This window comes from Rhodanobacter sp. OK091 (assembly GCF_900142825.1).
Taxonomy (GTDB): domain Bacteria; phylum Pseudomonadota; class Gammaproteobacteria; order Xanthomonadales; family Rhodanobacteraceae; genus Rhodanobacter.
Genome location: NZ_FRCH01000002.1, coordinates 115343 through 170064, shown reverse-complemented (window position 1 = coordinate 170064; position 54722 = coordinate 115343). Strand labels below are relative to the sequence as shown.

Here is a 54722-nt window from a genome sequence, read left to right as displayed (position 1 = left end):
TCGGGATCCCAGTCCACCACCATGCGCCCCGCGGACAAGTCCACTGAACGCACATACGAACCCTGGATGAAAGGAATCAGCCGCTCGCGCTCGCCGTCCCTCACTACCACGACGTCGTTGGCACCGGTGGCGAACAGGTGACTGACCCGCCCCAGCTTCACGTCTTCCGTGGTGACAACCTCGAGTCCCTCGAGGTCGACCCAGTAATACTCATCCTTCGCGGGAGGCGGCAACTGCTCACGGCTGACGTAGATGTCATGGCCGATCAACGCCGCTGCCTGTTCCCGGTCGTCTACGCCAGGCAGCTGGGCCACCATGCCCTTGCCCTGCGAGCGACCCTTCGCTCCCGAGATCTGCGTCTCCACACCTGGCGCTGCGGTGAGCAGCCACGGCTGGTAGTCGAAGATCCGCATGCGCGGCTCAGCCCAGGATTCGATCTTGAGCCAGCCCTGCACACCGTACAACCCGACGATGCGCCCGATCAGGACGCGCCGACCGGCTGCAGTCATACTCAGGCAGCCTGCAGCTTGCCGGCTTCCTTCACCAGCGCGGCGACCTTGTCGGTCAGCTGAGCGCCTTTGCCCACCCACTCCTTGACGCGCTCGACGTTCAGCTCAAGGCGCTTGTCCTTGCCCGACGCGACCGGATTGTAATAGCCGACGTTCTCGATGTTGCGGCCGTCGCGCTTGCTGCGCTGATCGGTCACGACGACGTGGTAGAACGGGCGGCCCTTGGCGCCACCGCGCGAAAGACGAATCTTGACCATGGTAAAACTCCAGAATTGCCGAATCAGCGGCAGGCACACGAGAGACGTGCGCGGTAAACGGGGCATTTTAATGGAAAACGGGGAAAAGGGAAGGCCTGAGGGCGAGAAGTGAGTTCCTCGCCCTCAGCGCATCGGCGGAAGCCCGCCGCCCATGCCGCCCATGCCCTTCATGGCACCCCGCATTTGCCGCATCAGGCCCTTGCTGCCGCCCTTGGACAGCTTGGACATCATCTTTTCCATCTGCATGTATTGCTTGAGCAGGCGGTTGACGTCGGCCGGCTGGGTGCCTGAGCCGCGCGCCACGCGGGCGCGGCGCGAGCCGTTCAACAGATCGGGGTGGCGGCGTTCCTTCTTGGTCATCGAACTGATGATGGCCACCATCCGCTTCATCTCGCCGTCGTCGACCTTGGACTTGACGCTGTCCGGCAGGTTAGACACGCCAGGCAGCTTGTCCATCAAGCCGGCCAGTCCGCCCATATTGCTCATCTGCTCCAGCTGATCCTTCATGTCGTTCAGGTCGAAGCGCTTGCCCTTCATCACTTTCTGGGCAAGTTTTTGCGCCTTCTCCTGGTCGACCTTGCGTTCGACCTCCTCGACCAGCGACAGCACGTCGCCCATGCCGAGGATGCGCTGTGCGAGGCGATCCGGGTGGAACGGCTCCAGTGCGTCGGTCTTCTCGCCGGCGCCGAGAAACTTGATCGGCCGGCCGGTCACATAACGCACCGACAGCGCCGCACCGCCACGGGCATCGCCATCGGTCTTGGTCAGGATCACGCCGGTCAGCGGCAGGGCTTCGCTGAACGCCTTGGCGGTGTTGGCCGCATCCTGGCCGGTCATCGAGTCCACCACGAACAGCGTCTCGATCGGCGTGACCGCGGCGTGCAACGCCTTGATTTCGGCCATCATCGCCTCGTCCACGTGCAGGCGACCGGCGGTGTCGACGATCAGCACGTCGATCACTTCCCTACGGGCTGCCGCGACCGCGGCCTTGGCGATGGCGACCGGGTCCTGGCCAGCCTCGGACGGGAAGAACTTCACGCCGACCTGCTCGGCCAGGGTACGCAGTTGCTCGATCGCTGCCGGACGATAGACGTCGCAGCTGACCACCATCACCTTTTTCTTCTTGCGCTCGGTCAGCAGCCGCGCCAGCTTGGCCACCGTGGTGGTCTTGCCTGCACCTTGCAGACCGGCCATCAGCACCACGGCCGGCGGCTGCTGGGCCAGATTCAGTTCGGTGTTGGCGGTACCCATCACCGTGGTCAGCTCATCGCTGACCACCTTGATCAGCGCCTGGCCCGGCGACAGACTCTTCAGCACATCCTGGCCGACCGCACGCACCTTGATGCGCTGGATCAGCGCCTGCACTACCGGCAAGGCAACATCCGCCTCCAGCAACGCAATGCGCACCTCGCGCAACGATTCGCGGATGTTCTCTTCGGTCAGCCGGCCGCGGCCGCGCAGACGATTGACGGTAATAGAAAGGCGTTGGCTGAGCGACTCGAACATGATCGACGACACGACTTGGGGCTAGCCGCTAAATATACCAGACCGGATATACCAGACCGGCCAGCCGCCTCAGGAAAGGCTCATTCAACGGCCGCGCCGGTGCGCCCGACGGGATCAGCCAACCTTGTCCAGCCGGCGATAGGTCCAGAACGAATACACGCAGGGAATCAGCGCGGCCGCCACGATCCCGGCCGGAACGAGCCAGGCCGGCGCACCGATCAGCGCGCCGATCACCATCGTCAGGCCAGCCAGCATGAACAGCCAGCCACCCAGCCGGTGCGTGCGTTCCCATACCGCGTCGCCGGCCAGCGTCCACGGCGTACGAAAGCCGATGAAGAAATTCTTGCGCAGCCTGCCCAGGTAGTTCCCCAGCACCATCAGCAACACGCCTACCGCCAGCATCGTGATGGTCGGCAGCGGCAACGGATAACCGGCATCGACCAAGAGCACGGAGAGGCCTGCCGCCAACATCCCACCCTGGCTCGCCAGCATCACGATGTCGTAGACCTGCGCAAACAGCGCGTTATTGAACAAGCGCGGCAAGATCAGCGGCAGCAAGTGCGTGAGTACGCCCAGCACCAGAATCATCAGCGCGGGAGATGCCGCGCCCCAGAAGCGCGGCACGGTGTGGCTGACATGACTCAGCCGGTCCCATTGCACCGGCACCCGCGCCGGCATCTGCGAGTACAACCACACCGCGGCCGCCACCGCGATCAGAAAGAACACAGCCGACACAATGGAGGTGCGGGTGAACATCAGCGTTTACCTCCGGAACTCCCCCTGGGTGGATTTTCCTTGAGCGGAAACAGGTCGAACACCATCCGCGCCAGATCCTCGAACACGGAGTTATTGAGCGAATAGACAATGTACCGGCCGCGCCGCTCGGTACGCACCAGATCAGCCTTCTTGAGCACGGCAAAATGGTGAGACAGGGAAGCGGCGGTCATGTCGAACAGCGCACCGATCTCGCCGGCACTCAACGCCCCGCCTTGCAGCCGCTTGAGGATGGCGCGGCGGGTCGGATCGGCCATGGCTCTGAAGACTTCCTGCTGCTTCATCGAATGGATCGTCGCTAGGGCATGCGAAGATAATTAGACAATTATCTAAATGTTGCAAACCCGTTTCCGTTGTCTTCACTGCACTCTTCCGGAACCGTGTGCGACACTTCGTGGCTATGGTCATTCACGTCCTCGCCCTGCTCGCCATCGTGCTTTACCTCGCCGCCGCGGGTGGACTGGCCCGGCCACTGCTGAGCGGCGGCCAGCCGCTGAACCGGCTGGCGCTATGCCTGGCCGGCAGCGCCGTACTGATCCACGCCGGCATCCTCCTGGGCATGCACCGTGGCGCGCTGGATCTGCACTTCTTCGCCGCGCTGTCGCTGGTCGCCTTCGTGGTATCGGCGCTGACCTTGCTGGTGAACCTCTCGCGTCCGGTCGCCGCACTCGGCGTCATCGTATTTCCGCTGACGGCCTTGCTGATCGCGGTAGACAGCTTCCTGGCGCCGCCAACGCTGCCACTCACTATGGACTGGCACATCAAGCTGCATGTCACCGTGGCGCTGATTGCGTTCAGCGTGCTGTCGATCGCGACCGCACTGGCGATTCTACTCGCCGTGCAGGAACGCGCCTTGCGCCATCGCCAGTTCGGTCCGTGGCTGCGTGCCTGGCCGCCGCTGACGCTGACCGAGACCCTGCTGTTCCGCCTGATCAGTGCGGGCTTCCTATTGTTGACGCTGACCTTGCTCACCGGTGCGCTGTTCGTCGACAACCTGTTCGGCCAGCATCTGGCGCACAAGACGATACTGTCGATCGTGGCATGGCTGGTATTCGGCGTTCTGCTCTACGGCCGCTGGCGCCGCGGCTGGCGCGGCCAGCGCGCGGTCAACCTCACGCTGCTCGGAATGGCCGCCCTGGTGCTGGCCTTCTTCGGCTCGAAGTTCGTGCTGGAGTTGATCCTGCATCGCCCGCTGACCTGATCGCGCCAGGTCGCTCTCGAAGAACTCAGCGACAGGCGTCGATCGCTTCCGCCAGCCGCTCCACACCGATCACTTCCATCTCGCCGACTCTGCCCTTCTTCGGCCCATTCGCCTTCGGCACGATCGCGCGGCGAAAGCCATGATGTGCAGCCTCCTTCAGACGCTCCTCGCCGTTCGGCACCGGACGGATCTCGCCGGACAGACCGACCTCGCCGAACGCGACGGTGTGTTCCGGCAAGGGCCGGTCGCGCAACGACGACAATACGGCCAGCAGCACCGGAAGATCGACCGCCGTCTCCTGCACGCGAATGCCGCCGACCACATTGACGAACACATCCTGGTCGTACGCCGCCACGCCGCCGTGCCGATGCAGCACGGCCAGCAGCATGGCCAGCCGATTCTGTTCCAGTCCCAGCGTGACGCGGCGCGGATTGCCCAATGAAGACTGATCCACCAGGGCCTGCACTTCGACCAGCAGCGGCCGGGTGCCTTCGCGCGTCACCATCACCGCGCTGCCCGAGGTCGGGCCATTGTGCGAGGACAGGAAGATCGCCGACGGATTCGGCACCTCGCGCAGACCTTTGTCGGACATCGCGAACACACCTAGTTCGTTCACTGCGCCGAAGCGGTTCTTGAACGCACGAAGGATGCGGAAACGGCTACCGGATTCGCCCTCGAAATACAGCACGGCATCGACCATGTGCTCGAGCACGCGCGGACCGGCGATGCCACCCTCCTTGGTGACGTGGCCGACCAGGAATACCGAGGTGCCGGTTTCCTTCGCGAAACGGGTGAGCTTGGCGGCGGATTCGCGCACCTGGCTCACCGAGCCCGGCGCCGCGGCGAGCAACTCGGTCCATATCGTCTGGATCGAATCGATCACCAGCACGCGCGGCCGCGACGCCACCGCCTGTTCGAGAATGCGCTCGATGCAGGTCTCCGCCAGCGCCTGCAGCGGCTCCAGCGGCAAGCCCAGCCGCTGCGCTCGCGACGCCACCTGCGACAGCGACTCCTCGCCGGTGACATACACACTGGGCAGGTGCGCACCCAGTGTGCCCAGCATCTGCAGCAGCAAGGTCGACTTGCCGATGCCGGGATCGCCGCCGATCAGCACCACCGAACCCTGAACCAGTCCACCGCCGAGTACCCGGTCCAGCTCGCCGATGCCGGTCAACGTGCGCGCCTCGGTGGTCAACGCCACTTCGGTCAGCGGCGTGATGCGCGCCACACCGGCCGCGTTGCCCGCGTAGCTGGAACGCTGCGCGCCCACGGACGACGCGGCGGTCGCCGCCGGCGTCAGCACGATGGCGCTCAAGGTATTCCACACCCCGCATTCGACGCACTGCCCTTGCCACTTGTTGTGCTCGGCGCCGCACTCGGTGCAGACGTAGGCGGTCTTGGCTTTGGCCATGCGGGTTCCCTGCTGGATACGATGACGCTGAGCTTAGCCTGCGGCCATCGCATACGGCGAGACGCGCCCACTCAGAATGCTGTCAGCTTTCGTCTTCCACGCCTTGTCTATCAATCTTCGTCTTCGACGAACAGCACCCGGCGCGTCATGCCGCAGGTGAGATCGTAGGAGATCGTGCCGGATTGCGCGGCGATCAGTTCGACCGGTAGCTCCACTCCCCATAACAGCACGCGGTCACCGATTTTCGCGGCCGGCGCCTCGCGCAGGTCCAGGGTGATCAGGTCCATCGAGACGCGGCCGATCAGCGGCACGCGCTGATCGCCGACTAGCACCGGTGTGCCGGCCATCGCGCTGCGCGGATAGCCGTCGCCGTAACCGACGGCAGCGACGCCGACCGGCATGTCTTCGGGACACTTCCAGGTGCCGTTGTAGCCGATGCGTTCACCGCGTTTGATCGGGTTGATCGCGATCAGGCGCGTGCTCAGCGTCATCGCGGGACGAAAGCCGAAATCGGCGCCAGTCTTGCCGTCGACCACCGACAAGCCGTACAGCAGGCCGCCAGTGCGCACCCAGTCGCCGCGCGCGTCGGGCCAACCGAGCACCGCGGCGGAATTGGACAGCGAGCGCGGCCCCTTGAACATCCTGGTCGCCTCATTGAAGCAGGCGATCTGCGCCGGCGTCTGCTGGCCGTCGAACATTTCGGATTCGGAGAAGTGGGTGAGCAGGCCGATCTCGGGATCGATGCCGGGCATCGCGGCGAGTCGCGCATGCACGTCGGCCACGCGCTCCGGCGCGAAGCCGAGCCGATGCATGCCACTGTCGATTTTCAGCCAGACGCGCAACCTTCCGCGCGCCGGCTCGGCCTGCGTCAGCCACTGCAGTTGTGCCTCATGGTGGATCGCCGCGTCCAGCTGCAGTCGCTGCATTTCGGCGATATCGCGGGCGTTGTCGGGGCCGGACAGCACCACGATGCGCTGCTGGTGCCCCGCCGCGCGCAGCCGCTGGCCGTCGCCGAGCGCTGCCACGGCGAACGCCTCGGCTTCGCCGTTCAGCGCGCGGGCAACCCGCTCCAGTCCGTGGCCGTAGGCATCAGCCTTGACCACCGCCATCACTTTCGCCGGCGCAGCCAGCGCCTTCAGCCGCGCCAGGTTGTGGCGCAATGCGCCGAGATGGATGGTGGCGACGGTGGTGCGGCTCATGGCAGACAGGAGTCCGGGATCAGTCGAACGACCCGACGAACGAATCCGGCGCGTAGTTCACGAACTTGGTGTAGTGACCGAGGAAGGTCAGCTTGCAGGTATCGGTGGGACCGTTGCGCTGCTTGCCGATGATGATTTCGGCGATGCCCTTGTCGGCCGATTCCTTGTTGTAGTACTCGTCGCGGTAGATGAACATGATCACGTCGGCGTCCTGCTCGATCGCGCCGGACTCGCGCAGGTCGGACATCATCGGACGCTTGTCGGCGCGCTGCTCCAACGAGCGATTCAACTGCGACAGGGCGATCACCGGCACGTTCAACTCCTTGGCGAGGCCTTTGAGTGAACGCGAAATTTCTGAAATTTCGGTGGCGCGATTCTCCTTGTTGCCGGGCACCTGCATCAGCTGGAGATAGTCGATCACGATCAAGCCCAGGCCACCGTGCTCGCGGTGCAGGCGGCGCGCCCGCGAACGCATCTCCACCGGCGACAGGCTGGGCGTGTCATCGATGAAGATCTTGGCGTCGGACAGCAGCGCAATGGCGTTGGAGACACGCGGCCAGTCTTCCTCTTCCAGCGTGCCGTTGCGCAGGTGTTGCTGGTGGATGCGGCCGACCGAGGAGATCAGGCGGAATGCCAGCTGCGAGGAGGACATTTCCATCGAAAACACCACCACCGCCTTCCTGCCGCCCAACGCGGCGGTCTCGGCGATGTTCAGCGCAAACGCCGTCTTGCCCATCGACGGACGCGCCGCCACGATGATCAGATCCGACGGCTGCAGGCCGGAGGTGAGGCTGTCCAGATCGTTGAAGCCGGTGCTGACACCGGTAAGCTGGCCGCGATTCTCGTAACGCTCGGTGAGCAGGCGGAACGCATCCTTCACCGCCTCGCGCATCGACACGGAATCCTTCTTGCCACGCGCTCCGGATTCGGCGATGTGGAACACGCGCTGCTCGGCGCTTTCCAGCACCTCCTGCACGCTCTTGCCGTCGGGCCGGTAGCCGTCCTCGGTGATCGAGGTGCCGGCGTCGATCAGCTGACGCATCACCGACTTCTCGCGCACGATTTCGGCATAGGCCGCAATGTTGGCGGCGCTGGGCGTGCTGTTGGCCAGCTCGATCAGGTAACCTGCGCCACCGACCATCTCGGCCAGACCGTTGCTCTCGAACCAGTCGCCCAGGGTCACCGCGTCGCACGGCATGCCCTTGTTGGCCAGCTCATTGATCGCTCGCCAGATCAGGCGATGATCCTTGCGATAGAAGTCCTGCTCGGCCAGCCGGTCGGCCACCTTGTCCAACGCATCCGGCGCCAGCATCAGGCCGCCAAGGACCGCTTGTTCGGCATCGATGGAATGCGGCGGGATGCGCAGCGCCTCGATGGCCGGCGATGAGGGTTTGCGTTCGGGCACGAAGGACATCGACTTACCTCAAGAAAATGGCTCCACGACCAGCAGGCGATGCGCTGACAATCCAGGTAGTCACACCTGCATCATCATGCGCGACGTCGTCTCACCCGTCGAGACAATAACTCTGTGGATAAGCTGTGTTTTGCCGGGTATAAAGCCGCCCGGTCGCCGGGAGCGTAAAAAAACAAAAGGGCGCCATGAGGCGCCCGTTTGTTCCGTCAATGGATGACGGAGTGTCCGCTTACTTGTCGCCGACCACGATCACCTTGACCGTGGTCTGCACGTCGGCGTGCAGGCTCACCACCACGTCGTACTCGCCGGTGTTGCGAAGCGGGCCTTCGCCCAGGATCACTTCACCCTTGTTGACGGTATGACCGGCTGCGGCCAGTGCCTCGGCGATATCGCGCGGGCCGACCGAACCGAACAACTTGCCTTCCGCACTGGCATGCGCGGAGATCGTCACCGAAGCGTCGGCCAGTTTGGCCTTGCGGGCTTCAGCATCGGTCAGCATGGTGCTGGCTTTCGCTTCGTACTCGGCGCGACGCTGCTCGAATGCGGCCAGATTGGCGGCATTGACGCGCACGGCCTTGCCCTGCGGCAGGAGGAAATTGCGGCCGTAACCCGGCTTCACGGTGACCTTGTCACCGAGCGTGCCGAGGTTGCGGACTTTCTGCAGAAGAATGAGTTCCATGATGGTTCCTTTTCGTTAGCGCCGGTGGAGCCCGACGCAGCCAGGTGTGGCTGTCCGAAGGACAGAGAACTGGAAATCGCGAATCGGGGACCGCTGAGGCCAAACGCCCCTGCGATTCCCGATTTCCGTATTCCGATTCCCGGTTTTTGATCAGACGTCGTGGTTGTCGGTGTACGGCAGCAGCGAGAGGAAGCGTGCGCGCTTGATCGCGGTGGCCAGCTGACGCTGATAGCGCGCTTTGGTACCGGTGATGCGGCTCGGCACGATCTTGCCGTTCTCGGTGACGTACTGACGCAAGGTGTTGAGATCCTTGTAGTCGATTTCCTTCACGTCTTCGGCGGTGAAGCGGCAGAACTTGCGGCGGCGGAAAAACTTGGACATGGTCTGGATTCCTAATCAGTCGTCGCTGTCGCGATCGTTGTCGTCGCGGTCACGCCCACGCGGGCGGCCCTCGCCTTCGCCATCGTCGTCATCGCGGCGACGGGTGGACTTGGCATCGTCCTTTTCCTTCGACTTCAGGATGAAAGACGGCTCGGTATCGGCCTCGTCGCGACGCACGACCAGATGGCGCAGCACGGCATCGTTGAAGCGGAAACCCGACTCCAGCTCGTTCAGCGCGTTCTGGCTCACTTCGATATTGAGCAGCACGTAATGTGCCTTGGCCAGGTTCACGATCGGATAAGCCAGCTGACGACGGCCCCAATCTTCCAGGCGGTGGATCTTGCCGCCGTCGGTCTCGATCAGCGCCTTGTAGCGCTCGAGCATGGCCGGAACCTGCTCGCTCTGGTCAGGATGGACCATGAACACAACTTCGTAATGACGCAGGGTCATTGTGGTTTGACTCCTTGTGGATGCGGCCTTGCGGCCTCGCAGCCTCCCGCCGTTGCGGTGAGGCAAGTGTCCTGCCGGCACCCAAACGGGCGCGGACAGAAGCGGAATTGTACGGTGTCGGCGAATGATCGCGCAAGTCATTGAAAAATCATGACCTGCAAGGTGCTCGCCCTGTCAGCTGACAGTAAAGCTCTCGCCGCAACCGCATTCGCCGGTGGCATTCGGGTTGTGGAATACGAAACTGGCGTTGAGGCCCTGGCGCTGAAAGTCGATCACGGTGCCTTCGACCAGCGCCAGGCTCTTGTCGTTGACGATCAAAGGCAGCCCGTCTACATCGACCACCTGGTCGCCCTCGCCGATCGACTCGGCCAGATCCACCACATACGCAAACCCGGAACAGCCGGTGCGCTTGACGCCGAAACGCACGCCAGCGGCCGTCGGCGTGCCTGCCAGAAAATGGCGCATGCGTTCGTTGGCAGCGGGAGTGATGGTGATGGTCATGGAGCTAGTCCAACCTCGATAAAACTGCATGGCAGGAGCCCGGAAAGTCGCAGCGTGGGCAACGGCTACATTATCATGCCGGTTTTGGCCTTGCGCGCCGCGCGCGCACGCCATTCATCCCTTACGCGCCGATATGCGGCGCATCAGCAGGAGTTTCAACGATGGCCGTGGTCAGTGTGAAGCAGGCTCTCTCCGGCAAGCTCGAAGCCGGCAGCACGGTGACCGTGCGCGGCTGGGTGAGGACCATCCGCGAGTCCAAGGGCGGCCTGTCCTTCGTGAACGTGACCGACGGCTCCTGTTTCGATCCGATCCAGGCGGTGGTCACCGACCAGGTGTCCAACTACGAGAGCGAGGTCAAGCGCCTGACCACCGGCGCCGGCCTGATCGTCACCGGCACCCTGGTGCCCTCGCAAGGCAAGGGCCAGCGCTTCGAAGTGCAGGCCGAGTCGGTCGAGGTCACCGGCTTCGTCGACGACCCGCTGACCTACCCGATCCAGCCCAAGCCGCACACCATGGAGTTCCTGCGCGAAGTCGCGCACCTGCGCCCGCGCACCAACCTGTTCGGCGCGGTCACCCGCGTGCGCCACACCATGATGACGGCGATCCATCGCCATCTCACTGAACAGGGCTTCTTCTGGATCAACACCCCGATCATCACCACCTCCGATGCCGAAGGCGCCGGCGACATGTTCCGGCTGTCCACGCTGGACCTGGCCAACCTGCCGCGCCTGCCTGACGGCAAGATCGATTTCCGCAAGGATTTCTTCGGCCGCGAGGCGTTCCTCACCGTGTCCGGCCAGCTCAATGTCGAGGCGTATTGCCTGGCGATGAGCAAGGTCTACACCTTCGGCCCGACCTTTCGTGCCGAAAATTCCAACACGCCGCGCCACCTGGCCGAATTCTGGATGGTCGAGCCGGAGATCGCGTTCGCCGACCTCACCGCGGATGCCGATTGCGCCGAGGCGTTCCTGAAGGCGATCTTCAAGGCGGTGCTGGACGAGCGCGCCGACGACATGGCGTTCTTCGCCGAACGCGTGCAGCCGGATGCGATCAGCCGGATGGAGGCCTTCATCGCCAAGCCGTTCGAACGCATCGACTACACCGACGCGATCGATATCCTGAAGAACTGCGGCCAGAAATTCGAGTACCCGGTCGCCTGGGGCATCGACCTGCAGACCGAGCACGAACGTTACCTGGCCGAGAAACATATCGGCCGTCCGGTTGTCGTAATGAACTACCCCGAGGCGATCAAGGCGTTCTACATGCGCTTGAACGATGACGAAAAGACTGTAGCGGCGATGGATGTGCTGGCGCCCGGCATCGGCGAGATCATCGGCGGCAGCCAGCGCGAGGAGCGGCTGGACTACCTCGACCGCCGCATGATCCAGTTCGGTCTCGATCCTGCCACCTATGGCTGGTACCGTGACCTGCGCCGCTATGGCACGGTGCCGCATGCCGGTTTCGGCCTTGGCTTCGAGCGCCTGCTGGTCTATATCTGCGGTCTGGCCAATATTCGCGACGCCATCCCCTACCCACGCGCGGCCGGCACGGCCGAATTCTGAGTATCTTGCCCGTCATGCCGCATCGCTTCCCCGCCACCGTTGCCGCCCTGGTTCTCGCCGCTCTGCTGGCTGGCTGTCACACCGCCAAGGTGCTGATCCCGCCCAATCTGCGGCCACCTTCGGAAAACACCGGTGATGCGCTGAAGCTGGCTCAGCAGCAGCTGTTGCAGGCCACGCCGTGCTGCAGCAGCTTCGCCGACTTTTCCTATCGCAGCATGCTGCCGTGGCAGCCCGAAAAATTCACTTTGGGCAGCAGCAGCATGGTCGCCAACCTCAACGGCACGCACAGTTACTTCCTCGCTTTCCGTCTGCCGGCCGACGTGAAGCTGCCGTACCAGGTAGCCATGAAATCCGAATTGAATGGCCGCTGGCTGCATGCCAGCTATCTATTCGCGCCTACGGTCGTGCTGCTGGATGAAGGCTTCCAGCCGATCCGCTCGGTGGACATCGGCCTGTGCGAGCACATGGGCTGGAGCGACGAGACCACCGGCGCCTTCGGCAGCGTCAGTGTCGACGAACCGCAGGCACGCTATCTTCTGGTCTACAGCTCCGCCGACCAGCAGTCGGGCAAGACCTATTGGGAACAGTCGCCCGCATCCATCACCACCACCACGGCGACGCTGAAAATGAACCCCACCGGCAGCTTCAGCATCCCGCACGGTCCGGATGGCTCGTTGTGGGTCGGCATGATGAACAAGACCTACAAAAAAACCATCGACAACGCGATCTGCAAGAAGGCGGAAAAGGGCGACGGCGTACTCAACACCTTGCGTACCGCGCTGCCGCTGCCCTGGATCAATAGCAGCAACAACAGCGGCAGCAAGACCAACCACGCCAGCTCGCCATGATCATCTTGTATCTGGCCCTGCTGATCGGCGGCGTCGGCTTGCTCCTGCTGTCGTATCTGGCCCAGTACCGGCTTGCCGCCTTGCTGCGCAAACGCTATCCCCAGCACTGGCAGATCATCGCCGAACCGGAAAACGGCAAGACTTCGGCGTTCCGAACCTGGATCCGCATGCAACACGTGCTTCGCTCTCCGGCACTGCCGGCGCTGGACGACACCGCCATCGACCGCTGGCGCCAGGTCTGGCGTTTCAGCCCGTGGCTGGGCTGGCTGTGCTGGTTCGCGGCGCTGGCGATGCGCCTGCTGCTGCACTGACAAAACCGAACGGAGAGCCCGCATGCAACTGGATCTGAGTGGACGGCATGCCTTGGTCTGCGGCGCCTCGCAAGGTATCGGTCGTGCCAGTGCGATCGAACTGGCCGAACTGGGTGCCAGCGTCACCTTGCTGGCGCGTTCGGCGGATGCACTCAAGACCGTCGCCAAAAGCCTGCCGGGCGGACATCCCGGGCAGCGACACGACTGGCGCAGCGTCGACATGCTGGACACTGCCAGTCTGCAGGCGACCGCCAGCGAGATCGCCGCCAACGAAGCGGTGCATATCCTGATCAACAACAGCGGTGGACCGCCAGGCGGCCCCGCACATGCCGCTACGCCGACTGCGTTCGAAACCGCATTCCGCCAGCACTTGCTGGCCGGTCAGACGTTGCTGCAAGCACTGCTGCCAGGCATGCGCGCCAGCGGCTACGGCCGCATCGTCAACGTGATCTCCACGTCGGTGAAAGAGCCGATTGTCGGGCTCGGCGTTTCCAACACCGTGCGCGCCGCCGTCGCCGGCTGGGCCAAAACACTGTCCGGCGAGCTGGCCGCCGACGGCATCACGGTCAACAACGTGTTGCCCGGCTATACCCGAACCAGCCGTCTCGATGGATTGCTGGCCGCGAAAGCTGCAGCCAGCGGTCAAACCGAAGACGAGGTCGCAAAGGATCTGATCGCCACGATCCCGGCCCATCGCTTCGGCGAAGCCAGCGAAATCGCGGCAGTGATCGCATTCCTGTGCACACCCGCTGCCGCTTACGTCAATGGCGTCAGCATCGCGGTAGATGGCGGCCGCACGCGTGCCTTGAGTTGAGCCGGGCATACGCCGGCGTCCGGTGCATTTGCGGCACGCTGGTTTTAAGCTTGCGCAGATGCCTACCGTGCGCCTAGCCAATCTGATCGACGGCCGCCTGCAGGCGCCACACCAAGATGCATGGCTGGATGTGCATGAGCCGGCTACCGCCATGGTGTTCGCGCATTGCCCGGATTCCGGCTCGGTCGACGTCGATGCCGCTGTCGTTGCCGCCAGCCGAGCCTTCGCCGGTTGGGCGAACACTCCGATTGAACAACGTGCGCATCTGTTGCAGCGATTGGCCGACTTGATCGAAGCGCGGCTCGAAGAATTCGCGGCGCTGGAATCGCGCGACAACGGCAAGCCGTTGAGCCTCGCGCGCCGGCTCGACATCCCGCGTGCGATCAGCAACCTGCGCTATTTTGCGGCGGCGATCATGAGCTGGGGCAGCGAGTCGCACGCCATGGAAACCGGCACCGCCGGTACCGGCGCGATCAATTACACCTTGCGCCAGCCTCTCGGCGTAGTCGGCTGCATCAGCCCGTGGAATCTGCCGCTATACCTGTTCACCTGGAAAATCGCGCCCGCGCTGGCCGCCGGCAATACGGTGGTAGCCAAGCCGTCCGAAGTCACCCCCTGCACCGCTGCGCTGCTCGGCGAGCTGAGCATCGAAGCCGGATTTCCGCCCGGTGTGCTGAACATCGTGCTGGGCCGCGGGCCCAGCGTCGGCCAGGCGATCGTGGAGCATCCGGCGGTGCGGGCGATCTCCTTCACCGGCAGCACAACCACCGGCGCGCAAATCGCCCAGTCGGCCGCGCCACAGTTCAAGAAAGTGTCGCTGGAAATGGGCGGCAAGAATCCGGCCATCGTGTTTGCCGATGCCGATCTTTCCGAGGCGCATCTGGACACCATCGTGCGCTCGGGCTTCGCCAACCAGGGCGAGATCTGCCTGTGCGGCTCACGCCTACTGGTGCAGCGTTCGATCTACGAGACCTTCCGCGAACGTTATCTTGCGCGGGTGCAGGCGCTGCGCGTTGGCGACCCGGACGATGCGGACAGCGACCTCGGCGCGATGGTTTCCCAGGCGCATTACGACAAGGTGCTCGGCTGCATCGAACACGCCCGCGCCGACGGCGGTCGCATATTGTGCGGCGGCGAGTCGATCCGCATGTCCGGCCGCTGCGCCGATGGCTGGTTCATCGCGCCGACGGTGATCGAAGGCCTGCCGTCTGCGGCGCAGACCAACCAGCAGGAAATCTTCGGCCCGGTGGTCAGCCTGATACCGTTCGAGGACGACGCCGAGGCGCTGGCGATCGCCAACGACAGCAAGTATGGTCTCGCCGCCTCGCTGTGGACGCAGGATCTCTCCCGCGCCCACCGGTTCGCGGGCCAGCTCGAGTTCGGCATCGTGTGGATCAATTGCTGGCTATTGCGTGACTTGCGCACGCCGTTCGGCGGCGCGAAGCAGTCAGGGCTCGGCCGCGAAGGTGGCGAAGATGCACTGCACTTCTTCACCGAGTCGAAAAACATCTGCATCCGCTATTAATCAAACCTTTTTTGATCAAACCCGCGACGCAAGCCACAGATGAGTACCTTAACTTGACCAGCCCCCTGCAAGACCTGCTAGACGGCAACCGCCGCTGGTCCGCCGCCAGACACGCGGAAGATCCGCACTTCTTCGAGTATCTGGCGAAGCAGCAATCACCGAAGTATCTGTGGATCGGCTGTTCCGACTCACGCGTGCCGGCGACCCAGATCGTCGATCTGCCACCGGGCGAGATCTTCGTGCAGCGCAACGTGGCCAACGTGGTTGCACACAGCGACCTCAACTGCCTCAGCACGATCCAGTTTGCGGTGGACATCCTCAAGGTCGAGCACATCATCATCGTCGGTCATTACGGCTGCGGCGGCATCCAGGCGGTGCTGGACGAGCGCCGGCTCGGCCTGGTCGACAACTGGCTGCGACATGTCGGCGACGTGGCGGAGAAACACTCCTCGATGCTCGCCACGCTGGATGTGATGGCGCTGCGCAACGCGCGGCTGTGTGAACTCAATGCCATCGAACAGGTGACCAATACCTGCCGCACCACGATGGTGATGGATGCGTGGGAACGCGGCCAGAAGCTCTCCGTGCACGCGTGGTGCTACAGCCTCGACAATGGCCATATGAACGACCTGAACATGCACGTCGACTCGCGCGCCGCGCTGCAGCCGGCGTACGAAAATGCCTTGCAGCGACTGATGCAACTGCCGGCCGCGCTGCAGCGATGAGCGGCATTATCCGCACCGACAAGGCACCCGCACCCGTCGGCGCCTATCCGCATGCGCGGCGTGTCGGCGATCTGCTGTTTCTGTCCGGCGTCGGCCCACGCCAGCCCGGCAGCAATACGATCCCCGGCAACGTGCACGATGCAGACGGCCGACTGATCGACTACGACATCGAGGCGCAGTGCCGGCAGGTGTTTGCCAACGTGCGCGCCGTACTGGAAGCCAGCAGTGCCGCATGGACCGATCTGGTCGACGTCACCGTGTTTCTGACCGACATGCAGCGCGACTTCGCCACCTACAACCGGCTGTACGCGGAGTACTTCGCCGGCGTGGATGCGTGCCGTACCACGCTAGGCATCAGCGCCCTGCCAACCCCGATCGCGATCGAGCTGAAATGCATCGCGGTATTGCCATCGTCCGCGCGCTGAACGCTCCACACTGCGGACTGTGCCGCGCCACGCATGAAAACCCCGCCGGCCTGCACCGGCAGGGTTTCGATTCACACCATCATCCGGCCGACTATCAGCCAGCCGTGCTGGCTGCTGCCGGAGCGGCAGCAGCCTTGTGGTGCTTGTGATGCTTCTTGGTGTGAGCCTTGGGGGCCGCGGAGGTCGATGCCGAAGCAGGCTCAGCCGCCGGAGCAGCCGCTGCAGCGGGAGCAGACTGCTCGGTGGTAGCAGACTTCGGAGCAGCCGTCTGGGCCAATACAGAACCGGAAAGCGCAACGCCCGCCACAAGCAAGGAAGCAATCAGAAGTTTACGCATCATGATGTTGAGCCTCGGAAATTGGGTATCGCGAGCCCGGCCGGAACCCGGCAACACGGGTGGCGCGACGAGCCGACAATGCAGCGAAAACGGGTTACCAAAGCTGAATGAGGTACCTGATCGCCTATGTACCGGGCACGCAGGATCTTGACTTTCGTTCAAGCACGCCTGAACACGCAATAACTTGCGTTCATTTCAGACAAACCTGCAGCATCCGGCCGATCAATTCCTGCACCGCCGGCGCCTTGTCCGTGTCGTATTCGAAGCTCGCTTCGTCCATGTAGTTGAGCTGCACCAGCTCCAGCTGCACTGCCTGCACACGGGTATCGGGATCGCCGTAATGACGGGTGATGTAACCACCTTTGAAGCGGCCGTTGACGGCGTAACTGAAGCGTGATTGCGATTCCAGGCAGGCTTGCAACTGCGCCTGCATTCCGCCGCTGCAGCTCGCTCCGGCCGCTGTGCCGAGGTTGAAATCCGGCAATCGGCCTTCAAACAGCATGGGTACACGGCTGCGGATGGAATGGCCCTCCCACAATACTGCTCGGCCATGTTCGCCGCACAGCCTCGCAAGTTCTTGTGACAATGCCTGATGGTAAGGCAGCCAGAATTCGTTTATCCGCTGTTGAACTTCAGCGCTGTCCGGCTCGCGACCGTCCTGATACAGCGGATCGCCGTCGAACCCGATCGTCGGTACCAGACCCGTTTCGCGCTGCCCAGGATAGAGCGCATGGCCATCGGTGGGCCGGTTGAGGTCGATCACGTAACGCGACGCCAATGGCTTCAGCACGCTGGCACCCAGCGCCTGCGCCAGCGGCTCGTACAACCGCCCCACATGCCAGTCGGTATCCGGCGCACGGCGCGCCGCCGGATGCATCCGCGCGGCGATCTCGTCGGGAATGAAGCTGCCGTCGTGCGGCAAGCTGATCAACAGCGGCACGCGGCCGCGCTGCAAGGTGAAGTTAGTCATGCGCAGCATTGTACTCAGCCCATCAGCACGAGTTCTTCGGCCGAACTGGGATGGATCGCCACCGTCGCATCCAGATCGCACTTGCGCAGGCCGAGTTTCAGCGCCACCGCAAAGCCTTGCAACATTTCGTCGGCACCTGGGCCCAGCACATGGATGCCGACAACGCGCTCATCGTTGCCCACGCAGACCAGCTTCATCAGGCTCTGACCATGTATGCCGGTCAATGCCCACTGCATCGGCGTAAACCGGGTGCGGTAGACGATGACCGCGTCCCCATGTTGTTTCCGGGCAGCCTCTTCGGTCAGTCCGACCATGCCCAGCGGCGGCTTGGAAAACACCACGCTGGGAATATTCTCGTAATCCAGCTGCGCGCCCGGTTGACCGCCGAACAACCGATCCGCCAGTCGCCGGCCGGCGGCAACAGCTACCGGCGTCAGCGCCTTGCGAACGGTAACGTCGCCAACCGCATGGACACCTTTCACGTTGGTATCCTGCTTGGCGTCGGTCAGCACGTGGCCACGCTCGTCGGTTGCCACGCCGATCGAAGCTAGCCCCAGCGCCTCGCTGTTGGGCACGCGCCCGACCGCCCACAACACCGCGTCATAGGGACCCCGCGAACCGGCCACCGCATCATCGAGCCGTAGGCCATCGGCCCCGCGATGTGCCGCCCGTACGGCACTTTGCAGATTGACCCGTACGCCTTGCGCCTCCATCAACTCCTGCAATGCCCGCACCAGTTCCGCATCGAAACCTTCCAGCAGGCGCTCGTGTGCCAGCACCTCCACATCGCTGCCTAGTGCTTGCAGCAAACCGGCAAACTCTGCCGTCACATAGCCGCCACCCACGATCGCCAAACGACGCGGCAACGACTGCAGCGTAAAGACATCATCGGAAACCATGCCCAGTCCGAAACCGGGCAACGCCAGCGTGCGCGGACGTGCGCCGGTCGCAATCACGATCTGCGCCGCCTGCAGCTGGCTGCCATCGGTCAATTCAATGGTATCGGCAGCGATAAAACGGCCCGCCTGACGGATCAACTGCACACCATCCTCCTTGAGGCGCCGCGCGTAGCTTTGGTCGATGGCATCGATATAGCGCTGTCGCACCTGACGAAAGCGCTCCCAGTCCAGCGGACCCGGACCCGACGCAAAACCCACGTCGACGGCAAACTGTTGAGCCTGTGCCCACTGCGCGGCAAACCACAACGCCTTCTTCGGCACGCAGCCGCGATGCACACAAGTACCGCCCAGCGCGCCCGGATCGAGCAAGGCGACTTTGACGCCGTGCTGCGCGGCACGAAAAGCGGTTGCAAGGCCACCGGAACCGGCGCCAAGCACGATCAGATCTGGGTTGGGTGTCATCGAAGCACCTTTGAAGGTTTACCGGAATCCAGGACCGTGGGCATTCTGTAAATCACGCCATATCCGGAGCCAGCACGCCATCGCGCGCGGCATCCACCTGTGTTTGTAACCATGCACGACACCTCTTGCGCAGCAGCCCAAGCAAATCTAGTCTTACGCCAAATCAAAGGCATGGGGTACAGGTCATGCGCCAGCGCTTGTTTACCATCAGGTGGATCGTGCTGGCGCTTGCGGCTACCTGCATCGAGGCGCATGCCGCGCAAAAAGTACAGCGGGATCTGTTCGCCGACCTGCAGCCGCTAACCCATGAACTGCCCCGGTATCGTTACTTCATCGAAGCCATGCCGGAGCTGTCTGACCCGGACAAGCTCGTGGCTCAACAACTGCTGGCATCCAGCGAAGATGAGTTGGGCCTCTACAGCGAGGCAGTCCGCGATTTCCCGCTGCGCAGCCGCCCACCTGAAAAGCTGGCTCTGCCCGAAGCAGCGTCCTGGCAAGCTGCAGATGCGCTGGACACCATCACTGCACTGGCCCGCGATCGTCGTATCGTGCTGGTGAATGAGGCCCATCATGATGCGCATACGCGCGAACTGACCCTGGCGCTGCTACCGCGCTTGCGTACCTTGGGATTCACATACTTTGCAGCGGAGGCCCTCGATGAACGGGACATTTCGCTGATGAAGCGCGGTTATCCAGTCAGATCCAGTGGCAGCGAATACCTCCACGAGCCGCTTTACGGCGATATCGTGCGCCAAGCCATCAAACTGGGCTACGTCGTCGTGCCATACGATTCTGCTGGCAGGACGACGCAGGATCGTGAAGATGGACAAGCCAGAAACCTGTACGAACGCGTGCTTACCAAGGATCCCAAGGCCAAGATGTTTATCCACGCAGGCTACGCGCATATCGACAAGGAACGCGGCAGGCTCGGCCCAGTGAAACCCATGGCGATGCAACTGCGCGAACTCAGTGGAATCACGCCACTCTCCATCGACCAGACAGATGTACGGGAAGAAAATCCCGAAAGCGAGACGGATATCTACTACCAGTTCAAGCATGACCTGAGGAAGTACGAATCGCTTTTGCCACGTGTGCAGCCACGGCTCGATGGGGCAGGCCCTGGCGATACTCCGCAGAAGCCCACCGTGGACGCTTACGATCGGATCATTTCCACATTCCACCCCGAGCACGCCATCGTGCTCGTGCAGACTTCCGACCATACCCCGTGGAGCGCCAGACCAGGCTTGTACGACCTCAACGTCATCCTCCCTCCAGCCAATTCCGTGCCCTCCAGCTATTCGCAAGGTCCGCTCCAACTTTCCATTGATGGCGAGAACCATGCCGTGCTGCCGCCGGCCAATAAGGGACATCGGCCTGACTGGCTCACCCTTGGTGGAAAACGCGTACCCGTACCTGTCGACACTGAATTCTGTGCAGGGAAATTCCCTTGCCTGGTCGAGGCGCGTTACGCGGGAGAGTCCGACGACGCCGTTACCGCCGATCGTTATCTCTTCCTACAAAAGGATGCGCGGAACACGCTCTATCTGCGTCCAGGCGAATACCGGTTGCGCACCGTCGATGCCAATAACGTCACCTTGAACGAGCACGTCATCCAGGCGGCGATACGCTGACCTGATCGACTTTCGCAGCACTTGCAGTGCGTGGGTGCGGTGAGCACGCAAAAGCATGGTCGAGGTATTGCAAAGCTGTCGCCTGCCAGCTCCCATGCTGTGACATCTGCAAACTCGACCAGGCCGGCCTCGGCCCGTGCCGCTTGTGCTTGTGTCTAGACCCAGCCTCGGCCGCGTATCTCATCCAATCCCTGAGAACTTCCATCCAAACCATTGATTTGATAACCTCGACTCGACTCAAGCCGAGGTTATCGCATGCGTAGGGGCTCCGCAGCTCGATACACGTCCAAAGCATGGCCTCCGCGTGCTGCGCGCCAACTGTTGCTCGCCACTTTGGTTCTGCTGCTGGCCGCCTGCGCCAGCAGTCCGCATCGCCGCCAGCCCACCTTCACGACCTCGCACTCGGCCTTGGCCGATCTGCCGCCACGCGCACCTTCGGCCGCCAGCGCCGGTGCGGCGAACGACATCCTGTTTCGCGCGATCGGTTTGGTCGGCACGCCGTACCGCTGGGGTGGCAACACTCCGGCTGGCGGCTTCGACTGCAGCGGCCTGGTCGACTACATCTATCGCACCGCTGCCCGCATCGAGCTGCCGCGCACTTCGCGTGACATGGCTGTCATGGACGGCCAAAAGGTGCGCCGGATGACCCAACTGGCCAGTGGCGATCTGGTGTTCTTCGACATCGACGGCGCGATCAGCCATGTCGGCGTATATGTCGGCAAGGGCCGTTTCGTGCATGCGCCGAACAGTGGCGGCACCGTGCGACTGGACGATATCGACGGGCCGTACTGGGGCGGCCATTTTGCTTATGGGAAGCGGTTGCTGGACTGAGGGTAATCAAGTACCGGGCGAGATTGGCCCCTCATTCCAACCTTCTCCTCAGAGGGGGAGAAGGATCTAACGAACAACGGCGCCGTGGGCGCCGTTGTGGTTTTACTTCATTGAAACGGACTTTCAATGCGCATCGGCACCCGGCGCATGCGCGTGGCCGTGCTGGATTTCCTCTTCGGTGGCATCGCGCACTTCGCCGAGGGCCACGTCGAAATGCAAGGTCTTGCCGGCCATCGGGTGGTTCAGATCCACATCGATCGCGCTCATACCGACCTTGTGCACCGTCACGGCGCGCTGGCCGCCGTCCTTCAGCTTCAGCACGGTGACCATGCCCGGCTTGAGCCGGCTGGCGTTCGGAAAATACTTCTTCGACATGCGCTGGACCTGACCTTCCTGGCGCTCGCCGTAACCATCGGCAGCGGCCACATCCACTGATAGCGTATCGCCGGCTTCGTGGCCTTCTAGCGCCGTTTCCAGACCCGGAATCAGCTGGCCATGGCCCAGCAGGATCCACAGTTGCTCGTCGTGGTCGTGCGAGCTCTCAACCTTTTCACCGTCCACCGTCAGCGTGTAGTGGATCGCGATGACCTTGTCCTTGCCAGCCTTCATTGCGTGTCTCGTCGATGGGATCAAACAATGGATTCTAGCAGCAGCCGACAAGCGGCCAGCTGCGCGTCATGACTCTGCGTGACCAAAACCCACGCCGCGCGCCTCCGGCCCAAGCCATAGCAGTACAGCCAGCAACAAGGCCACCAGCACCATCCACAGCGACATCGCGAACGCGAAATCGCCACCATGCCGCTGAGCCAGCCAGGTCTGCGCCGTAGCGGTGACCGCCGCCAGCAGGTTGCCCATCTGATAGGCAAACCCCGGCAAGGTGCCGCGCACTGCTGCCGGCGACAACTCGTTCAGATGGGTCGGCACGACGCCCCAGGCACCTTGCACCATCACCTGGATCAGAAACGCGCCGAGGCCCAGCAGGATCAGCGAGCCGCCATACATCCACAGAGGAATCACCGGTATCGCCAGCAACGCGGCGATCATCATCGCCTTGCGCCGCCCGATCCGCTCCGACAGCGCGCCGAAATAAAGACCGCCGGTCAGGGCGCCGAGATTCAGCAGCGCCACCAGCATGAAGGCCGTTGCCGAGCCGGTGGGCAAGTGCAGGTTGGTTTCCTCGAAGGTGTGATACATGTCCTGCGAGCCGTGGCTGAACATGTTGAACGCCATCATCAACAGCATCAGATAGACGGCCAGCTTCCACTGCCCGCGCATGGCCTCGAACAGGCCGGGCCGCTTCGATGCCCGCTGTCCCTCTTGCCATACCGCCGACTCCGGCACCTTGCGCCGGATGTACAGCACCAGCAAAGCCGGCGCCGCGCCAACCACGAACAGCCCGCGCCAACCGATGTGGTCGACCAGCAGCCAGTTCGCCAGCGCCGCGAGAAAGAAGCCGCACGGATAGCCGCTCTGCAGCAAACCGGAAACCGCACCGCGGGCCTTTGCCGGTATCGACTCCATCGCCAGCGATGCACCGATGCCCCATTCACCCCCCATCGCCACGCCGAACAGGAAACGCAGCACCAGCAGCATCGTGAGCGACGTCGAGAACGCAGTGGCCAGTTCGAACATCGAAAACAGGATCACGTCGAGCATCAGGATGGGCCGTCGTCCGAAACGATCGGCCAGTCGCCCGAACAACAACGCGCCCAGCGGCCGCGCGGCGAGAGTCAGGAACAGCGCGTAGGTGATTTGCGCCGTACCCACCTCGAACTCTTTCGACACCGTGACGATGACGAAAGTCAGCAGGAAGTAGTCGAACGCATCCAGCGTCCAGCCGAGGAAACTTGCCAGCACGGTGTGACGCTGGGTGGCATCGAGTTCACGCAGGGGCGCAACCAGCGACATCGGGAGTTCCTCGAATCGGTAGATGGCCGCTATCGTATGCTGGGGATGACTGGAATGCGCGGCAGCGATGCATGACACGCGCGCACTCGATGACCTAGGCTGCAACAACAGCCCAAGGCCGGGACCTGGGGAAGCCCTGAATGGATCGCCGCACCCGACATCGCATCATCAGCCTGTATGACAACCACCTGCAGCGCTGTTACATCAGAAGCAAGCTGGCCAGCGACCCGGTCTATGCGGCTACCACGAAGCTGATTGCCGGCAGTCGACTGCCCTTGCTCGACATCGGCTGTGGCATCGGGCTGCTCGGGCAGTATCTGCACGCACAGGGACATGGGCAGCCGTATCTCGGACTCGATCACGACCCGCGCAAGATCGCTGCTGGACGGATTGCCGTGCGGCGTGCCGGGCTCGACGCCGTGATGGGCCTGCGGCACGCCGACGTGGCCGACCTTCCGCCGATGCACGGTCACATCGCCCTGCTCGACGTGCTGCACTATCTGCCTGCCGAACGTCAGCCCGCGCTATTGCAGGCGGCCATCCGTCATCTGGCACCGCAAGGCTGCCTGATCATCCGCAACGTGTTGTACGAACCGAACTGGCGTTTCCACGCGACTCGGATCGAGGAGTTTTTCCTGCGCGTGTCCGGCTGGATTCCCGGTGGGGCGCAGCACTATCCGACTGCCGATGAATTGCGCGCGCCATTGGAAAACGCTGGGCTCGATGTGCGCATCGAACCGCTGCGTGGCTATACCCCGTTCAACAGTTATCTGATCGTGGCACGGCCGCATCACTAAGCGGTTTTTGCCGCCCCATTCAGTTTGGCGACCATCGGGCAAGCACGGCATCAATGGATAGTCTATACTTGCCGGCGCAGTCGCTCTGACTGCTGCGGCACACTGCCGCCCTCTTCCCCCAAGTCCGCAACACGGTATGAACACTCCGGGTTGCTCAGGAGTGTTACATGTCTTTTGATTCGCTGGGCCTTGCGCCCGCGTTGCTGCGTGCGCTTGCCGATTACGGCTACACCCAGCCTACCCCGATCCAGTCCGCCGCGATTCCGCCGGCGCTGGCAGGTCAGGATCTGCTCGCCGCCGCCCAGACCGGCACCGGCAAGACCGCCGCGTTCGCGCTGCCGTTGCTGCAGAAACTGTCCACCAGCGGCCAGACCATGACCCGCCGTCCGCGCGCGCTGGTGCTGACCCCGACCCGCGAGCTCGCCGCCCAGGTGCACGAAAACCTGCGCGACTATGGCAAGCACATGCAGGTCAGCGCCACCACCATCTTCGGCGGCGTAAGCATGGGCCCGCAGATCAATGCTCTGCGCCGCGGCGTGGACATCGTCATCGCCACCCCCGGCCGGCTGATGGACCACATGCAGCAGCGCACGCTGGACCTGTCCGCCGTGGAAACGCTGGTGCTGGACGAGGCCGACCGCATGCTCGACATGGGCTTCCTGCCCGCACTGAAGCGCATCCTGGTCGCGTTGCCGAAGAAGCGGCAGACCCTGCTGTTCTCCGCCACCTTCGCACCGGCGATCAAGACGCTGGCGATGGAGTTCATGCACAACCCGCGCGAGATCTCGGTCTCGACGCCGAACGCGGTCGCGACTTTGGTCAGCCATCAGGTGCACCCGGTCGATGCTTCGCGCAAGCGCGATCTGCTGCTGCATCTGCTGTCGGCGGACAGCCGTCGGCAGTCGTTGGTGTTCAGCCGCACCAAGCATGGCGCCGACAAGCTGGTGACCTTCCTCAACGCCTCCGGCCTGCGCACCGCCGCCATCCACGGCAACAAGAGCCAGAATGCACGCACCCGCGCGCTCAGCGACTTCAAGAGCAGCCGCGTCACCGTGCTGGTGGCCACCGACATCGCTGCCCGCGGCATCGACATCGAGCAGTTGCCGATCGTGATCAACTTCGACCTGCCGATGGTCGCCGAGGACTACGTGCACCGCATCGGCCGCACCGGTCGCGCCGGCATGGAAGGCCTGGCGGTGTCGCTGGTCAGCCACGACGAATCCGGCTTGCTGCGCGACATCCGCAAGCTGCTCAGCCAGGACATCGCGATCAACAACGTGACCGGTTACGAGCCGTCCACCCCGCTGAGGCTGGATGCCGGCGCGCCGCGCCCGGTGCAGCGCCCGCAACAGCGTGCACCGCAACGCCAGCCACGCCAGGGCAAGACGTCCGGTTCGGCCCGCCCGAATGGTTATGCGCCGCAAGGCCGTAGCGATCACGCCGCCGGCAATCAGCGCCGTCGCTCGAATCCACGCCCGGCCGCCAAGGCCTGAGCGATCGCTCGAGTGACACCGAATGTGGCGGCCCTCGGGCCGCCACATTCGTATGGGAAACCGGTACGTGCGGTTCGCGGCCCGGCCCAGACGCTCACAACAGACCCAACGCCCCGGCGTGATGACGCAAGTGGTCGTCGATGAAGCTGGCGATGAACCAGTAACTGTGGTCATAACCGGCGTGCCGACGCAGCAACAAGCCCTGCCCCGCTTCGGCACAGGCCTGGTCGAACAGCTCGGGTTTCAGCTGGGTGTCGAGGAACGGGTCGGCTTCACCCTGATCGATCAGGATCACGCCGGGAAAGGTCTGCCTGCGCACTAGCTCGCTGGCATCGTAGCCGGCCCACGCTTTCGGGTCGGCGCCGAGATAACGCGGCAATGCCTTCCTGCCCCAAGGCACCTCGCTGGGTGCCACGATCGGTGCGAACGCCGACACCGAGCGATAGCGCGTCGGATGCGTCAATGCGATGGTCAGCGCACCGTGGCCGCCCATGGAATGACCACAGATGCCGCTGCGTTCGACATCTGCCGGAAAGTGCGCGGCGATCAACGCCGGCAACTCATCGGCCACGTAGCTGCGCATGCGGAAATGCGCCGACCATGGCGCGGCACTGGCGTCGACATAGAAGCCTGCGCCTTCGCCGAATTCCCAGTCGCCGGTGGCGCCGTCGATACCGGTATTGCGCGGGCTGGTATCGGGCATCACCAGCACCAGGCCCAGCTCGGCCGCCAGCCGCTGCGCCCCGGCCTTGATCGTCGCCGTCTCTTCGGTACAGGTGAGTCCGGCCAGGAAATACAGTACCGGACACGCCTGCTGCACGGCTTGCGGCGGCTGATACACGGCAAAGCGCATCGGCCCGGCACAAGCTTCCGACTGATGCCGGTAAAACCCCTGCACGCCGCCGTGCAGGCGCTGTTCGGAAATCGTTTCGAGCATGCTCATCCTCGTCATCAACCGCTTCGAAGCATAACGGCGCACCGCCCGAGCACGCGTTCAGCGAGCGTGGCGACGCGCAAGCGCGGAGACTGATAGAATGCACGACTTGCGCACCGCATTCCCGGCGCCGCTCTTTGTTTTGAGGTACCCCCATGTCTTCCCCCGTTTCCGACAACGCCCCGGTTCCGTCCGGCTTTGGCGCACTCGCGCTGCACCCTGACGTTCTGCGCGTACTGGCCGACGTCGGCTATGAATCGCCCTCGCCGATCCAGGCCGCCACGATCCCACCCTTGCTGGAAGGCCGCGACGTGCTCGGCCAGGCGCAGACCGGTACCGGCAAGACCGCCGCGTTCGCGCTGCCGATCCTGTCGCGGATCAGTCCGCGCGCCGGCAAGCCGCAGGCGCTGGTGCTGGCGCCCACACGCGAGTTGGCGATTCAGGTCGCCGAGGCGTTCCAGCGCTACGCCGCGCACATTCCCGGCTTCCAGGTGTTGCCGATCTACGGCGGCCAGAGCTACGGCCCGCAGTTGCATTCGCTCAAGCGCGGCGTGCATGTCGTCGTCGGTACGCCCGGCCGCGTGATCGACCACATGGACAAGGGCACGCTGGATCTGTCCGAGCTGAAATACCTGGTGCTCGACGAAGCCGACGAAATGCTGCGCATGGGCTTCATCGACGACGTCGAGAAGGTGCTGCAGGCGACGCCGCCGCAACGCCAGGTCGCGCTGTTTTCGGCGACCATGCCAAGCGTGATCCGCAAGATCGCGCAGCGCCATCTGAAGGACCCGGTCGAAGTCACCATCAAGACTTCCACCAGCACCGCGCCGAACATCCGCCAGCGCTACTGGTTCGTCAGCGGCATGCACAAGCTCGATGCGATGACGCGCATCCTGGAAGCCGAGCCGTTCGACGCGATGATCATCTTCGCGCGCACCAAGCAGGCTACCGAGGAACTGGCCGGCAAGCTGCAGGCGCGTGGCCTGGCCGCTGCTGCGATCAACGGCGACATCGCCCAGCCGCAGCGCGAGCGGGTGATCCAGCAGCTGAAGGACGGCAAGCTCGACATCCTGGTCGCCACCGACGTGGCCGCACGTGGCCTCGACGTGGAGCGCATCAGCCACGTGCTGAACTACGACATCCCTTACGACACCGAGAGCTACGTGCATCGCATCGGCCGCACGGGTCGCGCTGGCCGCGCCGGTGACGCAATCCTGTTCGTCAGCCCGCGCGAGCGCGGCATGCTGAACGCGATCGAGCGCGCCACCCGCCAGCCGATCGAACAGATGCAACTGCCGTCGGTCGAGGTGGTCAACGACGTGCGCATCGGCAAGTTCAAGCAACGCATCAGCGACATGCTGGCGCAGGGCGAGCTCGGCCAGTTCCAGCAACTGATCGAGCAGTACGAGCAGGAGCACAACGTGCCGGCGGTGGAGATTGCCGCCGCACTCGCGCGCATCGCGCAAGGCGATCAGCCGCTGCTGCTGGCGCCGCCGCCGAAGCGCGAAAAGTACGAACCCGCCTCGCGTGAACGCGTCGACCGCGCGGCCCCGCGCGAACGCACCAGCAGCGAGCGACGCCCGCCTAGCGGGCGTGAAACAAGCGCAGCCAGCCATGCTCCGCGCGAGTCCAGACCGCATGAACAGCGGCCGCGCGAACATGCCTCTCGAGAGCATGCCGCGCACGAGCGTGCCGGGCACGAGCAGGCTTCGCCGCGCGACTTCGCCCATCGCCCGGTGCGCGCGCACGCCACCGAGGAAGGCAAGCGCACCTACCGCATCGAGGTCGGCCACGAGCACGGCGTGAAGCCGGGCAATATCGTGGGCGCGATCGCCAACGAGGCCGGGCTGGAAAGCCAGTTCATCGGCCGCCTCAGCATCCGCGACCACTACAGCCTGATCGACCTGCCCGATGGCATGCCGGCGGAAGTGTTCGAGCACCTGAAGAAAGTGTGGGTGGTGCAGCAGCAGTTGCGCATCCACGAGTGGGACGGCACCGACACCGGCACCAGCGCCCCCCCGGCACACAAGCCTGGTGGTTTCAAGAAACCCGGCGGATTCAAGCCGCGGCCCAGTGGCGGCAAGCCGCCGCGCCGCAAGTAAGCGCACCGGATCGCACCGCTTGCCTTGAAGGCCGGCGGTGCGACAGGCAGCGATGTGGCAACACATCGTTTCCGCCGACAGCCTCTGCAAATCTCCGCCGCGCCCCCATCATGGCGGTGCCGATTTCAACGGAGCGATGCTCATGACCACTCTACCCAGCTTGTACATCTCGCACGGTTCGCCGATGACCGCGCTGCACCCGGGCCTGACTGGCGCGCGGCTGGCCGAGCTGGCCGCCGCGTTGCCGCGACCGAAGGCGATCGTGATGGCGAGCGCCCATTGGCTGTCGCGGAAGCCGCTGGTTGGTAGTGCAGCCATACCGGAAACCATCCACGACTTCGGCGGCTTCCCCGCCGCGCTTTACCAACTGCGCTACCCGGCACCCGGTTCGCCGGCATTGGCCGAACGCGTCGCGCAACTGCTGGATCAGGCGAAGCTGGCTGCAGGCACCGACCCCACGCGCGGGCTGGACCACGGTGCGTGGGTGCCGCTGCGCCTGCTGTATCCGGACGCCGACATTCCGGTGGTGCCGGTCTCGATCCAGCCCGAGCTGGGCCCGGCGCATCATTACGCGCTGGGCCAGGCGCTGGCGCCATTGCGCGACGAAGGCGTGCTGGTGATCGGTTCCGGCAGCATCACCCACAACCTGCATGATCTCCGCGCCGGTTACAGCGACGAACGGCAGGCGCCGTATGTGAAGCCGTTCATCGACTGGATCGAGCAGAAGCTCGCCGCCGGCGACATCGAGGCGCTGCTCGACTACCGCCGCCAGGCACCCTTCGCCGAACGTGCACATCCCACTGACGAACACCTGCTTCCTCTGTTCGTGGCACTGGGCGCCGCGGGTGCAAGCGCACGGGCGCAACGGATCGACGCCGGTATCGACATGGGTCTGCTGGCAATGGATATCTACCGCTTCGACGGCCGAACCTCTGACAGTTCGACCGCTCCGCTCACTGCACGATGATCGTGCCGACCATCATCGGGTGGATCGAGCAGTAGTAGGCATAGGTCCCCGGTTTGGAAAACGTCACGGCATAGGAGTCGCTGGTATCCAGCCCCTTCGAGGAAGCGAACAGCGAACCGGCACTGGTGATCACGTGCGGTTCCTCGTCCCGGTTGGTCCATACCACACGGGTACCCGCCCGCACCGTCAGCGACTTGGGCGCGAAGGCGAAGTTGCGTATCTCGATCTGCTGCGCCTGCGCTTTCGGAGCTGCCGCATTCGCTGCACCGGCGGGAGGCGACGCTCCCATGGCAAGGCACAGCGATCCCGACAACAGCAGCGCGCATGACCGCCGACGCATCACGTGCGGTCGCGCGATCCCATAGGCCATCGCCTTCATGAAAGCACCTCCTCGGTCACGGCGAGCACCTGCTTGCCCTGCACATGGCGCACATCGCGTATGCCGAGATAACGGTGCAGCGCACCGGGCGCTATCTCCTTCATGGGTCCGGGCCCGGGTCCGACGCCCGGTGCCGGCTGCGGATAAGCGGTCGAGCGCGCCGTGTAGAACGTGATGTTGCCTTCCACCTTCTGCTGGATCTGGTGGATATGGCCATTGAGCACACTGACCGAGCCAAACCGCCGCAGGTAGGACATGGCCTCGGCGCTATCGTCCGTACCCCAGCCCCACGACGGATACAGCGGCCACAGCGGCATGTGGGCAAACACCACGAGAGGCGTTTCGGCGGATAGCCCGGCGAGATCTTTTTTCAGCCAGGCCAGCTGCTCCGCCCCCAGCGAACCCAGGCCGCCGGCCTTGAGATTGAGCACGTTGATCAAGCCGACGAAGTGCACGCCGCGATGGTCGAAGCTGTACCAGCCGCCGGCTTGCTGGCGTTCGCCGAAACGACGGAAGAACTCGGCGCCGTTGTCGCCGATCACGTCGTGCTCGCCCGGCACGTAGAACACCTTGCGGGTGTGCGATTCCTGCATCACACCGGCCAGCGTGTCGAATTCTTCGGGCTTGGACAGATGCGTGAGATCGCCGGTGTGCAGCAGAAAATCCGGACGGGCGGCCTGCGCGTTGACCAGCGCTACCGAGGCGCGCAGCGTACCCACCACGTCCATGTTCGGCTCCTTGTGAAAACCGATGTGGGAATCGCTGATCTGCGCAAAGCTGAAGCTGGCATCCGTCGCGGCGGCCTTGGCGCCTTCACCCAGCGCGTGGGCGTGCAGCACGCCGCCTTTCATCAGCCAGAGCGTGCCGGCACCGGCCCAGGCCATGCATTTGAGGAATTGGCGGCGGCCGCCGGCTTCGTTGTCGTGATTGTCTTGCATGATGAACACTCCGCAGGGGCGAATGGTCGAACGACCATTCCGGGAATTGGGCGGCCGTCGATGCCCAAGCCACCCTTCACCTTGCATTACCGCTCGTCCGCATCGCCTATTCCCGCTTTTGCGCGGCGGGAATAAAGTCGAGTCAGCCGAGGTAATCCCTTTATGCCCGCCGATCTGCACGTCATATCGCCAAACCCGGACAGTGTCCGCAGCGCACGCTTCGAAGCGCTCGTGCTGCCGTGCCTCGACGCGGCCTACAACCTCGCGCGCTGGCTCGCGCGCGACAATGCGGATGCGCAAGATGTGGTGCAGGAAGCCATGCTGCGGGCACTGCGTTATTTCGACAGCTTCCACGGCAGCGACGCGCGAGTCTGGCTGCTCGCCATTGTGCGGAACACTTTCTACACGCTGCGCACGAAGACCCCGCCAGGCAGCCTGCACGAGTCGCTTGATGAAGACGCCCACACGCTCGTCGATGGGGGTCCTTCCCCGGAAACCCTGACCTTGCTCGCGGTCGACGTCGGCACGCTGCAGCTGGCGCTGGAACGCCTCCCGTCTCCCCTGCGTGAAGTGATCGTGCTGCGTGAGCTGGAAGAGTGTTCCTACAAGGAGATCGCCGCGATCACCGAACAGAAAATCGGCACGGTCATGTCCCGGCTCGCCCGCGCACGCGAACGCTTGAAAGCCGAACTGGCCCACCATCCCAAAGAGGTACGCCGCCATGACGTGTGATGACGCCCGGCTGCTGGTACACGCTTATCTCGACAACGAACTGGACGCCGCGCAGAGCGCGACCATGATCAAGCACCTGCGTGATTGCACTGCATGCGCGGCCAGCTATGACGTCTACGGCCGGCTGCGCAAGGCGCTGGCGCAACCCGGGCTGTACCGTCGCGCACCGGATGCGCTGCGTGAACGCTGGAGCCCCGCACAACCCGCGGCGAGCGCTGCCCCAGCGTCGCCCCGCCGCCGACGTGCGCCGCTCGCCTACGCGATGGCCGCCGGGTTTGCCGGTGCGCTGCTGCTCACCAGTCCGGCCTGGATCGCTGGCTTGAGGCAGGATGGCGGAGGCGGCAATCCGGTCGTCGCCGAGGCCATCTCCAGCCATATCCGTTCGCTGCAGGCGCAACACCTGATGGACGTGGTGTCGACCGATCAGCACACGGTGAAACCATGGTTCGAGGGCAAACTCGATTTCTCGCCGCGGGTGAAAGACCTGACCGGTGAAGGGTTCCCGCTGATCGGTGGCCGTCTCGATGCGATAGCCGGACGCAGTGTCGCCGCCTTGATCTACAAACGGCACCTGCACGTGATCAACCTCTACCAGTGGCCGGCGGATGCTTCGGCAACGGCGTCATCCGAAGAGCAACGCCACGGTTACACCGTCATTCGCTGGGCAACCGAGGGCATGCATTACGTCGCCGTTTCCGACGTCAGCGCGGGCGACCTGAAGCAGTTTGTGCTCGCCTTCCAGAACGATGCCGGCACACCGACCGCGCGCTCACCGCCATAGCACTCAGACGATCTGCGACAACGGCCCGGCAGCATCGAATGGCTCGAGCCAGTCCTCAGGCGTCAGCAGCGGCAGCCCATGCGCGAGACGAGCCTTGTCGCATTGCGGGCTGATCACTCCGAATTCCCATGACGGCTGCACTTCGCGGCATACCGACGGACGTCGCGCGTAGATACCGCAATGCGCCGCCTTGCCCACGGTTCCCTGCAATGCCACACAGCGTGGTTGCGCGGCATCGGTACCGCGCATCGACAGGCGGTGCGGATCGAGCTTTTCGGTCAGTTCCGGCGGTACGCATCCGCCTAGCGAGGCCTCGGCCTCCGACCAGTGGAGCCCTACGCGAAAGAACTCGCAGCAGGCACCGCAGCGCAGACAGGGATGTTGCATGGTATCGACCAAGACGCACTCCGCGGCACGCATCCGGAGGATTCCGGAACGTGCAACGCCCACCATACAGCAGGCCTTGCGTATTCGCCGAACCGGCGCGGCTCAGAGGTCGCCGGCGAAGGTGTTGCACTGGTCCATGTCGCCGCTGCTGAAGCCGGTCTTGAACCATTTCACCCGCTGTGCCGAGGTGCCGTGGGTGAACGTGTCGGGACGTACCCGCCCCTGCGCCTGCTGCTGCAGCGTGTCGTCGCCGATATGGCTGGCGGCGTTGAGCGCCGACTCGATATCGCCCGGTTGCAGCCAGTTCAGCTCCTGCTGGCTGTGGTTGGCCCATACGCCGGCATAGCAATCCGCCTGCAACTCCTGCCGTACGGACAGGCCATCGGCGCCGTCCATGGGCGCGCCGCGGCGACGCGCGGCGTCAACCTTGTCGAACACGCCGGTCAGCTTCTGCACGTGATGACCGACCTCGTGCGCGATCACGTAGGCACGGGCGAAATCGCCGGAAGAATGCAGCTCATCCTGCAACTGCTGGAAGAACGCCACATCCAGGTACACCTTCTGGTCGCCCGGGCAGTAGAACGGGCCCACCGCCGTGGTGGCGCCGCCGCAGGCCGTGTTCACGCCGCCACTGAACAGGTGCAGCTTGGGGTCGACGTAGGTCGCCCCCTTTGCCTGGAAAATTTCGCCCCAGGTTTGCTCGGTCGAATGCAGGATCGCGCTGACGAAGGCTTTCTGCTGCGGGTCGACCTGTGCCGGCGCGCTCGTCTGCGTCGGCGCGTAGGACTGGCCACCGCCTTGATCGAGCAAGGCCAGCGGATTCTTGAAGAATATCCAGCCCAGGATCGCCAGCACGATCAGGCCGCCAATGCCCATGCGGCCACCGCCACCGCCGAAACGCGGACCGCCGCCGCCATCGCCGCTGTCGACTTCGACGTTCTCGCTGCTGCCGCCTTTCTGCCAATCCATACGCCCCTCGCTGACTGATGCACCGCCTCCGATGCCGCATGGCGACGATAGCGCCTTGATCGGGATCACGCCAAGCGGACTCTGCGGCTACAGTAGGCGACCCTCCACGAGAATCCACCATGACCCATCTGCCTGCCCTGGTTACCCTGCTCACCGTGCTGCTGCTGTTCGGCACCCTGTGGGCCGTGAGTCACGCCCGCGGCAAGTACGGCATCAAGGCACCGGCGACCAGTGGCGACCCGGCTTTCGAGCGCGCCTACCGGGTGCAGATGAACACGCTGGAGAATACGGTGATGTTCCTGCCCACGCTGTGGCTGGCGGCCAACTACGGTTTCAGCGGCTGGGCCGGTATAGCCGGACTGATCTGGCTTGTCGGTCGCGTGTGGTACGCGCTGGCCTACCTGAAAGAGGCGGGCAGCCGGGGACCCGGCTTCATGGTCGGCCTGACGGGCTGGGCGGCAACGCTGGTGATGGCCTGTATCGGCGTCGGCCGCGTCATGCTGCTCGGCTGACGACAACCCTCGGGCAGAAGCTCGACACCGGCACGCGGTGAGAGGCTGCCATCGGCTCGCCCAGATGGCGCCCGCCTGTTCCTCGCCCGCAACCCGTCAGGCATAGTTTCCGCATGGAAGTCATCTGTACCGAAGCCCCTCTGCCACCTCCCGCACGATCACTACCGCCGCCGGTGCCGCTGGTCCATGCACGCACGCCCGGCCTGTGGGCCGCCGCGGGAATGATCGCCACCTATTTCGTGCTGCAGGTGGTGGTCGGCAGCTTGTTCGCATTGGCAGTGAGCGTGTCGACGGTCTTCGGTCATCCCGGGCAAGATTTCTATCACGCGATTCCGGTCACACTCGAACAGCCTGCCATGCAGGCGCTGCTGGCCATGCTGTCACTCGTTATCGCCGCAGCACTGACCCTGTGGCTGGCACGCCGGAAATGGCCGCAACTGTGGCCGCTGGGGCAGCCGCCAGGCTTCGGTTTCGCGCAGCCACGCAACCTGCGGTTCCTGGCCCTCGCGGTGGTGGCGGGACTGGCTGCACCACTGGTGGGCGCGCTGCTGACCCAGTGGCTGGCACACGGCCATACGGTGACGCAGGACATCCAGCAACTGGGCGGCAACACCCCGCTGGGGCTGCGCATTCCGCTAGTGCTCGTGGTGATCAGCGTGGGTCCGCTGGTGGAGGAGCTGTTGTTCCGCGGTGTACTGCTGTCGGCGTTGCTGCAGCGCTGGCATGCGGGTTGGGCCGTGACGATCAGCGCGCTGGCGTTCGCGCTGATCCATCTTCCGGGCCTGCAGTATCAGTGGTACGCGCTGCCCGGGCTGGCCTTGCTGGCGCTGGTGCTGGCCTGGTTGCGACTGCGCTCGGGCTCGATCTGGCCTGCCGTCGTGGCGCATGGGGCCAACAACTTGCTGGCCGTGCTGGGCTGGTTCGTGGCAACCAACCTGCCTGGCTGAGCGCGTTCATCCCGAGCGGGCGCCGAAGTCGTGCAGCAATCGCGCCGTTTCGAACACCGGCAAGCCCATCACGCCGGAATAGCTGCCTTGCAGATGCTCGATCAACACCGCGCCGCGCCCCTGGATCGCGTAAGCACCGGCTTTGCCGAACGGCTCGCCGGTGGCGACATAAGCCGCGATGGCCGGTTCGTCCAGCGCGGCAAAGCGTACTTGCGACACACACTCCACGGATTGCTCGCGTCCCACGCTGACCAGCCACACCACGGAGACCACCGCATGCGTGCGCCCCGACAGGCGGCGCAGCATCGCGGCGGCCGCGGCGGCATCCTGCGGCTTGCCGAATACTTCATCGTCCAGCACCACCTCGGTATCCGCGCCCAGCACGATGGCATCTTGCGGGTTGCCGAGGCCGGCCAGTCCCGCACATGCCTTGTCGCGCGCCACGCGGCTTACGTAGGCCCGCGGCGATTCGCCCGGCATGCGCTGTTCGGGTACGTCCACGTCGAGCACGGCGAAATCCACCCCGATCTGTTCCAGCAACTGGCGACGACGCGGCGACTGCGAGGCGAGGTGAAGCATCTGAATTCCGATCGGTGGTGAATCCGCAGCGCAACGGCTCAAAAGGTGAAGCTGACTCACAAGGTGAGGCTGTATTCGCAGAACTGCCGGTCACGCTGCCAGCCCATCGATTCGTACAAGGCCTGCGCCGCTGCGTTGTCCAGCGCCGTCGACAGTGACAGGCTGGCCGCGCCGAGTGCCCGCGCCTGTTCCGCCGCGGCATCCAGCAAACCCGCCCCCACGCCTTGCCGGCGCGCCGACGACACCACAAACAGATCATTGAGCAACCAGGTACGCACCGTGCGCACCGAGGAGAACAGCGGATACAGCTGGGTGAAACCCAAGCCTTCGCCGTGTTCGTCCCGCGCCAGCAGGATCAGCGACTCGTGCTGATGGACGCGCTCGGCGAGAAAGGCGTGCGCCCGCGCCAGATCGGCCGGCTGACCGTAGAACTGGCGATAACCGTCGAACAGCGGCGCCAGCGTGTCGAGATCGAGAATGGTGGCTTGCCGGATCTGGAAGGACATGGGGACGGGCTCCGTGGGCAGGACTGACGATCAGGCACGATGATAAGGGTGTCCGGCCATGATCGTGGTGGCGCGGTACAACTGTTCGGCCAGCACCAGCCGTACCAGCATGTGCGGCAGGGTCAGCGGACCGAGCGACCAGCGCTGATCGGCGCGCGCCAGCACCGTGGGCGCGTGGCCATCCGGGCCTCCGATCAGAAACGCCAGATCGCGTCCCGCCATGCGCCACTGCGCCAGCTGCCCAGCCAGTTCCTCGCTGGACCACATCTTGCCGCGGCCATCGAGCGCGATCACATGCGTGTCGTGCGGCAAGGCGGCGAGTATCGCCGCGCCTTCGTCCAGGATCGCCCGCGCATCGTCGCGGCCCTTCCCACGAGCGCCGGGTTTCAATTCGATCAGTTCCAGCGGCAACTCATGCGAGAGCCGTTTGCGGTATTCGGCAAAGCCCTCGGCCACCCAGCCGGGCATGCGTTCACCGACCGCGATCAGGCGTGCGCGCATGTGCCGCTCTTATCGGGAAACGCGCGCGAAGCGCCACGTTTGCCTCCGCAACCTCGTGGGTGACTCTCAGGGAGTTCCCTTGCGGGTGAGAGGATCGAGGTGAAGGGGAAATTTTGCGCATGGCCGCCAACAGATACACGCTCCAAATACAAATCAACGCGAGCACCCGCCCCTCATCCGCCCTGCGGGCACCTTCTCCCTCTCGGGGAGAAGGGAATGGAGGACGTCAGCCCGCTTGCGCAGCGTCGACTTCGTGCCCGTGATCACCCACCGTCCACAGCCGCTCCAGGCCGTAGAACTCGCGGATGCGCGGCAGCATCACATGGACGATCACGTCGCCCAGGTCCACCAGCACCCACTCCCCTTCCTGTTCGCCTTCCACGCCCAGCGGCATCACGCCAGCCTTCTTGGCGAACTTGCCGACTTCGTCGGCGATCGATTTGACGTGGCGAGCGGAGGTGCCGGAGGCGATGACCAGCAGGTCGGCGATGGAGGTCTTGCCACGAACGTCGATCTCGCGAACGTCCTTGGCTTTCAGTTCTTCCAGCGCGTCGATGACCGACTTGCGCAGGGTGGCCGTGGTAACGGACTTGTTCGTACGGGCAGTACTCAAGAGGAGGAGCCTCATGCGTGATCGCAGCGCGGAATGGCGCGGGCGCAGTATAACCGCCCTGCCGTCAAGGGGTATTTTAGGCGCCCGCCATAGTCCGTCTAGCCAGCCGGTGCTCGTACATCAGCCGCGCGACCAGCTCGGCTGCAGGCTGCGGACGCACCAGGCCAGCGGCCTGGCCGCACCATTCAGACAGCAGATCGCCGCGACCGGCGTCTGCGGCGGCACGGCGCAACGGGGCGGTGAGCGCGTTCAGCACCGGATACGGCAAGCCCTGTGCCGCCTCCGGCATCGCATCGACAAAGCGGTTGCGCAGACCGCGCGCAGCGCGTCCGGAGAAGCCACGGATGGTGGTGATCCGGGATTCCTCGACCTGAGGCAAGTCCCGCTTCCACGCCTCGGCCGCGGAACATTCCGGGCAGGTAAGGAAGGCGGTGCCGAGCTGACTGGCTGCCGCGCCCAGGATTTCGGCCGCCAGCATGCCGCGGCCGTCCATGATGCCGCCGGAGGCAATCACCGGAACATCCGGTGCATGAGCCGCCAGCGCATGCACGGTGAGCGGCAGCAGCGCGAACAAGCCGATCATCGCGTCCTCGGCCTCGTGCATGAAGGTGCCACGGTGACCGCCGGCCTCGGCACCTTGCACGCAGACGGCATCGGCACCTGCATCGACCCAGGCTCGGGCTTCGGCCACCGTGGTGGCCGTACCGATCACGTAGATGTCGCGCTGGCGCAGTTCGCGCCGTTGCGCGCCGCTGATGACGCCGAATGCGAAACTCGCCACCGCCGGCCGCGCCTCGCACAAGGCGGCAAACTGATCGGAAAAGCGCGGTGCCCAGCGCGCCGGCAAGCTGGTGCGCACGGCTAGGCCTTCGTGCTCCATCAACGCATCGAGCTGCTCGCGCGCCTTCGCCACCGCGGCCATGTCGGCCTCGAATTCGTCCGGCAATACGAACAGCCCGATCGCATAAGGCCGGTCACCGAGCGCGCGGATCTGCGCCGCCTGATCGAGGATGGCTTGCGGCTCCAGATAACCGGCGCCAAGCGAACCCAGGCCGCCCGCATTCGATACGGCTGCCACCAGTGCCGGCGGTGACGAACCGGACATCGGCGCCTGGATCAGCGGATGCTCGATACCGAGACGACTGGCGAATGGCGAACTCATGTCGGATGGCCTGCAGCGTGGGAGGCTCAAGTATCCACCGCCGCCGCATCCGGCAGAAGCCGCTGACGGGAGCCGCCGCGACGGCGCCCGCCAGCGGCCGCGGATCAGCCGCCTGAGTTCATCGCGTCGCCTTTCATGGCGTCTTTCTTCATCGAATCTTTCTTCATCGCGCCCTTTTTCATGGCGTCATGTTTCATGGCGCCATGCTTCATGCCGTCCATCTTCATGGAGTCATGCTTCATGGCGTCGGGCTTCATCGCATCGTGCTTCATGGCGTCATGCGACATCGCAGTACTGGAGCTGGCGGCCATCGTGTCCTGCGCGAACACCGCCGTGGTGGCAAGGCCGCAGCTCATGGCAACGGCGAGGAGGGTGGCGAGACGTACGTTCATCGGAGAAGTCCTGGAAAGTAAGTAAGGATGGGGGCAGTCACATCGTCCCCACGTTTCATTCGTCCGCGGACGATCCACGGTTACATCGTTCGAACAAGCCCTACCCGCCCTGCCCGGCCACGATGTTCACCGTGATCGCGATGATAAACACGTTGAAGAAGAACGCGATGACGCTGTGCAGCAGAACCACGCGGCGCAGATAGCGGCTGGTGATCTGCACGTCGGACACCTGGAAGCACATGCCGATCACGATCGCGAAATAGACGAAGTCCCAGTAATCCGGCTGCGCTGTGCCGGGAAACTCCAGCCCGGTGTGCTTGTCGCCGAAATCGCCGTAGAAGCCGTGTGCGTAGTGGATCGCGAACATGGTGTTGAGGAACAGCCAGCTCAGCACCACGCTGGTCGCCCCTACCGCCAGCGCCAGCACGCCACCGGCCTTGGCCGCATGCAGCTCGTTGCTCAATGCCACCAATACCACCGTCGACAGCACGATGCCGCTCCACAGCACGCCCCAGCGCCCTGTGTCCTGCGCCTTCGACTGGCTGCGCATATGGCTCGTCGAGGCTCTGTTGAACAACCGCGCCAGGATGCTCAGGAACACCACGGCAGCCAGATCGAAAGCCAGCAGGATGGCCGTGGCCACACGCAGTTTCATTTCCATCAGCACAGCGCTGGCCACCAGAAAAATGATCAGCGACACAACCATCCGCGGCCGCGCCCTCACGTAGTGAAACGGCCGCCAGCGGCGCTTTCTCCGTGGAGTCTTTACATCTGTTTCGCCGCTACTCATGCAAGCCTCCATGGCGCAACCATCGGCGCCGGCACGCAGCGATCATACCGGGAGTTTCAGACGCGCAGATCGTGATATTCCGGGTGCCGCCCGATCCAGACGGCGGCATACGAGCACGCCGGCACGACCTTCCAGCCTTCGTTGCGTGCGGCTTCGAACGCGGCCTGGACCAAAGCCGAGGCGATGCCGCGCCCGCCGACCTCAGGCGGCACTCCCGTGTGGGTGATCGTCATCACGGCGCCGGTCAAGGTGTAGTCGAGTTCGCATTCGGCGCCATCCACCTCGGTCTCGAAGCGATGCGCGGCGCGATCGTGCTTGATGGCGAACGGCATGTGGACTCCCTGCTGCAATGACAGTGTGCTGTAAAGACAAACTGCGAGCATACGGCGTGCACGAGGCAACCGCACGTGAAGCCCGGGCTCCGATTCGTTCGCGCCGGCTGCATGAACTGTCCGGCACAGTGCGCGCTTGCCTAGCATCCCCCCCCAATAGGAGCATTCCATGAAGAAATCTGCATCCGCCCACTGGTCCGGCGGCATCAAGGACGGCCAGGGCACGATCTCGACGGATACCAAGGTATTGCGCGAGGCACCGTACGGTTTCAAGTCGCGTTTCGAGGACGGCCCCGGCACCAATCCGGAGGAATTGATCGCCGCGGCACATGCCGCCTGTTACTCGATGGCGCTGTCGCTGGGACTGGGCAATGCCGGGCTCACCGCCGACAGCATCGACACCCAGGCGACGGTGACTCTGGAGAAAGACGGCGACGGCTTCTCGATCACCGCCGTGCACCTGGCCTGCAAGGCCAAAGTGCCCGGCGCCGACGCGGACACGTTCGACAAGATCGCGCAGGCCACCAAACTCGGCTGTCCTGTCTCCAAGGTGCTCAAGGCCACCATTACGCTGGATGCGAGCCTGGAAGGTTGATCGTCGGCACATCGGCTCAGCCGGCGGCGACCTCGAAATGGCGCGGCAATCCAGCAGCCTCACCTTCGCGGCGCAGGCGCACCGCCTGCGCCAGCCGCTGCAGTACCTGCACCGAGCTGTCCCAGTCGATGCAGCCGTCGGTGATGCTCTGGCCATAGCGCAGTGGCTGGCCGGGCTGCAGTTCCTGGCGTCCGCCGAGCAAATGGCTTTCCACCATGACGCCGAGGATGCGCCGCTCGCCGGTGGCAATCCGCACGGCGATGTCGTCGGCCACTAATGGCTGGTTCTCCGGCGTCTTGCCGCTGTTGGCATGGCTGACGTCGATCATCACCCGCGCCTGCAGCCCGGCCTTGCCGATCGCGGCACAGGCGGCATCGACGCTGGCGGCATCGTAGTTCGGCGCCTTGCCACCACGCAGGATCACATGACAGTCGCCGTTGCCGCGGGTGGCGGCCACGGCAGCCTGGCCGTCCTTGGTCACTGCCATGAAATGGTGCGGCTGCGAAGCGGCCTGCACCGCGTCCACCGCGATCTTCACGTTGCCGTCGGTGCCATTCTTGAAACCGATCGGGCAGGACAACCCCGAAGCCATCTCGCGATGCACCTGGCTTTCGGTGGTACGTGCGCCGATCGCGCCCCAGGCCACCAGGTCGGCGATGTACTGCGGAGTGATCATGTCGAGGAACTCACAGCCGGCCGGCACACCCAGCGCATTGATGTCGCGCAGCAGACCGCGGGCCAGGCGCAATCCCTTGTCGATATGGAAACTCCCGTCCAGGTCGGGATCGTTGATCAACCCCTTCCAGCCCACCGTGGTGCGCGGCTTCTCGAAGTACACGCGCATCACGATCTCCAGCGCGTCGCCGAGTTCACGGCGCAGCGGCACCAGCCGGGCGGCATACTCCAGCGCGGCGCGGGTGTCGTGAATCGAGCACGGCCCGATCACCACCGCGAGGCGGTCGTCGCCGCCGGCGAGGATGTCGTGCAGCACCTGCCGCGAGGCGTCGACGGTGGCCATCGCAGCGTCAGTGGCTGCGCAGTCGCGCATGACCTCGGCGGGCGTGCTGAGGCGGGTGATGGCGCGGATGCGCAAGTCGTCGGTAGGGTGGTGCATGGCGGCTCTCCTGGAGGATTTTCCGGTGGCGGCCATAAAAAAACCGCCGGTGATGGCGGTTCGGTGTGGTTATGTCGATCAGATCAAAATGATCGCGCCCGCGCCGCCGCCGTTGGCTTCGGATAGCCGTAAAACCAGAAATACAGGCGGGCGGTGGCTGAATGCATGGCGACATAGATAACACAACGGACGTCCAAATCAAACTTCGAACCGTACTGACGATAAACTCCCGGCATGCTTTCTCCCCTCGATCTGCTGACCCGTCCAGCCCGTGAGCCGATCCGCCGCTGGGTCCTCAAAGCCTTCCCGCGCGCCGATACCGGCAGCCTCGACTACGACAATCCGCACGGCGACCCTGGTCTGTTCGGACCGGATAGCGCGACCTGGCGCGTGCATTCGGATTTCCCCGGCATGCTGGCCGGCGGACTGGCCGCACTGACCTTGCAGACGCTGCATCCGCTGGCACTGGCCGGCGTATGGGATCACTCCAATTTCCGCGGCGACCTGCTCGGGCGCTTGCGCCGCACTACCGCGTTCGTGGGCGGTACCACCTATGCGCCGCGCGCGCAGGCCCAGGCGCTGATCGAACACGTGCGGCAGATCCACGCGCACATCACCGGCCATGGCGAGGATGGACGTCCGTACGCTGCGAACGATCCCGCTCTGCTGACCTGGGTACATGTCACCGAGGCGTACAGCTTCCTGCAAGGTTATCGCCGCTACAGCCACATAGCCCTTCCGGCGGATGCGGCCGATCGCTACTACGACGAAGTGCGGCGGATTGCCGAAGCGCTGGGCGCCCACGCGGTGCCAGCCTCGGAACAGGCGGTCAACGATTACTTCCAGCGCATCCAGCCCGAACTGGCTTATACCGAGCGCTCGCGCGTGGTGCTCGAACTATTGTCGCAAGTGAGCCTGCCGGTGCCCGCTGCCGCCTTGTCGCGCGATCTGTTCCTGCATGCCGGCGCTGCCTTGCTGCCGGACTGGGCGACCGAACGGCTGGGCCGCACCCCACGGCAACAACGCCAGGCACGACTGGCAGCCCATGCGCTGTGGACCGTCGCTCCGGTCTTTCGCGCCGCACTGAAGGATGGCATCGCCGGCCGCGCCTGCCGGCGCATGGGCGTGCCGGCGGAGCGGTTGCAACACTGGGCGTAGATCCACCGCAGCGGGCCTGGCATTGACACCTTCGTCCCATCGGCTAACGTCGTGCGACAGCGTCAGCCAAGGACCTTCGTGGCAACACTCATTCCGACCCGCAACAGCTGTCTGCCTCGCATGACCGGCGGCGAGAAACGTGTTTCCGAGCGGCTGGAGCAGAAGCTCGAGGACGACTACCTGCTGTGGTACGACGTACCGGTCGGGCTGAAGCAGCGCCATCCGGACTTCGTGGTGTTCCATCCGCGCCGCGGCCTGCTGGTGCTGGAGGTGAAGGACTGGAAGGCCGACACCATCCGCCACGCCGACAGCACCCAGTTCACGCTGGTCACCGATCGCGGCCTGGTCAAGGAGAACAACCCGCTGCTGCAGGCGCGCGCCTACGCGCTGGAAATCGGCGTGGTGCTGGAGCGCGATCCGGCGCTGCGCCACCCGCAAGGCAGCCGCTACGCCGGCAAGCTGATCATGCCGTGGGCCTGGGGCGTAGTCCTGGCCAACATCACCCGCAGACAATTCGACGAAGGGGCGCTGGGCGAAGTCCTGCCCGAGCATCTGGTGATCTGTCGCGACGAACTGTACGAGACGGTCGACGCCGAAGCGTTCCAGGAACGGCTGTGGGCGATGTTTCCGCAGGTATTCCCGGTGACGCTGACGCTGCCGCAGATCGACCGCGTGCGCTGGCACCTGTTTCCCGAGCTGCGGGTCGAGCCCGGCAGCGGCCAGTTCGGCTTGTTCGGACCCACCGCCGCGGCGGTGCGTCCGCTGGAGATTCCCGACCTGGTCAAGGTGATGGACTCGCAGCAGGAACAACTGGCGCGTTCGCTCGGCGACGAGCACCGGATCATCCATGGCGTTGCCGGCTCCGGCAAGACGATGATCCTCGGCTTCCGCGCGATGCAGCTCGCGCGCGAGCTGGGCAAGCCCATCCTGGTGCTCTGCTACAACAAGACGCTGGCCGCGCGGCTTGAGCAGCTGATCGGCGAGCGCGGCCTCAGCGAGAAGGTGCAGGTCTACAACTTCCACAAGTGGTGCCGCAAGATGCTGGTGGCGTACCACGTGCCGCTGCCGTCCGGCAAAGACAAGGCGTTCTTCGAAGCGTTGCCGCCCGCGGTGATCGCCGGCGTGGATAGCGGCCAGATTCCGCGTTTCCAATATGGCGCCGTGCTGATCGACGAAGGCCACGACTTCGAGCCGGACTGGTACAAGCTGATCGTGCAGATGATCGATCCGGCCACCAATTCGCTGCTGGTGCTGTACGACGACGCGCAGAACATCTACGGCCAGGCCGACCGCCGCAAGATCAGCTGGAAGAGCCTGGGCGTGCAGGCGCAGGGCCGCACCACCATTCTCAAGCTCAATTACCGCAACACGCTGGAAATCCTCTCGGTCGCGCGCGGCTTCGCCCAGGAACTGCTCGAATCACGCGGCGACGATGACGACGGCGTGCCGTTGATCGCGCCGCAGAGCGCCGGCCGACGCGGCGCGCTGCCCGAACTGGTGCGCACCGATACCGCCGGCGCCCAGCTCGACCTGCTGATTGCGCGGCTGCGCGACGAGCACGCCCACGGCCGGCCGTATTCGGACATGGCGGTACTGTTCCGCAACCAGTGGGAAGGCGAAAAACTGCACGAGGCCTTGCAACGCATCGGCATCCCCAGCCGGCTTGCCGACAACACCGGCAAGCACGCCTTGTTCGTGGTCGAGGACAGCGTCAAGCTGGTCACCATGCATTCCAGCAAGGGCCTGGAGTTCCCGTTCGTGATCATCCCTGGCCTGGGCTCGCTGCCCAAACCCGGCCAGAGCGAGGCCGACGAGGCGCGCCTGCTCTACGTCGCGATGACCCGCGCCACCGAACACCTGCTGCTGATCCACCACGACGACTCGGTCTTCAGCAAGCGCATCCGCGATTCGATCAACGAGGTGCAGGAGCAATTGGAGGGCCGCACCTGATACGACTGCGCGGCTATCTGCGCGAGCGATATGGCGACAACAACTCGTAGTCGTCGAACAACCCCGCCGGCAACAGGTAACGCGGCTCGCGTCCGCTGGCGAGCAGCTCGCGGATACGGGTGGCGGAGATCTCCAGCGGAGTGACCGCCAGGTCGATCACGCTGCCCGCGCTGGCTTCACGCCACACGGCAGCTGCGTCGACGCGGCGATCAGCGATCTCGCGCTGCAACTCATCGGGCAACGCGGCCGCTACACCGGGCCGGCTCAAAATTCCGATATGCGCCAGATCGAACAGCTCGCGCCAGCGATGCCAGCCGGGCAAGCCGGCGAACGCATCGGCGCCGATCAGCAATACCAGCGGACGCGTACCTTGCTCTGCCCGCAATTCGATCAAGGTGTCGATCGTGTACGACGGGCCGTCGCGCTCCAGCTCGCGAGTATCCAGTGTCAGTCGCGACTGGCCCTGCAGCGCGGCACGCAGCATCGCCACGCGCTGCGCTGCCGACGCGATCGGCACGGGCCGATGCGGCGGCATGCTGGCGGGCATCAGGCGCACATCGGCATCGAGCAGCTCGGACGCTTCCCACGCCACACTCAAATGCCCCTGGTGCACCGGATCGAACGTGCCGCCAAAGAGGGCGAGCGGTTTCACGCCAACGCCTTGGCCGCGCGCGGTTCGGCGATCGCGGCGATCAGCCGCTCGGCTTCCTGCCAAGGATTGCCCTGCTCGCGGCCCTTGACCATGCGGTCGATGCGCGAAGCCCGTGCCAGGCATTGCAGCCAGTGTTCGCGCGGCGCGCGGCGCAGCGCCTGACGGAACAATTGTTCGCGCGCCTGCCACAGGTGTTCGGCACGGATCTGCGCGGCAAGATCATGGGCATTGGCCAGGCGCAATGCCAGTTGCAATTGGTTGACCAGCCAGCCCATCAGCGCCAGCAGTTCGTCGCCCTCGGAACGCAGCCCGGCCAGAATGCGCAGCGCGCGGGCGCCATCGCCGACGAACGCGGCATCGGTGAGCTTGAACACGTCGTAGCGGGCGCTGTCGGCCACCAGGTTTTCCATCTCCGCCGCATCGATGCGACCTTGCCCATGCAACACGGCAAGCTTGTCGATTTCCTGCGCGGCGGCGAGCAGATTGCCTTCGACACGCTCGGCCAGCAATGCGGCGGCGTCGGGCGTGGCGGACAGGCCGCGCGTGGCGAGTCGCGCCGTGATCCATGCACCCCATTGATCCGGCCGCGGCGAGTTGAACACCACCATGGCGCCGCTGGCATCGAGCTTCTTGCTCCACGCGCCGTCGTGCTTGTTGCTCCACTCCATCGCGGTGACGAGCAGGGTGACATCCGGCGGCGGGTCGGCGCAGAACGCGTTGATCGCCTTGGCACCCTCGGTGCCGGGACGGCCGGTGGGCAGGCGCAAGTCGATCAGCCGGCGGGTGGCGAACAGCGACATGCCTGCAGCGGCGCGGGCCAGATCGTTCCAGTCGAAATGCTGGCCGACGTCGAGCACTTCACGTTCGCTGTAACCCAGCTTTCGGGCCTGCGCGCGCAGCGCATCGGCTGCTTCCAGCACCAGCAGTTGTTCGCCGGCGAGCAGATATACCGGCTGCAGACTGTCTGCCGCCAACGCCTTCTGCCACTGGCCGGAACTGAGTGGCATCAGTGCGTGCTGGAGGCGGTCGCCGGTGCAGCCAGCTCGTGTTTGGCTGCGGCCTGCAAGCGGAACAGGATCGCCTGCACCATGTCGTCGTTGAGGCTGCGCTGGATCTCCTGCACCTGCGACGCATTGCCGACGGTGTTGGTGGCGTCGTAGCTGTATTCGCGGGACATGTCGATGCGCTGGTGCGGCACCAGCGTACGGCCCTCGGCGTCGGCCACGTCGAACTGCACCTGATAGCGCACGGCGTATTCGGTGATGCGCACATAGCCGCCGGCACTCAGCGTGTCGCTGCTGAACGCTGCCACCGGCACGCGCAGTTCGGCGATGCCTGCGCCGCTGTTGTCTTCGACTGTGACCCCGGAGGTTTCCAGTGCGCGCGTCAGATGGCGCTGAAGCTCGCCGCCACCGCTGACGGTGAGATGCACCCGCTGCATCTGCGGCGGCAAGCTAGCGTTCTCACGCAGATGAAAGCCGCAGGCGCTCAGCGCGAGCGCCGTGACCAGCAGCAATGGGGCTTGGAACAGGCGACGCGCTTTCATGAAGCTCATGGATTTCATCCTGCGACGATGTTGACGATCTTGCCGGGAACCACGATGACCTTGCGCACACTCATGCCTTCCAGGAAATGCGCCACCTGCGGCAGCGCACGTGCTGCAGCCTCGGCTTCTTCCTTCGAGGCATTCGCGGCCAGTTCGATGGTAGCGCGCAACTTGCCGTTGATCTGCACCGCCAGCGTGACGCTGTCGCGCACCAGCGCGGCCGGGTCGGCCTTGGGCCAGGGCTGATCCTCCAGCACTGTTTCGGCGTGACCAAGCACCTGCCACAGCGCATGGCTGATGTGCGGCACCACCGGATTGAGCAGCAGCACCATCGCTTCCAGCGCGTCATGGCGTACCGCGCGGCCTTGCTCGCTCTGATCGCCGAATTTGCTCAGCGCGTTAAGCAATTCCATCAGCGCGGCGATCGCGGTGTTGAACGCATGGCGCCGGCCGAAATCGTCGCTGACCTTCTGGATCGTCTCGTGCAGTTGGCGACGCAACGTCTTCTGACCCGCATCCAGCACCGATGGATCGGTGACCGGGTGATCCGGGCTCGCGGCATGCGCGGTCACTTCGCGCCACAGCCGCTTGAGGAAGCGCGCCATGCCTTCGACACCGGCCTCGCTCCATTCCAGCGACTGCTCCGGCGGGGCGGCGAACATCGAGAACAGCCGCACCGTGTCGGCGCCGTACTTGTCCACCATGGTCTGCGGGTCGATGCCGTTGTTCTTCGACTTGGACATCTTCTCGGTGCCGCCGATATGCACCGGCTGGCCGTCCGCCTTGAGTGTCGCGCCGATCACGCGCGCCTTGTCGTCGCGCAGGATCTCGACCGCCGAGGGATTGATCCAGTCCTTCGAGCCATCGGCGCTGTCGCGATAGAACGTCTCGGCGATCACCATGCCCTGGCACAGCAGGTTCTGCGCCGGCTCGTCCGAATGCACCATGCCCGCGTCACGCAGCAGCTTGTGATAGAAGCGGAAGTACAGCAGATGCATGATCGCGTGTTCGATGCCGCCGACGTACTGGTCGACCGGCAGCCAGTAGTTCGCGCGCTCGTCGATCTGCGCGTTCGCACCGGGGCTGGTGTAGCGCGCGTAGTACCAGCTCGACTCCATGAAGGTATCGAAGGTATCGGTCTCGCGCTCGGCCGGGCCGCCGCATTGCGGGCATACGCACTTGCGCCATTCCGGATCGGCCTTGATCGGCGATTGCACGCCGGAGAACGCCACGTCCTCGGGCAGCACCACCGGCAGCTGATCTTCCGGTACCGGCACCGCTTCGCACTTGGGACAGTAGATCACCGGGATCGGACAGCCCCAGTAACGCTGGCGGCTGACGCCCCAGTCGCGCAGGCGCCAGTTGACCCGGCGCTGACCCTTGTCGTCGCCTTCCAGCCTGGCGGCAAGAAAGTCGAATGCCTCGCGATACGTCTTGCCGTCCAGTTCGCCGGAATTCACCACGCGCATGTCGGCGCGGGTCTTGTCGGAGTACCAGTCCTTCCACTGGTCCGGATCGTAGTCGGCGTCCGCACCAGCGACCGCGATCACCTGCTTGATCGGCAAGCCGTACTTGTGCGCGAACTCGAAATCGCGCTGATCGTGCCCGGGCACCGCCATCACCGCACCGGTGCCATAGCCCATCAGCACGAAATTGGCGACCCATACCGGTACTTTTTCGCCACTGACCGGATGCACGGCGAACAGGCCAGTAGCCATGCCGCGCTTTTCCTGCGTCTCCAGCTCGGCCTCGGAGACGCCGCCATGTTTCAGCTCATCGAGGAAGGCAGCCAGCTTCGCATTGCCCTGCGCCGCCTTGACCGCCAGGGGATGCTCGCTGGCGATCGAGACGAAGGTGACACCCATCAGCGTATCCGGACGGGTAGTGAATACCGTCAGCGGCTCGGCTTCGCCCTCGACAGCAAAATGGATTTCCAGCCCTTCGCTGCGGCCCAGCCAGTTGCGCTGCATGGTCTTGACCGCGTCGGGCCAACCCGGCAGCGTGTCCAGCCCGTCCAGCAGTTCCTGTGCGTAGTCGGTAATCCGCAGGAACCACTGCGGAATCTCGCGCTTTTCCACCACCGCGCCGGAGCGCCAGCCGCGACCGTCGACGACTTGCTCGTTGGCCAGCACGGTCTGGTCGATCGGATCCCAGTTCACCACCGCGTTCTTGCGGTACGCCATGCCTTTCTTCAGCAGGCGGGTGAACATCAGCTGTTCCCAGCGGTAATAGTCCGGGCGGCAGGTGGCGAACTCGCGCGACCAGTCGATCGCGTAGCCCAGCGACTTCAGCTGGCTGCGCATGTGGTCGATATTGGCGTACGTCCATTTCGCAGGCGCGGTCTGGTTCTTGATCGCCGCGTTCTCGGCGGGCAGGCCGAACGCGTCCCAGCCCATCGGCTGCAGCACGTTCTTGCCCTGCATGCGCTGGTAGCGGCTGATCACGTCGCCGATCGTGTAGTTGCGCACATGCCCCATGTGCAGCGCGCCCGACGGGTAAGGCAGCATCGACAGGCAGAAGAACTTCGGCCGCGAGTTGTCCTCCTTCACCTCGTACGCATGCTGCGCGTTCCAGTACAGCTGCGCAGCGGCCTCTACCGCCTGCGGCGCATAGCCCTCCGGCGTGCTGCCCTGATCGGAAGAGTTCGGGTCTTGATGAATGTCCTGCATGATTCCGGTGCCGTAATGCGGTTGGTGCAGGCCGACGAAGCCGGCTGCGGCGAACTGGTCAGACTAGCCCAGCGCGAGCCGGGCGCCAAGCGTGAGACCCTCAGCCGGCCGGGCAGACGGGAGTCTGGCCATTGCCGAGCAGGCGCGCCGCCGTGGCGATCTGTGCCGCCAACGCGCCGATCGCACGCTGGTGCCCCTGCACCAGCGCGTCGTACCCCGGCCCGACCGTTTCATTGATACGGCTGGTGCAGGCCAGTGCAGCGGGATGTTGTCCGCGCAACAGCCGCACACTCCACGCTCCCTCGATCAGCGCGTAACTGCCCGGCTGCGAGTCGAATCGGCGCAAATCCAGCTTGATCCGCAGCAACGGTTTGTCGTTGCCGGGCAAGCCACTGACGTCCTGGCTGTGCAGCTCGCGCGCCAGATCCGCCGACAACGCACTGCGCACTTCGTCGTTGAGCGGTGCGATCCAGCGTTCGCTGCCGAGCAAGGCCACGCCCTGCCCGCCTTCGCGCACCACGAGTTGTGGCTGGTCGACCTGCGCCGGCACGCTGACCGGCAGCAATTCGAACGGTAGCGATGGCGTGGCCGGCTGCGCAACCAGCCCGCCGGCTGACTCGTCAGCCGGCGCAACCAACGTGTAGTAATGCAGCGGTGCCGACGCGCAGGCGGCCAGCGCCAGCGCGGCTCCCGTGCCCAGCAGGCGCATGGCGATACGAATCATGGCTGGCTCCCTTGCGACGGTTTGGCAGCCGCTGCCGGCGGCGTGTTGGTGGCAGGCTTGTCATCGGGCCGGCGGCCGCGGACCAGCGCCTCCGGATGCTCGCCCAGGTAATCGGTAAGTACCCGCAGCGAACGCGCCATGCGCTGCACCTGCTCCAGTGTGGTGCCCAGGTTCTGCTGCAGCGGCGAGTCGCCGGACAGCGCATCGCTGGCCGTGCCCATGGTTTTCTGCACGCCCTTCAAGGTGTCGTTGAATGCTGGCAAGGTCTGGCCGTTGACCTGCTTCAGCGTAGCGTTGAGCCCGGCCAGGGTCTGGTCCAGATTCCTGCCTATGCTGTCGAACGGAATCTTGTCGAGCTTGTCGACGATGCTGGCCATCTGCTCCTGCAACTTGTCGAAGCTGCCCGGAACGGTGGGTATCAGCAGCGGTTTGGCGTTGGGATCGAACACCACTGGCGCCGCGCGCGGCACGAAATCGAGCGCCACGTACAACTGGCCGGTCAGCAGGTTGCCGGTGCGAGCCTGCGCGCGCAGGCCCTGCCCGACCATGCGTCCGAGCAATTGCGACAGATCGGGATTCTCGCCACGCGCCTTGGCCAGTGCCACCAGCTTGTCGTAGGCCTTGCCGAGGCGCTGCGGATATACCACCGCGCCCACGATCACCGGGAAACGCTGGGTCTTTTCGTCGTAGTCGAGATTGACCGACACCACCTTGCCGATATTGATACCGAGGAACTCTACCGGCGCATCCACCGCCATCCCCCGTACCGATTGCTCGAAACGCATGCGGAAATAATGCGGCTCGCCATCGGGCGGCGCCATCGCCGTCGTCTGATCGGCAAACAGCTGGTACGAGGTCAGCTCGGCGGCCGGCGTGCTGTCATGCGGGCCGCGCGGATCGAGAAACGCGATGCCGCCGGCCAGCACCGAGGCTAGTGACTGGGTGTTGACCTTGAGGCCTTGGGCTCCAAGCGACAGATCGATACCGCTGGCGTTCCAGAAGCGGGTGGAAACGGTGACGAACTTGTCGTTGGGACCATCCACGAAAATACCTATCGAGATGCCCTTGCCGTCCTTGTCCAGGTCGTAGGACACCACCCGGCCGACCTGGATGCGCCGGTAATAAACCGGCGAGCCGATATCCAGCGAACCGAGGTCGTCGGTATGCAGCACATAGCTGCGGCCCGGCGCACCGTGGTTCACCGACGGCGGCGTTTCCAGTCCCTTGAAGTCTTCCTGCGGCGTCGAGGAGTCGCCCACGTCGACGCCGATGAAAGAGCCGGACAACAAGGTGTCGATGCCGGATACGCCGCCCAGCCCGATACGCGGACGCACCACCCAATAGCGTGTGCCTTCGGTGGCGAAACTCTCGGCGCTCTTCTCCAGCGCCACGGTGACCACCACGCGCTTGTGATCGGCGCTGAGGCGGATCTTCTGCACCTTGCCGATCACCACATTCTTGTACTTCACCGGCGTCTTGCCCGCATCCAGGCCCTCGGCGCTTTGAAAGCTGATGCTGATCTGCGGGCCAGCCTGCAGCCAGTAGTTGACCACCAGCGAGAGACCCACCAGCGCCGCCAGCGCCGGCACCAGCCAGATCAGCGAGGCATTGAAGCGCCGCCGCTTCACTACCGGCCGCGGCAGCTCGCCGTCGTTCGGGGGAGGCGGTTCAATGTGGCTGTCGTCAGTCATCTGTATCCCTGCCATCCCAGATCAACCGGGGGTCGAAACTCATCGAGGCCAGCATGGTCAGCACCACGGTCAGGCCGAAAAAGATCACGCCAGGCAGCGGTTCGACCAGACTCAACAGGCCGAAACGCACCAATGCCGTCAGCAGCGCCACCACGAATACATCCAGCATCGACCAGTAGCCGATGAACTCGACCAGCCGGTAGAGCTTGGCACGCTGTGGCCGTGCCCAGTCGCTGCCGCGCTGGCTGCTCAGTAGCAGCGTACCCATCGAAAGGAATTTCAGCATCGGCACCACGATGCTGGCGGTGAACACGATGACCGCCAGATCCGGTGAGCCCTTGACCCACAACTCGACCACGCCGCTGATGATGGTGTTGTCGTCGATGTCGTTCAAGCTGGCCGTGCGCATGATCGGCAGCACATTGGCCGGGATGTACAGCAGGAATCCGGTGATCAGCAGCGCCCAGGTGCGCACAAAGCTGTTCGGCTTGCGCCGGTGCAGCGCCGAGCCGCAACGCGGGCAAACCATGTGGCCGCCTTCAAGATACTCGTCGCCAGGCCCGCTACGGCAAGTCAGTCCGCACACGTGGCAGCCGATCAAGCCGAGTTCCGCAGCGCGCGGAAACGCGCTCATGCCGGATCCTCCCGTGTGAGATCCCACAGCTGGCGCAGATCGACACCGGCGAAGATGGTGATCAGCAAGGTCAGCGCGGCATAGGCATAGATGCCCGGATCCGCCACCACGTCGAAATAGGTGTGTGCCTTGACGATGGCCACCAGCGCACCGAGCACGAACACCTCACTCATCGTCCACGGCCCGACATGATGCAGCACCACCATCAGCCGCACGAACCCCGGCGCGCGCCGGCCCGCCCGGGCAAACCACAGCAGCCAGCCGAGCACCAGCATCTTCGTCAACGGAAAAAAGAACAAGGTGACGGCGGCCAGCACCGACACCACCTGCGCCTGCTGCTGCCACATCGCGATGATCATGCCCCATAGCGTGGTGCCGCTATATTGCCCGTTCAGTCCCAGCGTGACGATGGGCCACATGTTCGCCTGCACGAACACGATCATCGCGGTCAGCACCAGCGCCAGCAGCGCGTTCACGCCCAGCGGCTGATGCCGCTCCAGCTCCGCCAGGCAGCATGCGCAGCGCGCCACTTCACCACGCTCCAGCGTGCGGCGACGGTAAACCGTGTCGCAGTGCTCGCAGATCAACAGCGTTCCTGGTGAGGCCGTGCTCATGCAGCCGATGCCTTGCTCTGGCGTGACGATGCGTGGATTCTCGCAAATCTGAGGTGAACGCGGTAAACGGCTTGATATGCTGGGCAATGCCCCGATCTGAACCGGCATCCGCCGAGCTGGAGTTTCCCGTGACCGATGCCACCCTCACCGATCATGTCTTCGATGTCGATCAGCAAACCTTTGAAACCGAGGTGCTTCAGGCTTCCCTGACCACACCGGTGCTGGTGGATTTCTGGGCGACCTGGTGCGAACCGTGCAAGACACTCGGCCCGATGCTGGAAAAGCTCGCCGCCGAATACAACGGCGCGTTCCGGCTCGGCAAAGTCGATGTGGACAAACAGCAGGAACTGGCCGGCATGTTCGGCATTCGCAGCGTGCCCACGGTGGTGCTGGTGAAGGACGGCCAGGTACTCGATGGTTTCGCCGGCGCGTTGCCTGAGGGCCAGCTGCGCGAATTCCTGTCGCGCCATGTGCAACCGCTGGAAGCGGCCGAACAAGCCATCGAACAAGAAGCCGTGCCGGAAAATCCGGAGCAGGCCATCGACCGGCTGCAGCAGGCGATCGCCGCCGAGCCGGGCAAGTCCGAACTGAAACTCGAACTGGCCCTGGCACTGATGCACGCCGGCCAGACCGATGCTGCCGAAGCAGCCTTGATGGCGCTGCCCGCCAATCTCGCCATCGATGCACGCGCGGTACGTCTGCGCAGCGAGCTGGACCTGGCTCATGCGCTGAAAGATGCGCCCACACGGGCTGAATTGCAGCAACGCTTGCAGACCGACGCCGGCGACTGGGCTGCGCGTGATCAGTTGGGGGTTCGCCTGCTGCTCGAAGGCGATGCCGAAGCCGGCCTAGAACAGTTCCTGCTCATCCTGCAGAAAGCTCGCGACTGGAATGAAGGTCAAGCCAGGAAACGCCTGCTCGCCGCGTTTGCCACGCTCGACGATGCCGAGCTGGTCGGCCGCTATCGGCGCAAGATGGCTTCGTTGCTGTTCTGAGCACCGCCACCGCGGCGCTCGCCCGCTCATCCCCATC

At 64.5% G+C, this 54722-nt stretch carries 61 protein-coding genes (1 of these 61 cut by a window edge); 22 read left to right on the top strand and 39 right to left on the bottom strand.

From position 1 onward, the window contains the following. From rimM to BUA26_RS10330, 5 genes are all read right to left on the bottom strand, one after another. A protein-coding gene (gene rimM, locus BUA26_RS10350) for a ribosome maturation factor RimM (RefSeq protein ID WP_072760493.1) crosses the window boundary here: on the bottom strand, positions 1–509 show its 5' portion. It extends 7 nt beyond the left edge of the window; only the first 509 of its 516 coding nucleotides appear in the window; its start codon is at positions 507–509; its stop codon lies beyond the left edge, outside the window. 2 nt (positions 510–511) lie between these two features. Beyond that, positions 512–766: a 30S ribosomal protein S16 gene (gene rpsP, locus BUA26_RS10345; protein ID WP_072760492.1), complete on the bottom strand. Its 255-nt coding sequence runs from the start codon at positions 764–766 to the stop codon at positions 512–514. A 123-nt stretch (positions 767–889) separates the two neighbouring features. Then, on the bottom strand, positions 890–2272 hold the full coding sequence (ffh, locus tag BUA26_RS10340) for a signal recognition particle protein (RefSeq protein ID WP_072761531.1): 1383 nt from the start codon (positions 2270–2272) through the stop codon (positions 890–892). A 114-nt stretch (positions 2273–2386) separates the two neighbouring features. Further along, on the bottom strand, positions 2387–3028 hold the full coding sequence (locus BUA26_RS10335; protein WP_072760490.1) for an SdpI family protein: 642 nt from the start codon (positions 3026–3028) through the stop codon (positions 2387–2389). Then, entirely contained in the window at positions 3028–3330 is a 303-nt protein-coding gene (locus BUA26_RS10330) for an autorepressor SdpR family transcription factor (protein WP_072760488.1), read from the bottom strand. The genes BUA26_RS10335 and BUA26_RS10330 overlap by 1 nt, the downstream gene beginning before the upstream one ends. A gap of 116 nt (positions 3331–3446) precedes the next feature. Between BUA26_RS10330 and ccsA the strand changes: the two genes are divergently transcribed. Further along, positions 3447–4247 (top strand): cytochrome C assembly family protein, encoded by an 801-nt coding sequence (gene ccsA / locus BUA26_RS10325; protein ID WP_072760486.1) that lies wholly within the window; start codon positions 3447–3449, stop codon positions 4245–4247. A gap of 25 nt (positions 4248–4272) precedes the next feature. Here ccsA and radA read toward each other — a convergent pair whose 3' ends face one another. From radA to BUA26_RS10290, 7 genes are all read right to left on the bottom strand, one after another. Beyond that, positions 4273–5658 (bottom strand): DNA repair protein RadA, encoded by a 1386-nt coding sequence (radA, locus tag BUA26_RS10320; protein WP_072760484.1) that lies wholly within the window; start codon positions 5656–5658, stop codon positions 4273–4275. Positions 5659–5768: 110 nt separating this feature from the next. Next, positions 5769–6857: an alanine racemase gene (gene alr / locus BUA26_RS10315; protein WP_072760482.1), complete on the bottom strand. Its 1089-nt coding sequence runs from the start codon at positions 6855–6857 to the stop codon at positions 5769–5771. Between the two features lie 19 nt (positions 6858–6876). Beyond that, entirely contained in the window at positions 6877–8271 is a 1395-nt protein-coding gene (locus tag BUA26_RS10310) for a replicative DNA helicase (protein ID WP_072760480.1), read from the bottom strand. A 229-nt stretch (positions 8272–8500) separates the two neighbouring features. Further along, positions 8501–8950, bottom strand: coding sequence for a 50S ribosomal protein L9 (gene rplI, locus BUA26_RS10305; protein ID WP_072760478.1), 450 nt, complete (start codon positions 8948–8950; stop codon positions 8501–8503). A 150-nt stretch (positions 8951–9100) separates the two neighbouring features. Further along, positions 9101–9331, bottom strand: a complete 231-nt coding sequence (gene rpsR / locus BUA26_RS10300; RefSeq protein WP_007081973.1) for a 30S ribosomal protein S18 — start codon at positions 9329–9331, stop codon at positions 9101–9103. A 15-nt stretch (positions 9332–9346) separates the two neighbouring features. Next, the gene (rpsF, locus tag BUA26_RS10295) at positions 9347–9781 is read right to left on the bottom strand and encodes a 30S ribosomal protein S6 (RefSeq protein ID WP_072760477.1); all 435 of its coding nucleotides are present in this window, start codon (positions 9779–9781) and stop codon (positions 9347–9349) included. 174 nt (positions 9782–9955) lie between these two features. Further along, positions 9956–10282 (bottom strand): HesB/IscA family protein, encoded by a 327-nt coding sequence (locus tag BUA26_RS10290; protein WP_072760476.1) that lies wholly within the window; start codon positions 10280–10282, stop codon positions 9956–9958. Between the two features lie 161 nt (positions 10283–10443). Here BUA26_RS10290 and asnS point away from each other — a divergent pair, with 161 nt between their 5' ends. From asnS to BUA26_RS10255, 7 genes are read left to right on the top strand one after another with little or no spacing between them, the layout of a single operon-like run. Further along, the gene (asnS, locus tag BUA26_RS10285; protein WP_072760475.1) at positions 10444–11844 is read left to right on the top strand and encodes an asparagine--tRNA ligase; all 1401 of its coding nucleotides are present in this window, start codon (positions 10444–10446) and stop codon (positions 11842–11844) included. A gap of 14 nt (positions 11845–11858) precedes the next feature. Beyond that, positions 11859–12692 (top strand): MalM family protein, encoded by an 834-nt coding sequence (locus BUA26_RS10280; RefSeq protein WP_072760474.1) that lies wholly within the window; start codon positions 11859–11861, stop codon positions 12690–12692. Further along, positions 12689–13003: a hypothetical protein gene (locus BUA26_RS10275; RefSeq protein ID WP_072760473.1), complete on the top strand. Its 315-nt coding sequence runs from the start codon at positions 12689–12691 to the stop codon at positions 13001–13003. Before BUA26_RS10280 ends, BUA26_RS10275 begins: the two co-directional genes overlap by 4 nt. 22 nt (positions 13004–13025) lie before the next feature. Continuing rightward, the gene (locus BUA26_RS10270) at positions 13026–13817 is read left to right on the top strand and encodes an SDR family oxidoreductase (protein ID WP_072760472.1); all 792 of its coding nucleotides are present in this window, start codon (positions 13026–13028) and stop codon (positions 13815–13817) included. 58 nt (positions 13818–13875) lie between these two features. Beyond that, entirely contained in the window at positions 13876–15342 is a 1467-nt protein-coding gene (locus tag BUA26_RS10265) for an aldehyde dehydrogenase (RefSeq protein WP_083572974.1), read from the top strand. Between the two features lie 53 nt (positions 15343–15395). Further along, positions 15396–16067, top strand: a complete 672-nt coding sequence (gene can, locus BUA26_RS10260; protein WP_072760471.1) for a carbonate dehydratase — start codon at positions 15396–15398, stop codon at positions 16065–16067. Further along, positions 16064–16492: a RidA family protein gene (locus BUA26_RS10255; RefSeq protein WP_072760470.1), complete on the top strand. Its 429-nt coding sequence runs from the start codon at positions 16064–16066 to the stop codon at positions 16490–16492. The genes can and BUA26_RS10255 overlap by 4 nt, the downstream gene beginning before the upstream one ends. A gap of 527 nt (positions 16493–17019) precedes the next feature. Here the strand turns inward: BUA26_RS10255 and hutG are convergent. Both hutG and gorA read right to left on the bottom strand, forming a co-directional pair. Further along, on the bottom strand, positions 17020–17799 hold the full coding sequence (hutG, locus tag BUA26_RS10245; RefSeq protein WP_072761528.1) for an N-formylglutamate deformylase: 780 nt from the start codon (positions 17797–17799) through the stop codon (positions 17020–17022). A 14-nt stretch (positions 17800–17813) separates the two neighbouring features. Then, positions 17814–19160 carry a glutathione-disulfide reductase gene (gene gorA, locus BUA26_RS10240; RefSeq protein WP_072760469.1) on the bottom strand — a complete coding sequence of 449 codons (1347 nt, stop codon included), beginning with the start codon at positions 19158–19160 and terminating at the stop codon, positions 17814–17816. Between the two features lie 185 nt (positions 19161–19345). Between gorA and BUA26_RS10235 the strand changes: the two genes are divergently transcribed. Together BUA26_RS10235 and BUA26_RS10230 are read left to right on the top strand one after the other, a co-directional pair. Further along, positions 19346–20791 carry a hypothetical protein gene (locus BUA26_RS10235; protein WP_072760468.1) on the top strand — a complete coding sequence of 482 codons (1446 nt, stop codon included), beginning with the start codon at positions 19346–19348 and terminating at the stop codon, positions 20789–20791. Positions 20792–21046: 255 nt separating this feature from the next. Then, positions 21047–21622, top strand: coding sequence for a C40 family peptidase (locus BUA26_RS10230; RefSeq protein ID WP_083572973.1), 576 nt, complete (start codon positions 21047–21049; stop codon positions 21620–21622). A gap of 123 nt (positions 21623–21745) precedes the next feature. Here BUA26_RS10230 and BUA26_RS10225 read toward each other — a convergent pair whose 3' ends face one another. After that, the gene (locus BUA26_RS10225) at positions 21746–22231 is read right to left on the bottom strand and encodes an FKBP-type peptidyl-prolyl cis-trans isomerase (protein WP_072760464.1); all 486 of its coding nucleotides are present in this window, start codon (positions 22229–22231) and stop codon (positions 21746–21748) included. Positions 22232–22297: 66 nt separating this feature from the next. Then, on the bottom strand, positions 22298–23530 hold the full coding sequence (locus BUA26_RS10220) for an MFS transporter (protein ID WP_072760462.1): 1233 nt from the start codon (positions 23528–23530) through the stop codon (positions 22298–22300). A 140-nt stretch (positions 23531–23670) separates the two neighbouring features. Here BUA26_RS10220 and BUA26_RS10215 point away from each other — a divergent pair, with 140 nt between their 5' ends. After that, a complete protein-coding gene (locus BUA26_RS10215) occupies positions 23671–24327 on the top strand; it encodes a class I SAM-dependent methyltransferase (RefSeq protein WP_072760460.1) in 657 nt (218 codons plus the stop codon). 167 nt (positions 24328–24494) lie between these two features. Then, the gene (locus BUA26_RS10210) at positions 24495–25820 is read left to right on the top strand and encodes a DEAD/DEAH box helicase (RefSeq protein WP_072760458.1); all 1326 of its coding nucleotides are present in this window, start codon (positions 24495–24497) and stop codon (positions 25818–25820) included. 94 nt (positions 25821–25914) lie between these two features. Here BUA26_RS10210 and fghA read toward each other — a convergent pair whose 3' ends face one another. Next, complete coding sequence (fghA, locus tag BUA26_RS10205; RefSeq protein WP_072760456.1) at positions 25915–26763, bottom strand: S-formylglutathione hydrolase; 849 nt, start codon at positions 26761–26763, stop codon at positions 25915–25917. A 146-nt stretch (positions 26764–26909) separates the two neighbouring features. Between fghA and BUA26_RS10200 the strand changes: the two genes are divergently transcribed. After that, positions 26910–28856, top strand: coding sequence for a DEAD/DEAH box helicase (locus BUA26_RS10200; protein WP_072760454.1), 1947 nt, complete (start codon positions 26910–26912; stop codon positions 28854–28856). A gap of 142 nt (positions 28857–28998) precedes the next feature. Next, on the top strand, positions 28999–29823 hold the full coding sequence (locus tag BUA26_RS10195; protein WP_072761526.1) for a DODA-type extradiol aromatic ring-opening family dioxygenase: 825 nt from the start codon (positions 28999–29001) through the stop codon (positions 29821–29823). Here BUA26_RS10195 and BUA26_RS10190 read toward each other — a convergent pair. Together BUA26_RS10190 and BUA26_RS10185 are read right to left on the bottom strand one after the other, a co-directional pair. Beyond that, a complete protein-coding gene (locus BUA26_RS10190) occupies positions 29810–30202 on the bottom strand; it encodes a cupredoxin domain-containing protein (protein WP_255368269.1) in 393 nt (130 codons plus the stop codon). The two genes, BUA26_RS10195 and BUA26_RS10190, sit on opposite strands and share 14 nt — an antisense overlap. Continuing rightward, positions 30199–31140, bottom strand: coding sequence for a metallophosphoesterase family protein (locus tag BUA26_RS10185; protein WP_072761527.1), 942 nt, complete (start codon positions 31138–31140; stop codon positions 30199–30201). Before BUA26_RS10185 ends, BUA26_RS10190 begins: the two co-directional genes overlap by 4 nt. A gap of 162 nt (positions 31141–31302) precedes the next feature. On the opposite strand from BUA26_RS10185, the gene BUA26_RS10180 reads away from it, so the two are divergent. Continuing rightward, positions 31303–31872, top strand: coding sequence for a sigma-70 family RNA polymerase sigma factor (locus BUA26_RS10180; protein WP_072760452.1), 570 nt, complete (start codon positions 31303–31305; stop codon positions 31870–31872). After that, entirely contained in the window at positions 31862–32653 is a 792-nt protein-coding gene (locus BUA26_RS10175) for an anti-sigma factor family protein (RefSeq protein WP_072760450.1), read from the top strand. Before BUA26_RS10180 ends, BUA26_RS10175 begins: the two co-directional genes overlap by 11 nt. 3 nt (positions 32654–32656) lie before the next feature. Here BUA26_RS10175 and BUA26_RS10170 read toward each other — a convergent pair whose 3' ends face one another. Both BUA26_RS10170 and BUA26_RS10165 read right to left on the bottom strand, forming a co-directional pair. Further along, entirely contained in the window at positions 32657–33040 is a 384-nt protein-coding gene (locus tag BUA26_RS10170) for a YkgJ family cysteine cluster protein (RefSeq protein WP_072761524.1), read from the bottom strand. Positions 33041–33142: 102 nt separating this feature from the next. Further along, positions 33143–34009 carry a KPN_02809 family neutral zinc metallopeptidase gene (locus BUA26_RS10165; protein WP_072760448.1) on the bottom strand — a complete coding sequence of 289 codons (867 nt, stop codon included), beginning with the start codon at positions 34007–34009 and terminating at the stop codon, positions 33143–33145. A gap of 119 nt (positions 34010–34128) precedes the next feature. Between BUA26_RS10165 and BUA26_RS10160 the strand changes: the two genes are divergently transcribed. Both BUA26_RS10160 and BUA26_RS10155 read left to right on the top strand, forming a co-directional pair. Next, the gene (locus BUA26_RS10160) at positions 34129–34521 is read left to right on the top strand and encodes an MAPEG family protein (protein WP_072760446.1); all 393 of its coding nucleotides are present in this window, start codon (positions 34129–34131) and stop codon (positions 34519–34521) included. Positions 34522–34634: 113 nt separating this feature from the next. Further along, positions 34635–35468, top strand: coding sequence for a CPBP family intramembrane glutamic endopeptidase (locus tag BUA26_RS10155; protein ID WP_072760444.1), 834 nt, complete (start codon positions 34635–34637; stop codon positions 35466–35468). A gap of 6 nt (positions 35469–35474) precedes the next feature. On the opposite strand, the gene BUA26_RS10150 is transcribed toward BUA26_RS10155, so the two are convergent. From BUA26_RS10150 to BUA26_RS10115, 8 genes are all read right to left on the bottom strand, one after another. Next, on the bottom strand, positions 35475–36047 hold the full coding sequence (locus BUA26_RS10150) for a Maf family protein (RefSeq protein WP_072760442.1): 573 nt from the start codon (positions 36045–36047) through the stop codon (positions 35475–35477). A gap of 56 nt (positions 36048–36103) precedes the next feature. Then, entirely contained in the window at positions 36104–36553 is a 450-nt protein-coding gene (locus tag BUA26_RS10145) for a GNAT family N-acetyltransferase (RefSeq protein ID WP_072760440.1), read from the bottom strand. Between the two features lie 30 nt (positions 36554–36583). Next, complete coding sequence (gene rlmH / locus BUA26_RS10140) at positions 36584–37054, bottom strand: 23S rRNA (pseudouridine(1915)-N(3))-methyltransferase RlmH (RefSeq protein ID WP_072760438.1); 471 nt, start codon at positions 37052–37054, stop codon at positions 36584–36586. 226 nt (positions 37055–37280) lie between these two features. Beyond that, the gene (gene rsfS, locus BUA26_RS10135; RefSeq protein WP_083572972.1) at positions 37281–37667 is read right to left on the bottom strand and encodes a ribosome silencing factor; all 387 of its coding nucleotides are present in this window, start codon (positions 37665–37667) and stop codon (positions 37281–37283) included. Between the two features lie 76 nt (positions 37668–37743). Beyond that, complete coding sequence (locus BUA26_RS10130; RefSeq protein WP_072760434.1) at positions 37744–38829, bottom strand: NAD(P)H-dependent flavin oxidoreductase; 1086 nt, start codon at positions 38827–38829, stop codon at positions 37744–37746. A 104-nt stretch (positions 38830–38933) separates the two neighbouring features. Further along, entirely contained in the window at positions 38934–39299 is a 366-nt protein-coding gene (locus BUA26_RS10125; protein ID WP_255368268.1) for a pentapeptide MXKDX repeat protein, read from the bottom strand. Between the two features lie 22 nt (positions 39300–39321). Further along, entirely contained in the window at positions 39322–39927 is a 606-nt protein-coding gene (locus BUA26_RS10120) for a DUF1345 domain-containing protein (protein ID WP_255368267.1), read from the bottom strand. Positions 39928–40067: 140 nt separating this feature from the next. Beyond that, positions 40068–40343: a GNAT family N-acetyltransferase gene (locus tag BUA26_RS10115; RefSeq protein ID WP_072760428.1), complete on the bottom strand. Its 276-nt coding sequence runs from the start codon at positions 40341–40343 to the stop codon at positions 40068–40070. Positions 40344–40512: 169 nt separating this feature from the next. On the opposite strand from BUA26_RS10115, the gene BUA26_RS10110 reads away from it, so the two are divergent. Continuing rightward, positions 40513–40938 carry an OsmC family protein gene (locus BUA26_RS10110; RefSeq protein ID WP_072760427.1) on the top strand — a complete coding sequence of 142 codons (426 nt, stop codon included), beginning with the start codon at positions 40513–40515 and terminating at the stop codon, positions 40936–40938. A 16-nt stretch (positions 40939–40954) separates the two neighbouring features. On the opposite strand, the gene BUA26_RS10105 is transcribed toward BUA26_RS10110, so the two are convergent. Both BUA26_RS10105 and BUA26_RS20440 read right to left on the bottom strand, forming a co-directional pair. Continuing rightward, positions 40955–42052 (bottom strand): 3-deoxy-7-phosphoheptulonate synthase, encoded by a 1098-nt coding sequence (locus BUA26_RS10105; RefSeq protein WP_072760425.1) that lies wholly within the window; start codon positions 42050–42052, stop codon positions 40955–40957. 83 nt (positions 42053–42135) lie between these two features. Then, positions 42136–42288 carry a hypothetical protein gene (locus tag BUA26_RS20440; RefSeq protein WP_178368579.1) on the bottom strand — a complete coding sequence of 51 codons (153 nt, stop codon included), beginning with the start codon at positions 42286–42288 and terminating at the stop codon, positions 42136–42138. Between BUA26_RS20440 and BUA26_RS10100 the strand changes: the two genes are divergently transcribed. Both BUA26_RS10100 and BUA26_RS10095 read left to right on the top strand, forming a co-directional pair. Next, entirely contained in the window at positions 42287–43210 is a 924-nt protein-coding gene (locus BUA26_RS10100) for an oxygenase MpaB family protein (RefSeq protein ID WP_072760423.1), read from the top strand. The genes BUA26_RS20440 and BUA26_RS10100 overlap by 2 nt on opposite strands. 78 nt (positions 43211–43288) lie before the next feature. Continuing rightward, on the top strand, positions 43289–45160 hold the full coding sequence (locus BUA26_RS10095) for a 3'-5' exonuclease (protein WP_218587804.1): 1872 nt from the start codon (positions 43289–43291) through the stop codon (positions 45158–45160). Between the two features lie 13 nt (positions 45161–45173). On the opposite strand, the gene nadD is transcribed toward BUA26_RS10095, so the two are convergent. From nadD to BUA26_RS10055, 8 genes are all read right to left on the bottom strand, one after another. Further along, positions 45174–45812, bottom strand: a complete 639-nt coding sequence (gene nadD / locus BUA26_RS10090) for a nicotinate-nucleotide adenylyltransferase (protein ID WP_072760419.1) — start codon at positions 45810–45812, stop codon at positions 45174–45176. Next, entirely contained in the window at positions 45809–46819 is a 1011-nt protein-coding gene (holA, locus tag BUA26_RS10085; protein ID WP_072760417.1) for a DNA polymerase III subunit delta, read from the bottom strand. The genes nadD and holA overlap by 4 nt, the downstream gene beginning before the upstream one ends. After that, positions 46819–47367 carry an LPS-assembly lipoprotein LptE gene (gene lptE / locus BUA26_RS10080; RefSeq protein ID WP_072761523.1) on the bottom strand — a complete coding sequence of 183 codons (549 nt, stop codon included), beginning with the start codon at positions 47365–47367 and terminating at the stop codon, positions 46819–46821. The genes holA and lptE overlap by 1 nt, the downstream gene beginning before the upstream one ends. 5 nt (positions 47368–47372) lie before the next feature. After that, entirely contained in the window at positions 47373–50027 is a 2655-nt protein-coding gene (gene leuS / locus BUA26_RS10075) for a leucine--tRNA ligase (protein WP_072760416.1), read from the bottom strand. 100 nt (positions 50028–50127) lie between these two features. Further along, a complete protein-coding gene (locus BUA26_RS10070) occupies positions 50128–50751 on the bottom strand; it encodes a PqiC family protein (RefSeq protein ID WP_072760415.1) in 624 nt (207 codons plus the stop codon). Beyond that, positions 50748–52442 carry a PqiB family protein gene (locus BUA26_RS10065; RefSeq protein ID WP_072760414.1) on the bottom strand — a complete coding sequence of 565 codons (1695 nt, stop codon included), beginning with the start codon at positions 52440–52442 and terminating at the stop codon, positions 50748–50750. The genes BUA26_RS10070 and BUA26_RS10065 overlap by 4 nt, the downstream gene beginning before the upstream one ends. Beyond that, positions 52435–53076 (bottom strand): paraquat-inducible protein A, encoded by a 642-nt coding sequence (locus BUA26_RS10060; protein ID WP_072760413.1) that lies wholly within the window; start codon positions 53074–53076, stop codon positions 52435–52437. Before BUA26_RS10060 ends, BUA26_RS10065 begins: the two co-directional genes overlap by 8 nt. Next, on the bottom strand, positions 53073–53690 hold the full coding sequence (locus BUA26_RS10055) for a paraquat-inducible protein A (RefSeq protein ID WP_072760412.1): 618 nt from the start codon (positions 53688–53690) through the stop codon (positions 53073–53075). The genes BUA26_RS10060 and BUA26_RS10055 overlap by 4 nt, the downstream gene beginning before the upstream one ends. Before the next feature lie 128 nt (positions 53691–53818). Between BUA26_RS10055 and trxA the strand changes: the two genes are divergently transcribed. Then, positions 53819–54685, top strand: a complete 867-nt coding sequence (gene trxA, locus BUA26_RS10050) for a thioredoxin (RefSeq protein WP_072760411.1) — start codon at positions 53819–53821, stop codon at positions 54683–54685. Positions 54686–54722: the final 37 nt, after the last annotated feature.

What these genes read in the sequence shown, in the direction of transcription:
- hutG (WP_072761528.1), bottom strand. Translation starts at nt 17,799, where the DNA reads ATGACTAACTTCACCTTGCAGCGCGGCCGCGTGCCGCTGTTGATCAGC.
- BUA26_RS10190 (WP_255368269.1), bottom strand. Translation starts at nt 30,202, where the DNA reads ATGAAGGCGATGGCCTATGGGATCGCGCGACCGCACGTGATGCGTCGG.
- BUA26_RS10215 (WP_072760460.1), top strand. Translation starts at nt 23,671, where the DNA reads ATGGATCGCCGCACCCGACATCGCATCATCAGCCTGTATGACAACCAC.
- BUA26_RS10065 (WP_072760414.1), bottom strand. Translation starts at nt 52,442, where the DNA reads ATGACTGACGACAGCCACATTGAACCGCCTCCCCCGAACGACGGCGAG.
- BUA26_RS10070 (WP_072760415.1), bottom strand. Translation starts at nt 50,751, where the DNA reads ATGATTCGTATCGCCATGCGCCTGCTGGGCACGGGAGCCGCGCTGGCG.
- BUA26_RS10270 (WP_072760472.1), top strand. Translation starts at nt 13,026, where the DNA reads ATGCAACTGGATCTGAGTGGACGGCATGCCTTGGTCTGCGGCGCCTCG.
- BUA26_RS10225 (WP_072760464.1), bottom strand. Translation starts at nt 22,231, where the DNA reads ATGAAGGCTGGCAAGGACAAGGTCATCGCGATCCACTACACGCTGACG.
- BUA26_RS10115 (WP_072760428.1), bottom strand. Translation starts at nt 40,343, where the DNA reads ATGCCGTTCGCCATCAAGCACGATCGCGCCGCGCATCGCTTCGAGACC.
- BUA26_RS10165 (WP_072760448.1), bottom strand. Translation starts at nt 34,009, where the DNA reads ATGGATTGGCAGAAAGGCGGCAGCAGCGAGAACGTCGAAGTCGACAGC.
- BUA26_RS10105 (WP_072760425.1), bottom strand. Translation starts at nt 42,052, where the DNA reads ATGCACCACCCTACCGACGACTTGCGCATCCGCGCCATCACCCGCCTC.
- BUA26_RS10110 (WP_072760427.1), top strand. Translation starts at nt 40,513, where the DNA reads ATGAAGAAATCTGCATCCGCCCACTGGTCCGGCGGCATCAAGGACGGC.
- BUA26_RS10160 (WP_072760446.1), top strand. Translation starts at nt 34,129, where the DNA reads ATGACCCATCTGCCTGCCCTGGTTACCCTGCTCACCGTGCTGCTGCTG.
- BUA26_RS10060 (WP_072760413.1), bottom strand. Translation starts at nt 53,076, where the DNA reads ATGAGCGCGTTTCCGCGCGCTGCGGAACTCGGCTTGATCGGCTGCCAC.
- BUA26_RS10330 (WP_072760488.1), bottom strand. Translation starts at nt 3,330, where the DNA reads ATGAAGCAGCAGGAAGTCTTCAGAGCCATGGCCGATCCGACCCGCCGC.
- BUA26_RS10210 (WP_072760458.1), top strand. Translation starts at nt 24,495, where the DNA reads ATGTCTTTTGATTCGCTGGGCCTTGCGCCCGCGTTGCTGCGTGCGCTT.
- BUA26_RS10170 (WP_072761524.1), bottom strand. Translation starts at nt 33,040, where the DNA reads ATGCAACATCCCTGTCTGCGCTGCGGTGCCTGCTGCGAGTTCTTTCGC.
- BUA26_RS10100 (WP_072760423.1), top strand. Translation starts at nt 42,287, where the DNA reads ATGCTTTCTCCCCTCGATCTGCTGACCCGTCCAGCCCGTGAGCCGATC.
- BUA26_RS10055 (WP_072760412.1), bottom strand. Translation starts at nt 53,690, where the DNA reads ATGAGCACGGCCTCACCAGGAACGCTGTTGATCTGCGAGCACTGCGAC.
- BUA26_RS10280 (WP_072760474.1), top strand. Translation starts at nt 11,859, where the DNA reads ATGCCGCATCGCTTCCCCGCCACCGTTGCCGCCCTGGTTCTCGCCGCT.
- gorA (WP_072760469.1), bottom strand. Translation starts at nt 19,160, where the DNA reads ATGACACCCAACCCAGATCTGATCGTGCTTGGCGCCGGTTCCGGTGGC.
- holA (WP_072760417.1), bottom strand. Translation starts at nt 46,819, where the DNA reads ATGCCACTCAGTTCCGGCCAGTGGCAGAAGGCGTTGGCGGCAGACAGT.
- BUA26_RS10310 (WP_072760480.1), bottom strand. Translation starts at nt 8,271, where the DNA reads ATGTCCTTCGTGCCCGAACGCAAACCCTCATCGCCGGCCATCGAGGCG.
- leuS (WP_072760416.1), bottom strand. Translation starts at nt 50,027, where the DNA reads ATGCAGGACATTCATCAAGACCCGAACTCTTCCGATCAGGGCAGCACG.
- fghA (WP_072760456.1), bottom strand. Translation starts at nt 26,763, where the DNA reads ATGAGCATGCTCGAAACGATTTCCGAACAGCGCCTGCACGGCGGCGTG.
- BUA26_RS10275 (WP_072760473.1), top strand. Translation starts at nt 12,689, where the DNA reads ATGATCATCTTGTATCTGGCCCTGCTGATCGGCGGCGTCGGCTTGCTC.
- BUA26_RS10200 (WP_072760454.1), top strand. Translation starts at nt 26,910, where the DNA reads ATGTCTTCCCCCGTTTCCGACAACGCCCCGGTTCCGTCCGGCTTTGGC.
- alr (WP_072760482.1), bottom strand. Translation starts at nt 6,857, where the DNA reads ATGAGCCGCACCACCGTCGCCACCATCCATCTCGGCGCATTGCGCCAC.
- rpsR (WP_007081973.1), bottom strand. Translation starts at nt 9,331, where the DNA reads ATGTCCAAGTTTTTCCGCCGCCGCAAGTTCTGCCGCTTCACCGCCGAA.
- BUA26_RS10185 (WP_072761527.1), bottom strand. Translation starts at nt 31,140, where the DNA reads ATGCAAGACAATCACGACAACGAAGCCGGCGGCCGCCGCCAATTCCTC.
- rpsF (WP_072760477.1), bottom strand. Translation starts at nt 9,781, where the DNA reads ATGACCCTGCGTCATTACGAAGTTGTGTTCATGGTCCATCCTGACCAG.
- BUA26_RS10335 (WP_072760490.1), bottom strand. Translation starts at nt 3,028, where the DNA reads ATGTTCACCCGCACCTCCATTGTGTCGGCTGTGTTCTTTCTGATCGCG.
- BUA26_RS10155 (WP_072760444.1), top strand. Translation starts at nt 34,635, where the DNA reads ATGGAAGTCATCTGTACCGAAGCCCCTCTGCCACCTCCCGCACGATCA.
- BUA26_RS10175 (WP_072760450.1), top strand. Translation starts at nt 31,862, where the DNA reads ATGACGTGTGATGACGCCCGGCTGCTGGTACACGCTTATCTCGACAAC.
- lptE (WP_072761523.1), bottom strand. Translation starts at nt 47,367, where the DNA reads ATGAGCTTCATGAAAGCGCGTCGCCTGTTCCAAGCCCCATTGCTGCTG.
- BUA26_RS20440 (WP_178368579.1), bottom strand. Translation starts at nt 42,288, where the DNA reads ATGCCGGGAGTTTATCGTCAGTACGGTTCGAAGTTTGATTTGGACGTC.
- BUA26_RS10290 (WP_072760476.1), bottom strand. Translation starts at nt 10,282, where the DNA reads ATGACCATCACCATCACTCCCGCTGCCAACGAACGCATGCGCCATTTT.
- rlmH (WP_072760438.1), bottom strand. Translation starts at nt 37,054, where the DNA reads ATGCGCGCACGCCTGATCGCGGTCGGTGAACGCATGCCCGGCTGGGTG.
- BUA26_RS10235 (WP_072760468.1), top strand. Translation starts at nt 19,346, where the DNA reads ATGCGCCAGCGCTTGTTTACCATCAGGTGGATCGTGCTGGCGCTTGCG.
- BUA26_RS10220 (WP_072760462.1), bottom strand. Translation starts at nt 23,530, where the DNA reads ATGTCGCTGGTTGCGCCCCTGCGTGAACTCGATGCCACCCAGCGTCAC.
- BUA26_RS10150 (WP_072760442.1), bottom strand. Translation starts at nt 36,047, where the DNA reads ATGCTTCACCTCGCCTCGCAGTCGCCGCGTCGTCGCCAGTTGCTGGAA.
- BUA26_RS10120 (WP_255368267.1), bottom strand. Translation starts at nt 39,927, where the DNA reads ATGGTTGTGTCGCTGATCATTTTTCTGGTGGCCAGCGCTGTGCTGATG.
- rpsP (WP_072760492.1), bottom strand. Translation starts at nt 766, where the DNA reads ATGGTCAAGATTCGTCTTTCGCGCGGTGGCGCCAAGGGCCGCCCGTTC.
- BUA26_RS10195 (WP_072761526.1), top strand. Translation starts at nt 28,999, where the DNA reads ATGACCACTCTACCCAGCTTGTACATCTCGCACGGTTCGCCGATGACC.
- radA (WP_072760484.1), bottom strand. Translation starts at nt 5,658, where the DNA reads ATGGCCAAAGCCAAGACCGCCTACGTCTGCACCGAGTGCGGCGCCGAG.
- BUA26_RS10255 (WP_072760470.1), top strand. Translation starts at nt 16,064, where the DNA reads ATGAGCGGCATTATCCGCACCGACAAGGCACCCGCACCCGTCGGCGCC.
- asnS (WP_072760475.1), top strand. Translation starts at nt 10,444, where the DNA reads ATGGCCGTGGTCAGTGTGAAGCAGGCTCTCTCCGGCAAGCTCGAAGCC.
- ccsA (WP_072760486.1), top strand. Translation starts at nt 3,447, where the DNA reads ATGGTCATTCACGTCCTCGCCCTGCTCGCCATCGTGCTTTACCTCGCC.
- BUA26_RS10265 (WP_083572974.1), top strand. Translation starts at nt 13,876, where the DNA reads ATGCCTACCGTGCGCCTAGCCAATCTGATCGACGGCCGCCTGCAGGCG.
- BUA26_RS10180 (WP_072760452.1), top strand. Translation starts at nt 31,303, where the DNA reads ATGCCCGCCGATCTGCACGTCATATCGCCAAACCCGGACAGTGTCCGC.
- ffh (WP_072761531.1), bottom strand. Translation starts at nt 2,272, where the DNA reads ATGTTCGAGTCGCTCAGCCAACGCCTTTCTATTACCGTCAATCGTCTG.
- BUA26_RS10230 (WP_083572973.1), top strand. Translation starts at nt 21,047, where the DNA reads ATGCGTAGGGGCTCCGCAGCTCGATACACGTCCAAAGCATGGCCTCCG.
- BUA26_RS10145 (WP_072760440.1), bottom strand. Translation starts at nt 36,553, where the DNA reads ATGTCCTTCCAGATCCGGCAAGCCACCATTCTCGATCTCGACACGCTG.
- BUA26_RS10130 (WP_072760434.1), bottom strand. Translation starts at nt 38,829, where the DNA reads ATGAGTTCGCCATTCGCCAGTCGTCTCGGTATCGAGCATCCGCTGATC.
- rplI (WP_072760478.1), bottom strand. Translation starts at nt 8,950, where the DNA reads ATGGAACTCATTCTTCTGCAGAAAGTCCGCAACCTCGGCACGCTCGGT.